The sequence below is a fragment of the Verrucomicrobiota bacterium genome (assembly GCA_021413925.1).
Classification (GTDB): domain Bacteria; phylum Verrucomicrobiota; class Verrucomicrobiia; order Chthoniobacterales; family UBA6821; genus UBA6821.
This window is the reverse complement of record JAIOPL010000005.1, coordinates 1-57,671: the sequence shown is the minus strand read 5'-3', so window position 1 is coordinate 57,671 and position 57,671 is coordinate 1. Positions and strand designations below refer to the sequence as shown.

General features: G+C 55.6%; 57 protein-coding genes and 1 tRNA gene (1 of these 58 running past the window's edge). 32 read left to right on the top strand and 26 right to left on the bottom strand.

What is annotated here, in order from left to right; all coding sequences use genetic code 11:
• Positions 1–698: part of a UDP-glucose 4-epimerase GalE coding region (galE, locus tag K8R57_03635; GenBank protein MCE9587388.1), annotated on the bottom strand (this coding region is incomplete at its 3' end). 214 nt of the annotated region lie to the left of the window's left edge; the window shows 698 of its 912 annotated nt.
• 241 nt (positions 699–939) lie between these two features.
• Between galE and K8R57_03630 the strand changes: the two genes are divergently transcribed.
• The gene (locus K8R57_03630; GenBank protein MCE9587387.1) at positions 940–1,818 is read left to right on the top strand and encodes a transglutaminase family protein; all 879 of its coding nucleotides are present in this window, start codon (positions 940–942) and stop codon (positions 1,816–1,818) included.
• 105 nt (positions 1,819–1,923) lie between these two features.
• Here the strand turns inward: K8R57_03630 and K8R57_03625 are convergent, their stop codons facing one another.
• The 5 genes from K8R57_03625 to K8R57_03605 all read right to left on the bottom strand — a co-directional run bounded on the left by K8R57_03625 (position 1,924) and on the right by K8R57_03605 (position 7,525).
• Positions 1,924–3,354, bottom strand: coding sequence for an HlyD family secretion protein (locus K8R57_03625; GenBank protein MCE9587386.1), 1,431 nt, complete (start codon positions 3,352–3,354; stop codon positions 1,924–1,926).
• On the bottom strand, positions 3,351–4,976 hold the full coding sequence (locus K8R57_03620) for an ATP-binding cassette domain-containing protein (GenBank protein ID MCE9587385.1): 1,626 nt from the start codon (positions 4,974–4,976) through the stop codon (positions 3,351–3,353). The genes K8R57_03625 and K8R57_03620 overlap by 4 nt, the downstream gene beginning before the upstream one ends.
• A 186-nt stretch (positions 4,977–5,162) precedes the next feature.
• Positions 5,163–5,501, bottom strand: coding sequence for a P-II family nitrogen regulator (locus K8R57_03615; protein ID MCE9587384.1), 339 nt, complete (start codon positions 5,499–5,501; stop codon positions 5,163–5,165).
• A gap of 150 nt (positions 5,502–5,651) precedes the next feature.
• Complete coding sequence (locus tag K8R57_03610; GenBank protein ID MCE9587383.1) at positions 5,652–5,990, bottom strand: P-II family nitrogen regulator; 339 nt, start codon at positions 5,988–5,990, stop codon at positions 5,652–5,654.
• Between the two features lie 44 nt (positions 5,991–6,034).
• Complete coding sequence (locus K8R57_03605; protein ID MCE9587382.1) at positions 6,035–7,525, bottom strand: ammonium transporter; 1,491 nt, start codon at positions 7,523–7,525, stop codon at positions 6,035–6,037.
• A gap of 850 nt (positions 7,526–8,375) precedes the next feature.
• Here K8R57_03605 and K8R57_03600 point away from each other — a divergent pair.
• The 12 genes from K8R57_03600 (at position 8,376) to dxs (ending at position 22,944) form a co-directional block, all read left to right on the top strand.
• On the top strand, positions 8,376–10,178 hold the full coding sequence (locus tag K8R57_03600) for an ABC transporter ATP-binding protein/permease (GenBank protein MCE9587381.1): 1,803 nt from the start codon (positions 8,376–8,378) through the stop codon (positions 10,176–10,178).
• Between the two features lie 69 nt (positions 10,179–10,247).
• Positions 10,248–10,574, top strand: a complete 327-nt coding sequence (locus tag K8R57_03595; GenBank protein MCE9587380.1) for a metalloregulator ArsR/SmtB family transcription factor — start codon at positions 10,248–10,250, stop codon at positions 10,572–10,574.
• 23 nt (positions 10,575–10,597) lie between these two features.
• The gene (locus tag K8R57_03590) at positions 10,598–11,062 is read left to right on the top strand and encodes a DUF6428 family protein (protein ID MCE9587379.1); all 465 of its coding nucleotides are present in this window, start codon (positions 10,598–10,600) and stop codon (positions 11,060–11,062) included.
• A 37-nt stretch (positions 11,063–11,099) separates the two neighbouring features.
• Positions 11,100–11,534 carry an arsenate reductase ArsC gene (locus tag K8R57_03585; GenBank protein ID MCE9587378.1) on the top strand — a complete coding sequence of 145 codons (435 nt, stop codon included), beginning with the start codon at positions 11,100–11,102 and terminating at the stop codon, positions 11,532–11,534.
• A 20-nt stretch (positions 11,535–11,554) separates the two neighbouring features.
• Positions 11,555–12,658 (top strand): ACR3 family arsenite efflux transporter, encoded by a 1,104-nt coding sequence (gene arsB / locus K8R57_03580; protein ID MCE9587377.1) that lies wholly within the window; start codon positions 11,555–11,557, stop codon positions 12,656–12,658.
• Positions 12,659–12,732: 74 nt separating this feature from the next.
• Complete coding sequence (locus K8R57_03575) at positions 12,733–16,404, top strand: ATP-binding cassette domain-containing protein (protein ID MCE9587376.1); 3,672 nt, start codon at positions 12,733–12,735, stop codon at positions 16,402–16,404.
• Between the two features lie 136 nt (positions 16,405–16,540).
• Positions 16,541–16,738, top strand: coding sequence for a 30S ribosomal protein S21 (gene rpsU / locus K8R57_03570; protein ID MCE9587375.1), 198 nt, complete (start codon positions 16,541–16,543; stop codon positions 16,736–16,738).
• Between the two features lie 28 nt (positions 16,739–16,766).
• Positions 16,767–17,630, top strand: coding sequence for an SDR family oxidoreductase (locus tag K8R57_03565; protein MCE9587374.1), 864 nt, complete (start codon positions 16,767–16,769; stop codon positions 17,628–17,630).
• A gap of 50 nt (positions 17,631–17,680) precedes the next feature.
• The gene (locus tag K8R57_03560; GenBank protein MCE9587373.1) at positions 17,681–19,030 is read left to right on the top strand and encodes a sigma-54 dependent transcriptional regulator; all 1,350 of its coding nucleotides are present in this window, start codon (positions 17,681–17,683) and stop codon (positions 19,028–19,030) included.
• A 17-nt stretch (positions 19,031–19,047) separates the two neighbouring features.
• Positions 19,048–20,757 (top strand): hypothetical protein, encoded by a 1,710-nt coding sequence (locus K8R57_03555; GenBank protein MCE9587372.1) that lies wholly within the window; start codon positions 19,048–19,050, stop codon positions 20,755–20,757.
• Between the two features lie 64 nt (positions 20,758–20,821).
• Positions 20,822–21,031: an exodeoxyribonuclease VII small subunit gene (gene xseB, locus K8R57_03550; GenBank protein MCE9587371.1), complete on the top strand. Its 210-nt coding sequence runs from the start codon at positions 20,822–20,824 to the stop codon at positions 21,029–21,031.
• Between the two features lie 20 nt (positions 21,032–21,051).
• On the top strand, positions 21,052–22,944 hold the full coding sequence (gene dxs / locus K8R57_03545; GenBank protein MCE9587370.1) for a 1-deoxy-D-xylulose-5-phosphate synthase: 1,893 nt from the start codon (positions 21,052–21,054) through the stop codon (positions 22,942–22,944).
• Between the two features lie 287 nt (positions 22,945–23,231).
• Here the strand turns inward: dxs and K8R57_03540 are convergent, their stop codons facing one another.
• A complete protein-coding gene (locus tag K8R57_03540) occupies positions 23,232–23,471 on the bottom strand; it encodes a CDGSH iron-sulfur domain-containing protein (GenBank protein ID MCE9587369.1) in 240 nt (79 codons plus the stop codon).
• A gap of 114 nt (positions 23,472–23,585) precedes the next feature.
• Between K8R57_03540 and K8R57_03535 the strand changes: the two genes are divergently transcribed.
• The 10 genes from K8R57_03535 to K8R57_03490 all read left to right on the top strand — a co-directional run bounded on the left by K8R57_03535 (position 23,586) and on the right by K8R57_03490 (position 34,595).
• Positions 23,586–24,239: an NAD(P)H-dependent oxidoreductase gene (locus K8R57_03535; protein ID MCE9587368.1), complete on the top strand. Its 654-nt coding sequence runs from the start codon at positions 23,586–23,588 to the stop codon at positions 24,237–24,239.
• Positions 24,240–24,241: 2 nt separating this feature from the next.
• The gene (locus K8R57_03530) at positions 24,242–24,478 is read left to right on the top strand and encodes a hypothetical protein (protein MCE9587367.1); all 237 of its coding nucleotides are present in this window, start codon (positions 24,242–24,244) and stop codon (positions 24,476–24,478) included.
• A gap of 235 nt (positions 24,479–24,713) precedes the next feature.
• On the top strand, positions 24,714–25,535 hold the full coding sequence (locus K8R57_03525) for a sulfurtransferase (protein MCE9587366.1): 822 nt from the start codon (positions 24,714–24,716) through the stop codon (positions 25,533–25,535).
• Between the two features lie 239 nt (positions 25,536–25,774).
• On the top strand, positions 25,775–28,303 hold the full coding sequence (locus K8R57_03520) for a DEAD/DEAH box helicase family protein (GenBank protein MCE9587365.1): 2,529 nt from the start codon (positions 25,775–25,777) through the stop codon (positions 28,301–28,303).
• A gap of 14 nt (positions 28,304–28,317) precedes the next feature.
• On the top strand, positions 28,318–29,142 hold the full coding sequence (locus K8R57_03515) for a KilA-N domain-containing protein (protein ID MCE9587364.1): 825 nt from the start codon (positions 28,318–28,320) through the stop codon (positions 29,140–29,142).
• Between the two features lie 365 nt (positions 29,143–29,507).
• Complete coding sequence (locus K8R57_03510; GenBank protein ID MCE9587363.1) at positions 29,508–32,081, top strand: N-6 DNA methylase; 2,574 nt, start codon at positions 29,508–29,510, stop codon at positions 32,079–32,081.
• Positions 32,050–32,841 carry a DUF3800 domain-containing protein gene (locus K8R57_03505; GenBank protein MCE9587362.1) on the top strand — a complete coding sequence of 264 codons (792 nt, stop codon included), beginning with the start codon at positions 32,050–32,052 and terminating at the stop codon, positions 32,839–32,841. The genes K8R57_03510 and K8R57_03505 overlap by 32 nt, the downstream gene beginning before the upstream one ends.
• Positions 32,842–33,168: 327 nt before the next feature.
• Complete coding sequence (locus tag K8R57_03500; protein MCE9587361.1) at positions 33,169–33,744, top strand: hypothetical protein; 576 nt, start codon at positions 33,169–33,171, stop codon at positions 33,742–33,744.
• A 132-nt stretch (positions 33,745–33,876) separates the two neighbouring features.
• Positions 33,877–34,293, top strand: a complete 417-nt coding sequence (locus tag K8R57_03495; GenBank protein ID MCE9587360.1) for a plasmid pRiA4b ORF-3 family protein — start codon at positions 33,877–33,879, stop codon at positions 34,291–34,293.
• Between the two features lie 80 nt (positions 34,294–34,373).
• The gene (locus K8R57_03490; GenBank protein MCE9587359.1) at positions 34,374–34,595 is read left to right on the top strand and encodes a hypothetical protein; all 222 of its coding nucleotides are present in this window, start codon (positions 34,374–34,376) and stop codon (positions 34,593–34,595) included.
• Between the two features lie 114 nt (positions 34,596–34,709).
• On the opposite strand, the gene K8R57_03485 is transcribed toward K8R57_03490, so the two are convergent.
• From K8R57_03485 to hisF, 3 genes are all read right to left on the bottom strand, one after another.
• Positions 34,710–34,985 (bottom strand): BrnA antitoxin family protein, encoded by a 276-nt coding sequence (locus K8R57_03485; protein MCE9587358.1) that lies wholly within the window; start codon positions 34,983–34,985, stop codon positions 34,710–34,712.
• The gene (locus tag K8R57_03480) at positions 34,972–35,238 is read right to left on the bottom strand and encodes a BrnT family toxin (protein ID MCE9587357.1); all 267 of its coding nucleotides are present in this window, start codon (positions 35,236–35,238) and stop codon (positions 34,972–34,974) included. The genes K8R57_03485 and K8R57_03480 overlap by 14 nt, the downstream gene beginning before the upstream one ends.
• Before the next feature lie 84 nt (positions 35,239–35,322).
• Positions 35,323–36,087: an imidazole glycerol phosphate synthase subunit HisF gene (gene hisF / locus K8R57_03475; protein ID MCE9587356.1), complete on the bottom strand. Its 765-nt coding sequence runs from the start codon at positions 36,085–36,087 to the stop codon at positions 35,323–35,325.
• 242 nt (positions 36,088–36,329) lie between these two features.
• On the opposite strand from hisF, the gene K8R57_03470 reads away from it, so the two are divergent.
• On the top strand, positions 36,330–36,995 hold the full coding sequence (locus K8R57_03470) for an N-acetylmuramoyl-L-alanine amidase (GenBank protein ID MCE9587355.1): 666 nt from the start codon (positions 36,330–36,332) through the stop codon (positions 36,993–36,995).
• Positions 36,996–37,134: 139 nt separating this feature from the next.
• Here the strand turns inward: K8R57_03470 and dnaJ are convergent, their stop codons facing one another.
• From dnaJ to K8R57_03400, 14 genes are all read right to left on the bottom strand, one after another.
• Complete coding sequence (gene dnaJ, locus K8R57_03465; GenBank protein ID MCE9587354.1) at positions 37,135–38,271, bottom strand: molecular chaperone DnaJ; 1,137 nt, start codon at positions 38,269–38,271, stop codon at positions 37,135–37,137.
• Between the two features lie 23 nt (positions 38,272–38,294).
• On the bottom strand, positions 38,295–38,852 hold the full coding sequence (locus tag K8R57_03460; GenBank protein ID MCE9587353.1) for a nucleotide exchange factor GrpE: 558 nt from the start codon (positions 38,850–38,852) through the stop codon (positions 38,295–38,297).
• A 20-nt stretch (positions 38,853–38,872) separates the two neighbouring features.
• Positions 38,873–40,321 (bottom strand): SpoIIE family protein phosphatase, encoded by a 1,449-nt coding sequence (locus tag K8R57_03455; GenBank protein ID MCE9587352.1) that lies wholly within the window; start codon positions 40,319–40,321, stop codon positions 38,873–38,875.
• A gap of 330 nt (positions 40,322–40,651) precedes the next feature.
• Positions 40,652–41,161 carry an STAS domain-containing protein gene (locus K8R57_03450; GenBank protein ID MCE9587351.1) on the bottom strand — a complete coding sequence of 170 codons (510 nt, stop codon included), beginning with the start codon at positions 41,159–41,161 and terminating at the stop codon, positions 40,652–40,654.
• A gap of 26 nt (positions 41,162–41,187) precedes the next feature.
• Positions 41,188–42,000: a chorismate mutase gene (gene pheA / locus K8R57_03445; GenBank protein MCE9587350.1), complete on the bottom strand. Its 813-nt coding sequence runs from the start codon at positions 41,998–42,000 to the stop codon at positions 41,188–41,190.
• An 18-nt stretch (positions 42,001–42,018) separates the two neighbouring features.
• Positions 42,019–43,080 carry an SMC-Scp complex subunit ScpB gene (gene scpB, locus K8R57_03440; GenBank protein MCE9587349.1) on the bottom strand — a complete coding sequence of 354 codons (1,062 nt, stop codon included), beginning with the start codon at positions 43,078–43,080 and terminating at the stop codon, positions 42,019–42,021.
• On the bottom strand, positions 43,073–43,861 hold the full coding sequence (locus K8R57_03435) for a segregation/condensation protein A (GenBank protein MCE9587348.1): 789 nt from the start codon (positions 43,859–43,861) through the stop codon (positions 43,073–43,075). Before K8R57_03435 ends, scpB begins: the two co-directional genes overlap by 8 nt.
• 14 nt (positions 43,862–43,875) lie before the next feature.
• On the bottom strand, positions 43,876–44,232 hold the full coding sequence (gene raiA, locus K8R57_03430; protein ID MCE9587347.1) for a ribosome-associated translation inhibitor RaiA: 357 nt from the start codon (positions 44,230–44,232) through the stop codon (positions 43,876–43,878).
• An 80-nt stretch (positions 44,233–44,312) separates the two neighbouring features.
• On the bottom strand, positions 44,313–45,875 hold the full coding sequence (gene cobA, locus K8R57_03425; GenBank protein MCE9587346.1) for a uroporphyrinogen-III C-methyltransferase: 1,563 nt from the start codon (positions 45,873–45,875) through the stop codon (positions 44,313–44,315).
• Positions 45,872–46,816 (bottom strand): hydroxymethylbilane synthase, encoded by a 945-nt coding sequence (gene hemC / locus K8R57_03420; protein ID MCE9587345.1) that lies wholly within the window; start codon positions 46,814–46,816, stop codon positions 45,872–45,874. Before hemC ends, cobA begins: the two co-directional genes overlap by 4 nt.
• A gap of 4 nt (positions 46,817–46,820) precedes the next feature.
• Positions 46,821–47,861: a glutamyl-tRNA reductase gene (gene hemA / locus K8R57_03415; protein ID MCE9587344.1), complete on the bottom strand. Its 1,041-nt coding sequence runs from the start codon at positions 47,859–47,861 to the stop codon at positions 46,821–46,823.
• Between the two features lie 18 nt (positions 47,862–47,879).
• Positions 47,880–48,662, bottom strand: a complete 783-nt coding sequence (gene ccsA, locus K8R57_03410; GenBank protein ID MCE9587343.1) for a cytochrome c biogenesis protein CcsA — start codon at positions 48,660–48,662, stop codon at positions 47,880–47,882.
• Between the two features lie 27 nt (positions 48,663–48,689).
• A complete protein-coding gene (folE2, locus tag K8R57_03405) occupies positions 48,690–49,502 on the bottom strand; it encodes a GTP cyclohydrolase FolE2 (protein ID MCE9587342.1) in 813 nt (270 codons plus the stop codon).
• 73 nt (positions 49,503–49,575) lie between these two features.
• Positions 49,576–50,328, bottom strand: a complete 753-nt coding sequence (locus K8R57_03400; protein MCE9587341.1) for a 16S rRNA (uracil(1498)-N(3))-methyltransferase — start codon at positions 50,326–50,328, stop codon at positions 49,576–49,578.
• 112 nt (positions 50,329–50,440) lie between these two features.
• Here K8R57_03400 and K8R57_03395 point away from each other — a divergent pair.
• The 4 genes from K8R57_03395 (at position 50,441) to K8R57_03380 (ending at position 53,480) form a co-directional block, all read left to right on the top strand.
• Positions 50,441–50,515, top strand: a tRNA-Val gene (locus K8R57_03395).
• 625 nt (positions 50,516–51,140) lie between these two features.
• A complete protein-coding gene (locus K8R57_03390; protein MCE9587340.1) occupies positions 51,141–51,977 on the top strand; it encodes a DUF4339 domain-containing protein in 837 nt (278 codons plus the stop codon).
• A 10-nt stretch (positions 51,978–51,987) separates the two neighbouring features.
• Positions 51,988–52,332: a DUF4339 domain-containing protein gene (locus tag K8R57_03385; GenBank protein ID MCE9587339.1), complete on the top strand. Its 345-nt coding sequence runs from the start codon at positions 51,988–51,990 to the stop codon at positions 52,330–52,332.
• A 260-nt stretch (positions 52,333–52,592) separates the two neighbouring features.
• Positions 52,593–53,480 carry a hypothetical protein gene (locus K8R57_03380; GenBank protein ID MCE9587338.1) on the top strand — a complete coding sequence of 296 codons (888 nt, stop codon included), beginning with the start codon at positions 52,593–52,595 and terminating at the stop codon, positions 53,478–53,480.
• A gap of 50 nt (positions 53,481–53,530) precedes the next feature.
• Here K8R57_03380 and K8R57_03375 read toward each other — a convergent pair whose 3' ends face one another.
• Positions 53,531–54,046: a hypothetical protein gene (locus K8R57_03375; protein ID MCE9587337.1), complete on the bottom strand. Its 516-nt coding sequence runs from the start codon at positions 54,044–54,046 to the stop codon at positions 53,531–53,533.
• Between the two features lie 345 nt (positions 54,047–54,391).
• Positions 54,392–55,318: a hypothetical protein gene (locus K8R57_03370; GenBank protein ID MCE9587336.1), complete on the bottom strand. Its 927-nt coding sequence runs from the start codon at positions 55,316–55,318 to the stop codon at positions 54,392–54,394.
• A 126-nt stretch (positions 55,319–55,444) separates the two neighbouring features.
• Here K8R57_03370 and K8R57_03365 point away from each other — a divergent pair, with 126 nt between their 5' ends.
• The 4 genes from K8R57_03365 (at position 55,445) to K8R57_03350 (ending at position 57,487) form a co-directional block, all read left to right on the top strand.
• The gene (locus tag K8R57_03365; GenBank protein MCE9587335.1) at positions 55,445–55,885 is read left to right on the top strand and encodes a hypothetical protein; all 441 of its coding nucleotides are present in this window, start codon (positions 55,445–55,447) and stop codon (positions 55,883–55,885) included.
• 66 nt (positions 55,886–55,951) lie between these two features.
• A complete protein-coding gene (locus tag K8R57_03360; protein MCE9587334.1) occupies positions 55,952–56,356 on the top strand; it encodes a hypothetical protein in 405 nt (134 codons plus the stop codon).
• Positions 56,357–56,369: 13 nt separating this feature from the next.
• Positions 56,370–57,254, top strand: a complete 885-nt coding sequence (locus K8R57_03355; protein MCE9587333.1) for a hypothetical protein — start codon at positions 56,370–56,372, stop codon at positions 57,252–57,254.
• Complete coding sequence (locus tag K8R57_03350) at positions 57,251–57,487, top strand: tyrosine-type recombinase/integrase (GenBank protein MCE9587332.1); 237 nt, start codon at positions 57,251–57,253, stop codon at positions 57,485–57,487. The genes K8R57_03355 and K8R57_03350 overlap by 4 nt, the downstream gene beginning before the upstream one ends.
• Positions 57,488–57,671: the final 184 nt, after the last annotated feature.

The window sequence follows — 57,671 nt, the reverse complement described above, 5'->3', positions numbered from 1 at the left end:
AGGTGGGCCTGCGCCAGATCCACGATGTGGATGTAGTCGCGGACGCAGGTGCCGTCGGTCGTCGGGTAGTCCGTTCCATAGATGTCGACGGACTCCTTCTGACCGAGCGCAACCTTAAGCACGTTCGGAATAAGATGGGTCTCAATGCGATGATCCTCGCCGAATTGCTCGGTGGCTCCGGCTGCATTGAAGTAACGCAGCGCCACAAAGGTGATGCCGTGCAGTTCGCCGTACCAGCGGAGGACCTTCTCGAACATCAGCTTCGACTCGCCGTACGGGTTGATTGGCTTCTGAGGAAGCGTCTCGTCGATCGGCATCGATTCAGGGATGCCAAAGGTGGCGCAGGTGGAGGAGAAGACGAAGCGCTTCACCCCTTCGGCAACCATGGCTTCCAGAAGGTTCACGCCGTTCGCGACATTATTCCGGAAATACTTGCCGGGGTTGGTCATCGATTCGCCGACCAGAGCGTTGGCAGCGAAATGCATGACGGCCTCGGCCTTGGATTCGCGGAGAGCCAGCTTGATCGACTCGATGTCAGCAAGATCACCTTGGAAGAAATGAGCGCGGGAATCGATGGCAAGCTTATGACCCTCGCTCAGGTTGTCAAAAACGGCCACGGTGTAGCCTTCATTCAGGAGTTCTTCGACACAGATGCTGCCGATGTATCCTGCTCCTCCGGTGACTAGGATGGTTTTCATGGAAGTAGAGTAAATGCTCCGGGTCTCAGGTAAAACATTTATGACGCGTCATTCATGGTATGGCGTTTGCTTAAATTGATGAAGATGTCGACTATCCCTTCAAACACACTCTGTGTAGAAACGTTCCACTGTGCACAGGCCGCCCTTCTCTTCCTCCCCTCGAGACCGCGGTTGAGCATGCTGCTGGGTTGTCTTTTCCGCTGAACAGGTTCTCCTCCCTCCTCACTCGCCTCTCCACCAGATGTTTCTCCGAATCAACCACACCACCGAGTACCGGTACCGTCAACCCGTCGAACTCACTCCCCATTGGCTCAGGCTTGTGCCCCGCTCCTCGCCAGGGCTTCTTGTGCTGAGATCCGATGTCACTCTCTCCTCCAAGGGAGGCGTCCGATGGAACCTCGACGCAGAGGGAGCGATCCTAGGAAAGGCCACCTTCCTGGACATGACGGATCGCCTGCTGATCACGAGCGACCTCCTTCTGGAGCAGAAGATCACTAACCCGTTTGATTTCCTTCTCGATGAGCGGGCGCTTCATCTCCCGATCTCCTACTCGGAGCGGGACCTTACCCACCTTGCCCCCTATCTTGTGCAAGCTGATGAGTCTTCGAGCGCTGAATTGAAGGACTGGCTCCGCCCCTTTCTGAACGGCGTCTCCGCGGTGCCCTCCACGCTTGGAACCCTTACCTCGCTTTGCCGCGCAATTCCCTCTCTCTTCCGTTACACGGTGCGCCATGAAGAGGGGATCCGGACCTGCAAGCAGACCATCAGGCTTGGCGAGGGGACCTGCCGCGATTTTGCCCATCTTTTCATCGAGGCCGCCCGTTCACTGGGGATCGCCGCACGCTACGTGAGCGGCTACCTCTGTTCCTCACCGGATGGAACGGGTGGAGATGCCCACACGCACGGATGGTGCGAGCTCTATCTGCCCGGGGCCGGATGGCGCGGATTTGATCCCACCAATGGGATTCTGGCCGACGGTCACCATGTCGCTGTCGCGATCTCCCTCGCCGCGGGCGAGATCCCGCCGGTGGAGGGATCCTACTGCGGGGAAGCCGGTCTCTGCCTCGCGCACGAGGTCTCCATCTCGGCGCGTGAACTGCTGCCCGGAGAAGAGTTATGACCGAGGCGACGACTTCGGAGGATGCCGGCGCGGCGGAATGGAATCTCGAGGCGCTCGGGGACTTGAGGAGACGTTCAGGCTTCGTCCCTGATCCCCTGTCTGGGCTCAGCCAACCTTGATCTTAGGCGCTTTCGCTTTCTCCTCTTCCTTGTTGTCCGGAGAGCCGGATTTCTTCTCCTTGGAAGTGGGAGGGAGGACTGGCGGAAAGCCGTTCAGACGACGCCAAATCTCGTATCCGAGCGGCACCCGATTGAGAAAGACCCAACCCACCACCTGATTTCCTTGTCGTAAGAAATTAGAGTCGGGCCAGTCATCACCCGGAACATGGTGCTCTGGTTCGATTAGGATTCGGAATCCACCGGTCGCGCCACTCGCCTGATCAATCTGCCGGACTTTTCCTCCGAAGGTACCGATCGATACATCGGGGAATCCGGAGAAGAGGATGGCCGGCCACCCCTCAAACTGAAGGCGTGCCTGTGGCAGAGATCCCTTACGATGAGCGTAAGCGAGGACCAGAGGAGCATCGCGTCCGTCGAGCGTAAGCTCGACGACCCGGTCCTTTGTGTCGGGAATGATCGTGCAGAGTTCGTCCCCTTCCTTGAGGTACTGTCCACCACCGCCCACATTGGCGTGAACTCGGAAGACGACTCCATCGCAGGGAGCCACCACGTGCCGCGACTTGAAGCGCTCCACCCGGTTCTCGATGTCCTGCACCTCACGTTCCGTGGTGAAAAGCGCCTGCTCTCCCTTCCGGAAATTGCTTCTTGCAACCGCGATCGAAGAGATTCCCGCGGCATCCGTCTGAAGGACTTGTGCCTCTTGAGTGAGGTAGGCGGCCTTCGAGCGATCTAACTCTGCGGCTGCTCGTCTCACGTCGATGGAGGCGCGGTCAATGCGCAGCTTGGCCTCCTCGCGTGAGAGCTTGCTCTCGATCGCCCCCAGCGTTCCGCTGGAATGGAGCTTATCGATCATGTCAAAACGGGTCTGCTCGAAGGTCTTGGAGTACTGGGCGTTGGAGAGGACATGATCAGCCACCTCGATCGCCTTGCGGGTTGATTCAAGATTGGCTTTGGCGGCATTAACAGCTGATTCACGGGCAGCCTCCGTGGCTGTAGCGGCGCCACTTAGTTCAGCCACTTCCTGTTTACCGGCCAAGAGACGTCCTCTGAGAAACTCCAACTGAGCAGTCAGCCTGGTGCCGAGATCCGGATCATTGTCCTCAAGGTCGACCACGGGATCGCCTTTCTTGACGATGGATCCCTCGACGACGTGCCACTTGCGCACTTGGCCTGGAATCCGGGCCGTCAGCACTTGGGAGCGCTCGACAGGCGAATAGGCGATCACGGTGCCGCGACCCTGCACAGTTTGCTGCCAAGGGACAAATGCCAGCACAAAGGGGGAGGCAGCCATGCACCAGAGCACGATCTTGGAAATACGAAGAACAATCGGAGGAGTCTCCGTCGCGCGCGTGAGATCCTCCCGTGTTACTGGATCAGCCGGCTTGCAGCCCTCGTCATGCGGTTGGCTGCTGCTCATGGTAACGTGACGGTGGTGCCGATGCGCTCGGCGACATCGCGCCTGGTCGTGGCCACGATCAGGGTCCAGGGTGCGTCGGGAGAGGAGAGTTTTGCGATCAGCTCGGAATGCAGAGCGGGATCGAGGAGATCGAGGGTTCCGTCAAGCAGCAAGAGGCGGGGTTTGGCCAAGATGGCTCGTGCGATACCGAGCAGGACTGACTCGGAGGTGGAGAGCGGCCATCCCGTGGAGGAGAGAGGTGTGGCCATCCCCAAAGGGAGCGAGGCAATACGGGCGGATAGACCCGCATCCTTGAGGGCTTCACGGATCTCCTCGACGCCGATCTCCGCGTTGCCGGCACGGAGGTTCTCAACGATCGTCCCGGAAAACACCTCCCCGCGTCCGGCGTTGGCAATCAGTCTGCGGGCTGCGGCCCGATCCAAGGCCTGAGAACTGATCCCGTCAAAGGTGACCCGCGCCCCCTCCGGAGCGCGCAGGAGGGAGAGGGTTTCCATGAACTGTGACTTGCCGCTTCCAGGAGCACCAAGCAGGGCGATCTTAGAACCGGAAGGGGCATCCAAGAAGATTTCTCCTGAGGGGCCGGGGCAATTTGCCTTAACGGAGAGTGGCTTTCCGGATGTGAGCAAGATTTCCCCTCCCTTGGGCTCCAGGGTGAAGCTGTCGATGACCCCGAGCTTATCAAGCGATGCCTCAAGGTCATAGAAGGACTCGAGATGTTTTCCGGTCTTGGCCAGTGAAGCCAGCACCAGAGTCACGATCAGCTCCGAAGCGACCAACTGACCGAGCGTGAGTTGGCGATTAATCACCAACCATCCGCCAAGCCCGAGCAAAAGGGTGCTTGCGATGGCTTCCAAGAAAATCACGAAGAGTGTCTGCCGCCAGACCACACGGAAGTGCTGCTTTCTGGCTGCGATGTAGTCGGCCGTATGAGCGCGGGCTCGGTTGAGGGCCACATCCTGCATTGCACCTGCACGGAAGAGGGAGGGAGAGCGGGCGATTTCGCCGATCCATCCAGCGAGATCGAATTTTGCATAACTCTCCTCAATACTGGAGGAGACACCACCCCTCCCAAAAACAATGGTCACCACAACCACCGCAACCACAAGGATCAGGGCGAAACTCAGCAGATAGGGGTGATAGCAGGAGAGAAGGATAAGGCCGACGATCGTGATCATCACGATGCCAACACCGTCGACAAGGAGTCCCGACAAGGCCTTCTGAACCGAGGAGACCTCGAAGAAACGATCCGCAAGCTCGCCCGCATTGCGGCCCTCAAAGCTTGAGATCTCGGCGCGCGAGAAATGTGCGGAGAACTTCTCGGCGTAACGGACAAAGAGGCGCCGTTGGAGATACTCCGCGACAAGGAACTGGAGCGCCTTGAGCGAGGCCGAGATGAGGAGCAGCGTCAACATCACCAGGGCCAGGGCAATCACTGGCCAGAGCAGGACGCCAAACGCGACAGTATTCACCAGGGTCTCGATCGCGACAGGGGCCGCGATGGAGAGCAGTCCCACGCAAAGGGCAAAAACGAGGATCATCCCCACGTCACGGGGATCAAGATCCAGTGCGCTTTTAAGGCGCGTCCACGGGCCTTGTTCGGGATGATGGCGCGAGTGAATCATGTGAGATCGTGTATCTTACGAGTTGATACCCATTCTATCTATTAGATTATATCAAACATAGCGTTTGATATTCTCAAACAACTATCTGGACCCTCTTCCAAACGATAGGAGGCGCCCTGCCGTCATCCAGTCCTCATCAAGCACCTCAGGCTGCTCGTCTCTCAGGCTGGTCGTCCCTCAGGAGGATTAGACCGCCTGATTGCCTGTCTCGCCAGTGCGGATGCGAACCGCGTTCTCCACGGGCAGGACAAAGACCTTTCCGTCGCCGATCTTGCCGGTCTTGGCTGCTTCCACAATCGCCTTGATCGCCGCCTCGACCGCGTCGTCAGCGACCACAAGCTCCAGCTTGATCTTGGGCAGGAAGTCGACCGTGTACTCGCTGCCGCGGTAGATCTCAGTGTGTCCCTTTTGGCGGCCGAATCCCTTGACCTCGGTCACAGTCATTCCCTCGATGCCGAGCTCGCTGAGGGCATCTTTGACTTCCTCGATCTTGAAGGGCTTGATGATTGCTTCGATTTTTTTCATGGGTCGGTTTTGGTAATGGCTGAGGTTCTGTCTGTTGATCGCAGATGGCTCTATCCTCTGCAATCACCATCGTCAATACCTTCACTTTCGGAGCACAAAAAAGGCGGAGACCGAAGCCTCCGCCTTTCCTTGGTAACGATCTAAAGAATCTTAGACTGCTTTGTCGCCGGTCTCATCGGTACGGATACGGACCGCGTTCTCCACAGGGAGAACAAAGACTTTGCCGTCGCCGATCTTGCCGGTTTTGGCCGTCTTGACGATCGCCGCGACGGCTCCCTCTAGGGCACCGTCGGCAACGACGATCTCGATCTTGATCTTGGGAAGGAAGTCCACCGTGTACTCGCTGCCGCGGTAGATCTCGGTGTGGCCCTTCTGGCGGCCGAAGCCCTTGACCTCGGTCACCGTCATTCCCTCGATGCCGAGATCGCTAAGGGCGTCTTTGACTTCCTCGAGCTTGAAGGGCTTGATGATTGCTTCGATTTTTTTCATAGGTGTTGGTGATGTTGGGTTTGGACCTTCCTTGGGTTCTTGAATTAGTGGTTGTAGCCCTCTTCACCGTGATCGGTGATGTCGAGACCCTGATGTTCCGCCTCGACCGAAGGACGAAGGCCGATGACCAGCTTGACGATGATGGTGATGACGAGGGTTCCGATCACCGCGAGGGCGATAGTGATTCCGGCGGCCTTGGCCTGCGCCACGAGGAGCGAGTGGGACTCGATCGCGGCCTTCAGCCCGTTCTTGGCGGCGTAGGCGTCGCTGACGAGGTTGCCGTTCACGGCGGGGTTGACCAGGACGCCCGTGATGAGGGCTCCGACCGTACCGCCGACACCGTGGATGCCGAAGGTGTCGAGTGCGTCGTCGTACTTGAAAATCCCCTTCAGGACGGTGACTGCGAAGTAAGGGACGACACCAGCCACCACGCCGATGATTGCGGCACCCGTGGAATCCACGAATCCGGCGGCAGGGGTGATGACCACGAGGCCGGCCACGGCACCCGAGCACATGCCGAGCACGCTTGGCTTGCCCTTGAGGATGAACTCGAGCAGGGGCCAGACGAAGGCGGCGATGGCTGTCGCGATAGTGGTGGTGAGGAAGGCGTTGGCGGCGATGCTGTCGGCGGCCAGGGCGCTGCCGGCGTTGAAGCCGTACCAGCCGACCCAGAGAAGGCCGGTGCCGATCATGGTGAGCACGAGGCTATGGGGAGGCATGGGCTCCTTGCCGTGTCCGACGCGCTTGCCGAGCAGGAGGCAGAGGATGAGGGCGCTCCAGCCCGAGGACATGTGAACCACGGTGCCGCCGGCGAAGTCGATCGCGGGGATCTTGGCATCGGCGTTCCAGACACCATTCATGAGACCGGTGGCGCCCCAGACCATGTGGGCGAGCGGGAAGTAGACGAGGAACATCCAGAGGCCGACGAAGGCCATCAGGGCGGTGAACTTGAGGCGCTCGGCCGTGGCACCGAAGATGAGGGCTGGGGTGATGATCGCGAAGGTCAGCTGGAAGATGCAGAAGACATTCTGCGGGATCCAGTAGGCGTAGCTGGTGTTGGGGGCCGAATCGATCCCCTTGAGGAAGAAGAACTCAGTGCCTCCGATGTAGGGGCTGGCGAAGTTCGTTCCGAAGACCAGGCTGTAGCCGACCGCCCACCAGATGATGGTGACCAGGCCGGTGATGCCCAGGCACATGGCGAGCATCGAGAGGACGTTCTTAGAGCGGACCAGACCTCCGTAGAAGAGGGCGAGACCGGGCAGGGTCATCAGGAGCACCAGGGCCGCCGAGATCATCATCCAGGCCGTGTGGCCTGCGATGGCGACCGGGGCGATGTTCGTCGCGGTCGGGTCACCGTTGGTAAGGGCCGCCTGCAGGTAGGCGGTCTGGGCCTTCAACGGCGCATCCGCGAAAGCGATCGGGGTGGGTGCCGGCGCGGCATCCTCTGCATGGAGGGTGGAAGTGACGGCGCCGAGGATCGCCAGTGAGGCGACCGCCGCGAGCAACCGGAGCACGGAGGTGGTTTTTTTCTTCATAGGGTTGGTGTTGGTTGTGGCGCCCGGTGAGGGGCGGTTAAGACATGAAAGCAACCTCCGTGCCAACTTTCCAAAGGCCCTGATTATGGCGTGTAGCTGCGTTGCTCTTCACTTGCCGTAGGTTTCAATACAGCTGCCCTCGCGCGCCTTGCTCCCCATCCCAATCAGAGCCTTTGGCGTGAAAGGGTCTCTTGGCGATTTTTGCCCTCTTAAGAGTCAAGAGAGGGTATTTGGCGGTTTTTATCCACTCCGCACCATTCAACGGCACAGAGTTTTTTACCGAATACAAGTGAAGCCGACTCGAGGAACGGCTACTTGGGGAACCGAGTGGAGTCTTCTTTGGGCTTCCTAAGATTCCTGCGGTATTGGAACGAGAGCCCGACAAAAAGACAGCATAAGACGACGGAAGTCAGGAACCAGAGCCCCAAGCTGGCGAGGATGTTTTTGAGGATTTCAAACATGGTAGGGAAAGGAAGAGTTCACGAAAGGCTTGGTTTCTGGCGACTATGCTTGGGATGATGAGATTTGCCGGGCGGGAAGAGCGGGCGAACCGCTTTCCCGCCCGGCATTTCTGTCGGGCTGCACACCCCCCGGCACGCAGCCCTCCATATTCTTCATAAGCATGACAAGCTTCAGACCTCTTCCGTTCCTAAATGCTTAGAGGGCTCCTTCATGGATTTCCTCATTGTCGTCTCTGTAGGTGAGCCAATTAAGTAAACTATTGTATTCTTAGAAGTTGCTATGTGTATCTCGTAAAATATTCGCGGCAACAACAATCGTCACTCACCCTGCTACTTCATGATTCAGCAATGCGGGGGTGCTTCCCTTGCGCTGCCTGCTATAAACACCCATGCGAATTTTGCTACGAGTTTTCGGTTACACGGCGCGCTATCCTTGGATGGCGGCGGCTACGATGTTCTGCGCGATCGTCGGCACGCTGATGGTGGCGGTCTTTCCTGCCGTCACCCAGCAGGTCATCGAAGTCGTTCTCAAACAGCATCACCCGGAAAAGCTGATTCCTCTGATCGCAATGGGTCTCGCGGCATTCTTCGCCCAGGATCTTCTGAACTGCCTCCGTATCCTGCTGAACAATCACTTCGAGCAGCGGGTGATCTTTGACCTCCGGAGCGATCTCTATGCCCGGATCCAGATGCTGCCCCTCCCATGGTTCGACAACAGAGCGACGGGCGACATCATGACCCGGCTCGTGGAGGATGTGACCAACGTGGAGCGGGTCCTGATCGACGGCATCGAGCAAGGTACGGTGGCCCTGCTCCAGATCGCCATCGTCCTGGTTCTCATGGCCCATTACAGCATGGTCCTGATGCTGGCTGCCTTGACGCCCGTTCCCTTCCTGGCTCTCGGGGCACTCTTCTACACGCTGACTGCCGGAAAGCGCTACCGTGCCACACGCAAGGCTACCTCGGCCCTGAACTCCCTTCTTCACGATAACCTCGACGGGATCCGCCAGATCAAGACCTACGCCACCGAGGAGAGGGAACACGCACGATTCAATGCATCAAGCGAAGCTCTCAAGAAAGCCTCTCTCATCGTGATGCGCTATTGGGCAATCTACAGCCCGACAATGAACTTCCTAGGGAACGCGGGAATGATCCTCATCCTTGCCGTGGGAGGTCTGCAGGTTCTCCATGGAACGATGGAGCTGAGTGTCCTGGTCGCCTTCCTCCTGCTGGCACGCTATCTCTACGAACCAGTCGGACGCCTCCATTCCCTCAACCAGTTGCTTCAGGCGGGACGTGCTGCGAGCGAACGGGTCTTCTCGATTCTGGATGCCCCATTGGAAGAGGGCTGGAGGAATCCTTCTTCGAATTCTGAGGTTATCTCCCTGAAGGGTGATGTCCGTTACGAGTCCGTGGGGTTCGAGTATCAGGCCGGGACCGCTGTCCTCCATGACATCTCTCTTCATGCCAAGCCAGGCGAGATGATCGCGCTGGTGGGACCCACCGGTGCAGGAAAGACCTCGCTTGTCCACCTGCTCAGCAGATTCTACGAGCTCAGCTCCGGAGAGATCCTGCTGGATGGGCGCCCGATCTGTGAGATCCCCCTGAGCGAACTCCGCCGCTCCGTCGCCATGGTGACGCAGGAGAGCTTCCTCTTCAACGGCACCACTGCCGACAATCTACTCATTGCAAAACCCGATGCCACTGAGGAGGAGATGTGGGCAGCGCTAGCCGCCGCGAATGCAGAAGCCTTCATACGCCGTCTTCCTAAGGGGCTCCACACGCAACTCGGCGAACGCGGCGTCAAGCTGAGCGTCGGTGAGAAACAGCGTCTCTCCATCGCGCGCGCCCTGCTGAAGAACCCGCCGATCCTTGTCCTCGACGAGGCGACTGCCAGCGTGGACAACACGACGGAACGTCTGATCCAAGAGGCACTAGCCCACTTGCTGGAGGGTCGTACCAGCTTCGTGATCGCCCACCGACTCTCAACCGTCCGCCATGCCGACCAGATCCTGGTGCTGGAGAGGGGACGCATCGTCGAGAGGGGCAATCACGAGACACTCCTTGCCGCAGGCGGACTCTATGCCTCCCTCTGCAAGGAAGCCGAAGCCCATCACGGGGTCTTCGGGGAGAGCAGAATAGACATCTCGCGCGGAGCCGTTGAAGTGGCGGAGAACGCGGAGGAAATTTAATCCCCATAAGGCCAAGTCAATTACTCGGACGTTGACTTGATGATACTATTTGGCATATTTACCAAATAGATGCCTTCAAAACTTCAGAAGCTCAAATCCAATGCGACGGTCCGCGCCTCCATCGTGAAGGCGATGGCCCATCCCTCGCGCCTCCTGATCATGGAGGCCCTGATGCAGGGTGAGCATTGCGTGAACGATCTCACGGAGATGGCAGGTTGCGACGTGACGACTCTTTCCAAGCACCTGGCAGTGATGAAAAAGGCCGGACTCCTTATCTGCGAGAAGCGTGGCCTGCAGGTCTTTTACCAGATCGCCTGCCCCTGCTTCACGGAGTTCTTCCGCTGCATCGACCTCATCTCCAGCTCCAATAACCGCAGGCTTCGGTGCGCCTGTTAATCGTCACCAAACCCACTAAAAGAATGAAAACATCAGACCTCAAAATAATCCTCCGCAATCATCCGGAATGTCATCTCGCGTTTATTCTGCCTAGTGGCAAATCCATTCCGATTCACGCGCACATCACAGAGGTTGGCCGTGTTGATAAGACTTTCTTGGATTGCGGTGCCACGATTCGCAAAATCTCCTACCTCTCTCTCCAGTCTTGGGTTGCTGATGATACTGATCATCGACTCCCTGCCGAAACACTAGCGGACATCATCGATCGCGCTGCCCCCATTCTCGGAAATGACGATCTCGATGTGGAAATCGAATACGAAGACGGATTCATTACCCAGCTCCCGGTTGAGTCAGCAAAACAGCAGGGTGATTTACTCGTCTTTACGCTCGGCACCAAACACACCGACTGCCTCGCAAAGGAGATCTGCCTTCCGCCGCCCAAGGATGACGAAGGCTCGTCGTGCTGCAGTGGCACCGGCTGCTGCTGATTCACTTCTTCCCGATTTAACGCTTTCACTTTTTCCCATGAAACCTCTCGTCCTTATCCTCTGCACCGGCAATTCCTGCCGCAGTCACCTTGCCGAAGGCATCCTCCGTGCCGCCGCTGGTGATCTCATCGAAGTCGCCAGCGCGGGCTCCAAACCTGCCGGCTACGTCCACCCGAAGTCCATCGAAGTGATGAAGGAGATCGGCATTGATATCTCCGGACACACCTCCAAACACCTTGATGAGTTTCTGAATCGTTCCGTCGATACAGTGATCACAGTCTGCGGGAATGCCGACCAGGCCTGCCCGATGTTCCCAGGTCAGGTGAACCGCTTCCATTGGGGCTTCGAGGATCCTGCCCATGCAACGGGTAGCGAGGAGGAGATTCTCAACGAATTCCGCCGAGTCCGCGACCAGATCAAGCTCGTGTTCGATGCCTACGCAGCAGGTCTCAAGCGCGGGAAGTCCCTTTAACCAGAACCTCGTTTCATTCCATGGATACATCTCCTACTACTCCTGCGAAGACCGTAAAGAGACTCGCCTTCTTCGAGCGCAATCTGACCCTCTGGGTTCTTCTCTGCATGGTTGCAGGGGTGATTCTGGGCACAGCGGCCCCGAAGGCCGTTGCCTCCCTCAGCGGCATGGAGTTCGGACATGACTCTCATGTGAATGTCCCGATCGCCATTCTCATCTGGCTCATGATCTATCCGATGATGCTGAAGATCGACTTCAGCTCCATCGGGGGTGTTGCCCGGAAGCCGAAGGGGCTGCTGGTGACCCTATTCGTGAATTGGATCGTGAAGCCCTTCAGTATGGCCTTCCTGGCCTGGGTATTCATGCAGCACCTCTTTGCCAAGTGGATTGATGTCGAGACCGCCAAGAACTACACGGCGGGCCTGATCATTCTTGCTGCCGCCCCCTGCACCGCGATGGTCTTTGTCTGGTCCTATCTGACGGACGGCGATCCCGCCTACACGCTGGTTCAGGTAGCGGTGAACGATCTCATCATGCTCGTGGCTTTTGCCCCCATCGTAATGTTTCTCTGCGGGGTGTCAGGAGTGGTGGTTCCATCTGCCGTCCTGATTACCTCAGTCCTAGTCTTCATCGTTATTCCCCTAACAGCCGGATGGCTCACACGAACAATGCTTCTCAAGACACACGGTAACGAGTGGCTTGAGAAATCCTTCCTCCCAAAGTTCCAGCCAGTGACCATGGCGGCGCTCTTGCTGACCCTGATACTCATTTTCGCCTTTCAGGCGGAGAATCTGACCCATCGGTGGCTTGCCGTGCTGTTGATCGCCGTTCCGATCATCATCCAAGTCTATTTCAACTCCAGCCTGACCTATATGCTGATGCGCTGGCTGAAAGTCCCCCACAATGTGGCGGCTCCCGGAGCCCTTATCGGCGCAAGCAACTTCTTCGAGCTGGCGGTAGCGGTGGCCATCACTCTCTTCGGCCCCTCCTCCGGAGCCGCACTCGCCACGGTGGTCGGTGTCCTTGTAGAGGTTCCAGTGATGCTTTCCGTCTGTAGTGCCTGCAATGCGACAAAAGATTGGTTTCCAACGGAAGCTCCGCTTGCAGACAAAACTTTGCGATAAATACGTTGCTGAGGTCATCGTTCACCCAATAATTGGCTCCATCTTTGTGCCGGGGCTGATTACGCTCCGGCCAGATGGATCCTAATCCACAGATATCAGGAGGAGCAGAAACGCCCGGATCGGATCCGTATCCTGACGGGCAAGTTGGTTCTGCGCCTCCGCGACGAGGAGTGCTCGCGATCGATAGCATCCTGAGGGGAGCTTCCCGCCTGCAGCGCTCGGTGGCCAAGCGCTGGCGGCGCCTGCAGCGACGTCCACAGACCATCGCCGAGAGCGCCAATCTTCTTCCCACGCTGATCCAGGTCCTTGCTGCTTTCACCCGGGTCGATGGGGAGATGCTGGAGGAGGAAATCGATTCGAGCCTCGGCTTCCTGCGCTATGACTATCCCGAGGCGGTCTACTCCGAACTCCGCAAGCTCTTCCGCCAGGCCCTCGAGCAACAGCAGGATCTGGGAGCCATGGCGACGAAGCTCTCCACGGAGCTGAGCGATGACAGCAAGATCCTGCTCGGCGTGCAGCTCTACGATCTGATCACCCGTTCGGGAATGAAGGCGGAGCAGGTGGCGGCCTACCATGACTTCATGGGGCGTCTCGGCATGGCGGCGCAGGCCATCGATATCGTCTACCAGCTCAATGCCAACGAGCAGGCCGACGCGGAATTCTTCCACGACGGCACCTCGCCGCTCGAGGCTCTCTCCTTCGGCGATCCGGCAACATGCGATGTGGAGCTAAGGGACTTCAAGGGGGACGAAAAGCTTCTGGCCTACTGCCACCACGACCTGATCATTCTCAAAAACCTCTCTGGCAAGAGCCTGATCGTCCAAGGCCGTCTGCTGAAGCCCGGTGAGTTCTGCCGAATCTATCCGGGTCAGCGCGTGCTGGTGGGCGAGCAGGTGATCACCAGCCAGGATCTGATCTTTTACTTCAACGCGAAGCGCAACGTGACGCTTCCCCACATCTTTGTGGCGATCAACAACGAAGAGGTCCGGCTTGAGAAATCGCGCAGCCGGGACAGCGACCTAGAGATCGCCTTCGGCCTGAAAGTGAATGTCACTGCCCTTCAGGATCTTCGGGCCACCCTGCGGGGCGCGCCGCTACGCAAGGGGACGACGGTCGCAGCCCAACTCTCAGACAAGATCTTCTTCCGCGACGGTGGGGAGCTCGACCTCGAGGATCTGAAGCGGCGCGTCGGGTCTTTCGGAGGCCGTTTCGAGCTGAAGGGCTCCAAGACCGAGTACATCGCTTCGAATAACCCGAGCCGACTGGACGATGACGACATTCTGATTTCTCCCGGAATCGGCGGTGAGGTGACGCTGCGGATTACCTGTGATTACCAGGAAAAAAAGGGTCGCGTGGAGGTGCTTCAAGCCGACAGGCCAATCGTCGTGAGGGGGCTTCCCGTGCGCGGAGCCATGGATCTCATCGATGGGGACACCATTCGGATCGATGCGGGCCAGGTGCTGCGCTGTAACTTCACCGACAGGATTATCGAGGAGGAACGCAACATCATCCGCACGCTGGACGTGCGCGATCTTGTCTGCCGCTTCCGGAGCGGTGACACGGCCCTCGATAACCTCAATTTCTCGATGGATCGCGGCGAGATGGTCTGCGTCATGGGAGCAAGCGGCTGCGGCAAGAGCACGCTGCTCCGCGCTCTGGCTGGCCAGTTCCCGCCGGTGGCCGGAGAGGTGCAGCTCAACCAGCGTTCACTCTACAGGAATCTCGATGCGCTGCTTCAGTACATCACCTACATCCCCCAGTACGACGCATTCGATGAGCAGCTGACGATCGAGGAAAACCTCCGCTTCGCGGCGGCCATCCGCGCCCCCCATCTCTCGCGTCGCGAACGTCAGCGCCGCATCGACAGCAAACTTGCCGAGCTAGGATTGAACGAGCGCCGCAAGGAGGTCGTGGGAGGAACCAGCAAGAAGATCCTGAGCGGAGGCGAACGCAAGCGCCTGAATATCGGCCTCGATATGGTCAGCACGGCAGATGTCTATCTCTTCGACGAACCGACCAGCGGCCTCTCCTCCAAGGATTCCGAGCATGTCATCGAGATCATTCGCGGCATGGCCCATAACAAGATCGTCTTGGTTACGATCCACCAGCCGACCTCGAAGGTCTTCCAGATGTTCCAGAAGGCCCTGCTGCTGGACAAAGGAGGCAAGCTGGTCTTCTTCGGCACACCCACGGAGATGCTTGCCTACTTCGCCGAGGCGGAGCACGAGCAACTCTTCGGAACGGAGCTCGGAGGATGCCAGGCCTGCGGCACAACCCGTCCGGAGTTTGTCTTCGACGTGCTGGAGACACCTCTGCGTGACTTAGGAGGCGAGCTCATCTACGAGGAGAACAACCGAGGACAGCTTGTCCCCGCCCGTCGCTTCTCTCCGGAATACTGGCGTGACAAGTTCGAGGCCTATCGCCTGATGAAGGAGGTCCAGCAACCGGCCTCCTCGCGAACTCCCGTCCCAGCAGGTCCTGAGTCAAAGAGTAGCCTTACACAGCGACCTTCCGGATGGGAGGGTTTTCGCTGGCGCGACGAACTGGGACAGTTCCTTGTGCTGCTCCAGCGCTCTTTCATCAGCAAGCTGCGTAACCGAGCCAATCTTCTCACCACGCTGGTGGAGGCGCCGATGCTCGCCTTCCTGATCGGATCGGTCCTCCGCTACTCGGAGAGCAAACATTACGACTTCGCCTCGGCCTTCCACATCCCGACCTACCTGTTCCTTTCCCTCGTGGTGGCGATGTTCCTCGGACTCACCAATAGCGTCGATGACATCCTGCGCGACCGGCCCGTTCTTCTCCGGGAACGGAATCTGAATGTCCGCATCGGCTACTACCTGTTGGCTAAGGCGATTACGCTCGGCCTCTTCGCCTTGGCTCAATGCGCCCTCTTTACCCTGATCGGCGACCGGATGGTCTCCCTTCGCGGCTTTTACTGGGTCGAGTTCGTCGCGATGTTCCTCACGGCATTCAGTGGTATCGCCCTCGGCCTGCTGATCTCCTCACTAGCCCGGGAGGGGAAGACGGCCGTCAACATCATTCCCGTCGTCCTGATCCCTCAGATCATCCTTGGGGGCGCCCTGATCAAGTATGAGGAGATGAACCGCAACCTGGATTTCATCCATTCGATCCATGAGTGGTTCAATCGCCACCCCGAAACGGCCATGGAACCAAGAAGCGATCTGCAGGTGCCGATGATTTGTGAATTCATGCCGATGCGCTGGTCTTATGAGGGGATTGTCTTCGCCCAGGCAAAGCTGAATCCCCTGGCCATCCGGCAAGCGCGTATCCAGCGTCAGATCTACCAACTCGCGGCGATCAAGAAGCCGACCGACGCCCAGGAAGATCGGCTCGACGACCTCAAGGACCTTCTGGCGATCATGAGCGGCCTGCAGGCATCGAATCCGGATGAACTCGCCAAGAGAATGACCCGTATCGACAGGGTGATCGGAGGCGCCACGTTGAAGCGCGAGGAAATCGTAGGGAATGAAGGGGGCGTCACCGCCGAACAGCTCTACACCAACCAGAAGGTACTCGATCTGGTCTCCAAGGCGGAGATGGAACAGGCGGACTACCGTGACAGCCGCCACCCGAATGTCTTTTTTGGGCCGATGAAGCAATACTTCGGCGTCTCCATCCCCCTGCTCTGGTTCAACTCCGCCGTCATGATCCTCTCCAGCTGGGCGATCTTCGTGGTCCTTTTCTTTATCCTGAGACGTCAGATCCGCGAGACCCGCACCTAAGCCTCTCACAGCCGTGGTGATTGAAAGGAGAAACACCCCCCTTTTTCGATAATCTCTTAATGAAAAGAGGAGCTTGACCGCGCCGCCCTGATGAAGGAGGATCCACACCCCACAAAGGAAAGCAGGTGAATTAATTATGCCGGAAGTTATTGTCCGTAAGGGCGAACCAATCGATCGCGCTCTCAAGCGCCTCAAGACCAAACTCGAGACCGAGGGTGTCCTCGACGAGGTGCGCCGTCTGCGCGCCTTCGAGACCCCGACTCAGCGCACAAAGCGCAAAGCCAAGGCCAGCGCCAAGCGTGCCAAGGCCAAGATCCGCTTTGTCCTGAGCTGATCCCCGAACTGCTTTCCACTCCCACGGAGTGAATCCTGAAGTTCTTATCATCGGCTGCGGCTTCCTAGGGGAGGCCGCAGCCGATCTTTTTTCGGCCAGGGGCATGAATGTTCTAGGCCTGGTCCGGAGCGCCGACTCACTCGACGCGCTATCAAACAGGTCTTTCCGATCTGCTGCCTGCGATGTCACCGAGCCTGCCTCGGTCGAAGCCCTGACCCCTCTGGTTCAAAATGTTCCCCTGGCCATCTACTGTGTCAGCTCTGGCCGAGGTGGAGCCGAGGCCTACGCTGCGGTCTACCGCGATGGTCTCCGCCGTGTGCTGGAGAGTTGGAATCCGGGTAGGATGATTTTTGTCAGCAGCACCTCGGTCTACGGACAAACCGATGGAGCCTGGGTCTCCGAGGAATCAGAAGCCGCCCCCGATCGCGACACTGGGCGCATTCTGTTGGAAGCTGAACAGATCGCCCTGGCATCAGGAGGGAGTGTTGCTCGTCTTTCGGGGATCTATGGACCGGGCCGCTCCGTACTGCTCAGGAAGTTTCTGGCAGGTGAGGCCCTGTTGGAGGATGGGGGGCACCGCTGGATCAACCAGATTCATCGGGATGATGCCGCCCTCGCCTTGGCACGATTGGGAGACTCCTCGGTTACTCCGGAGGTGTACAACGTGACCGATGATACACCGGCCACCCAACGCGAGGTCTATGGATGGATAGCAGAGACCCAGCGCCAATCGCTACCCCCGGAGGGAGCGGCTGATCTCAACCGAAAGCGGGGCTGGACCTCCAAGCGGATCAGCAATGCTAAGCTTTGTTCCACCGGATGGATTCCTCAATTTCCCAGCTATCGGGACGCTTTGCCCCAGTTGCTAACTGATTATTCGACGGGATCTTAAGAGTAAAGATTGCAAAACCGGGATTGTTGCGACAATCTGTCTCGCCCTCCATGAAGCAGACTATCCTGATCGTCGACGACGAAAAGAACACTCGCGATGGGTTGAGAGCCGTGCTGGAAGAGCGCTTTGATGTCTCGCTGGCGGCTGATGAAGCAGGAGCTTTGGCCTTGATGGAGGCAGACCCTCCCGATCTGGTCCTCACCGATCTGAAGATCGGCGCCGACAACGGCATGGATCTGATGAAGAAGATTCTGAAGCGCTCCGATCCGCCGATCTGCATCATGATGACGGCTTACGGATCGGTGGATACCGCCGTGGAAGCCATGAAGCAGGGGGCCTATGATTTCGTGACCAAGCCGGTGAATATCGACCGTTTGGAAATGCTGATCCGGCGCGCCCTACGCGAACGAACGATGCAAGCGGAGAATCTAGAACTCCGTCAGGAAGTGCGCAAAACGCGGACACCCGACAGAATGATCGGCCGCTCCCCGGTAATGGAAAGGGTCTTCGAGACCATCAGGCAGGTGGCACCCAGCAAGGCCACCGTTCTCATCCAAGGGGAGAGCGGAACGGGTAAGGAAGTTGCTGCTCAGGCGATCCATGCCCTGAGTAACCGGGCCGAGAAGCCGTTTGTTGCCGTCCATTGCGCCTCACTTTCCCCTCAGCTTCTGGAGAGCGAGCTCTTCGGCCATGAGAAGGGTGCCTTCACCGGCGCGGGGGAGCGCAGGATCGGGCGCTTCGAACAGGCTGCCGGCGGCACTCTTTTCCTTGATGAGATCGGCGAAATCGACCCCACCGTCCAGGTCAAGATTCTGCGAGTGCTTGGTGAGAAGAGTTTCGAGAGAGTCGGGGGCAACCAGACCCTGAACTCCGACGTGCGACTGATTGCCGCAACCAACAAGGATCTGGCGGCCATGGTGAGCGACGGGACATTCCGTGAAGACCTGTTCTTCCGGCTGAATGTGGTGCCTCTCATGATGCCCCCGCTACGGAGTCACCCGGAAGATATTCCCCTGCTCACGAGTGCCTTTCTCAAGGAAATGGCCAAGGAGCATGACAAGCCCGAGAGGCTCTTCACCCCCGAGGCCATAGCGGCACTGGAGACCCATACCTGGCCCGGTAATATCCGCGAACTTCGCGCCGCTGTGGAGCATGCCGTGGTGTTAGGAAACGGCAGTGAACTCAAACTGGGAGATCTCCCGTCATCTCTACGCATTCTCGCAGGATCTGCTCCCGGGGAGAATGAAATGAACCTTGCCAGAATTGAGGCCACAACGATTCACAAAGCCCTGGAAGAGTGCGCCGGTAATCGCACAATGGCGGCAAAAAAGCTCGGCATCAGCCGTCGCACCCTCCATCGTCATCTCGCTCAATTTGGCATCACTAAATCCCTGAAATAACCCATCGCTTTCAACCCATGGCACTCCAGGAAACAGTACGTGACATCGACTCCGGCTTCATAGCCAAGGTGCTCAAGATCGGCATGATTGCTGTCGTCGTCATAGGGCTCTGCATCGTTTATCTCCTGATGCATTTCAAGGGACTCGGTACCGAGCAGGCGATGGATCAGGCCCAGATTGCCCGGTCGCTCATCTCCGGCGAAGGATTCACGACCCGCTACATCCGTCCGCTGGCCATCCGTCAACTTACCGACACGGCTCGCAAGGTTCCCTCCGGCAATTTCCCCGATTTCTACAATGCCCCTCTTTACCCGCTAGCAGAGGCGGCAGCTCTCTTTCCGGTAAAGAAAAGAATCGCGATGGAGCCGACGGACACACTCAGCATGGGTGACCGGGCCATCGCGGCACTCGGCATCGTTCTCCTCCTGCTGGGTGTTCTGGTCTGGTATTTTGTGGGAACCCTGCTCTTCGATAGGACACTAGCCCTGATAGGAGCCGGACTCCTTCTCGTGACCGACCTCCTCTGGCAGTACGCCCTGGCAGGACTGCCCCAGCTTTTCCTGATCGTGCTGTTCGGTTTGGTCTGTCTCTGTGCCCTGAAGGCCCTGAATGCGGAGGAAGAAGAGAACCACCTCACAGTCTATGCCTGGCTCGGAGGCGGTGCCTTCGGTCTCGGCCTGATGTCCCTGACCCATGGAGTCACCTTCTTCTTGGTTCCGGGGTTTTTGGCTTTCTGCCTTTTTGCATTCCGGTCGCGGGTCGTGACCTTTCTCGTCCCCTTTCTCATCTATCTGCTGACAGTGCTTCCCTGGCTGCTTCGCAACTATTCTGTCTGCGGCAACCCCTTCGGCCTTTCCATCTACATGGCATTGGCGGGAGCGGGCGTTACGGAGCAGTCTGTCATGCGTGGAGTGAATACCGGCCTGACCCTGGGCGGAGGCATGGCAAGCAAGATCAGGTCTGGCCTTCTCGATCAGGCATCGCATCTCTGGGAGTACCTCGGACTGAACATCACCGTCGTCGCCTTCTTTATCTCGCTTCTTCATCCGTTCAAGAATCCAGCCGCTGCGGTCTGGCGATGGGTGATTCTGATCATGTGGATTGGTCTCACACTGGGCATGGCACTCTTCGGTGTGAAGGGAGCAGTGTCGGGCAACCAGCTGCACGTGATTTTTATCCCCATTTTCATCCTCTTCGGAACGGCATTCATCCTGGTGCTTTGGAACAGGCTTAACATCAGCCTGAAGGCCCTCCGCATCGCCTTCCTGACCGCAATTTTCCTGATTTCCGGAATTCCGATGATCCTCACCCTGCTAACCGGACAGCAGGCACGCATCCAGTGGCCCCCTTATGTGCCGCCCTTCATTTCGGTCCTTCAAAACTGGTTCAAGCCCCAAGAGCTCCTCTCCTCGGACATGCCTTGGGCAGTTGCCTGGTACGCCAACAGGAAGTGCCTGCTGATTCCAGAAACAGTCAGGCAGTTCAACGAGATCTCGGATTTCGGAAGCCTTGGCACGCCGATCGTCGGCCTCTATCTAACTCCAATCTCTGCAGGCGAGTCCTTTATCGATCTCCTCAAGGGTTCTTACAAAGACTGGGGTCCCGTCATCATGCGGACCGTGAATATTAATGATTTCCTGCTGAAGAGCTTCACTCCGCTGCCGATTAACGGCGAATGCATCCTGTACGCAGACACCGAGCGTTGGGCACGCAAGTCGTCCCACTAAGGCTTCACAGAAGACCCTCAACTCTGCCCCATCCGTGAAAGACAATACTGCTGTCGAAACATCCATCGAAGGCTCGCTTGGTCGCCTTGAGAGCATCGTGGAAGAGATCGAGCAGACTCCTCCTCCCCTGGAGACGCTCATCGAGCGCTATGAAGAGGGGATGAAGTTACTCCAGATCTGCCGGGAGAAACTCGACGCGGCCGAGAAGCGGATAGAAATCATCACGCGCAACAGTCGCGGTGAAGCGGCGCTCAAGCCGTTCGAGGAATCGTGAATTCGGAGCACCCGCGGCACTTGCTGGAGAGTATTGATTCCCCGGCCGACCTGAAAAAACTACCGGAGAGTGCCCTGCCCGCACTTGCCCAGGAGATCCGGGAGGAATTGATCGAATCCCTGTCCGAAACAGGAGGCCACCTTGGGCCAAACCTCGGGGTGGTTGAGCTCTCGATCGCGCTGCATCGTGTCTTCGAGACACCGGCCGACAAGATCCTCTTCGATGTCAGCCATCAGGGTTACATCCACAAGATGCTGACAGGTCGCCGGAACCGCCTGGCGACCATGCGCCAGCATGGGGGCCTCAACGGATTCCTGCTACGCACCGAGAGCGAGCATGACTGCTACGGAGCGGGTCATGCTGGAACAGCGCTTTCCGCGGCGCTTGGCATGGCGGCTGCGCGCGACATGAATGGAGGCCAGGATCATGTGGTGGCCGTTGCCGGTGACGCCGCCTTCACCTGCGGGATCAGCTACGAGGCTCTTAATAACGTCGCGGAGACCACCAAACGCTTCATCGTCATTCTTAACGACAACGAGTGGTCGATCTCCAAGAACACCGGCGCCATCGCCGAGCATCTCAACCGCATCGCCACCAGCCCGGCCTACGCCCATCTCCATGACCAGACGGCCAAGTTCGTGGAATGGATCGGGGGAAAGACAGCGCGCCATCTCGCCCATAAAATCGAGGCGGGCGTGAAGCAGATCTTGCTCCCTGGAGTCATCTTCGAGGATCTGGGCCTGCGCTACTTCGGTCCGATCGACGGCCATGACATCCCCCTGCTGATCCGGACCTTCGAATTTCTCAAGACCCAGAACGAACCGGTCATCCTGCATATCCTGACCAAGAAGGGTAAAGGATACGCCCCCGCGCTAGCCATGCCCGACAAGTTCCACGGACTCGGCAAGTATCAGCAGGAGACAGGAGAGACGACGGCGGGTGTCTCCCCGACCTATTCGGAAATCTTCGGGAAGACCCTCTCAGACTTTGCCGATCACAACCGCAAGCTCGTCGCCATCACCGCCGCCATGCCCACCGGCACAGGGCTCTCCCAGTTTGCGGCGCGCCATCCGGATCGTTTCTACGATGTCGGCATCGCCGAGGAGCACGCGGCCCTCTTCGCAGCGGGCATGGCGACCCGGGGGATGAAGCCCTTCCTAACGATCTACTCGACCTTCATGCAGCGGGCGTTCGACATGATCGTCCACGACATCGCTCTGCAGAACCTCAACGTGGCGCTCTGCATGGACCGTGCCGGTCTCTCCGGCGATGACGGGCCGACGCACCACGGCCTCTTCGATATTGCCTACCTGAGGAGCATCCCGGGAGTGATCGCGATGCAAGCAAAGGACGAGGAAGAATTCGTCGACATGCTCTGGACGATGGCCAACCACCACGAGGGGCCCATCGCGATCCGCTATCCCAGGGGAGCAGGCACGGGCGCCATTCCTAAGACCACGCCGAAGCTGCTCGAAATCGGTAAGGCCGAGGTACTGCGCCATGGAATGGATGTCGCGCTCTTCGGATTGGGAAACTTCTGCGAGGTGGCACTAGAGACGGCCGATCTCCTCGAGAAGCAAGGGATCAAGGCGGCTGTCATCAACCCCCGCTGGATTAAGCCGCTTGATACGGGAACGCTCGAGTTCTTTGCCCGAGGTTCGAAAGTTCTTTGCACCCTGGAGGACCACGCCGTCACGGGAGGCTTCGGTTCCGCTGTCGCGGAACACCTCTCAGATGCCGGTATCACCACACCGCTTGTCCGCGTCGGATGGCCAGATCAGTTCATCGAACACGGCTCCGTATCCATCCTCCGTGAGAAGTACGGCATGACGGCGAAGGCTGCCGCCGCGAGGATCATTCAGGCACTTAATAAGGGAAAAGAAATTAATCTGGAACTCAGGGAAACAAGATAAGATTCTCCCGCAGCCGTAACGGATGCGAAGCAACGGCCGGGCTAGCAATCGCAGAGACGCAGAGATTGATAGAATGATTTTCTCTAGGATGCATGGGATCAAGAGGATTGGAGCCATGGAGCTTGAAGATACTACTGATAAGAAAAAGGACCGCAAAGCTTTTTGGCCATGCGGTCCTTTTTCTTTATTCTCTGCGCCTCTGCGCGAGACCTTCGTCATGGCTGCTGACCTAACAGTCTAACAGCCTAATAGTCCAAACCCCTGCGCTCTTCCGAGCGCCTTGTTCCTTAGAGGCTCTTGTGAGAGCCGTCGCAGAGGGGGCCGTTGCTGCTGTGCTTGCAGCCGCAGAAGTAAACGGGGCCATCTTTCTCTGCAGTGTAGGGTGTGGGAGAGAAGCCACTTCCCTTGTGGGAGCCGTCGCAGAAGGGCTGCGTGGCGCTTTTGCCACAGGAGCACCAGTAGTAGGTCTTGCCTGCCTCGACAGTCACGGGGATAGGGGATTTTTGAGCGATAACGGGTTCGGACATAAGAGAGTGATTTAGGATTGGAATAATTACTTAACGACATTAATTTTCTAGTTACGCTTACTTGAAAGAACAACTTCTTTTTCGTCCCGTCATCACATTCACTTCTTCAATCCCATGAGCCACACCATTCCCGAATCCCAACTCCTCGACGCTCTCAACTGGCGCTACGCCACCAAGTCCTTTGACGCCTCGAAGAAGATCTCCGAGTCCACCTGGAAAACTCTGGAAGAGTCCTTGGTTCTTTCACCCTCCTCCTTCGGCCTCCAGCCCTACCGCTTTTTCGTGGTGAAGGATCCCGCCGTGCGCGCCCAGCTCAAGCCCCATTCCTGGAACCAGACCCAGGTGGTCGATGCCTCCCATTATGTCGTCATGGCCGGACGCACCGCGATGACGGAAGTCGAAGTCGACCGTTTCCTGGACCGCGTCGTCGAGTTACGCGGCATCCCGCGCGAATCGCTCGAGGGATACCGCGGCATGATGTACGGAAGCCTGCTCTCGCCGGGAGCCGAGGCCCGCATCCCCCATTGGGCAGCGCTCCAGGCCTATATCGCCTTAGGCAATCTCATGACTTCGGCAGCCCTGCTCGGCGTGGACACCTGCGCGATCGAGGGATTCGCCCCGGCGGAATATGATTCCATCCTTGGCCTCAAGGAACAGGGATATGCCTCCGTCGTCTGCTGTGCGCTCGGTTACCGTAGCGCAGAGGACAAATACGCCTCTGCAACCAAGGTGCGTTTCCCGGCGGCAGATCTTATCAAGACAATCTGATCTTGGAGAACGAACTAGAACGGGATCTCGGCGAACAGCCCCTGAACCGCCTGATGGCGGAGAAGGGGCTAAAGTCGCATGATCTGGTCGCCGCCTCCACCGAACAGATCACCCATAAGATGGTTCAGCGGGGCTGCAAGGGTCGCCGCCTGACTAAAAACGTACAAGGCAAGCTCCTCCGCGCCCTCAATACGGCAACCGGAGGAACCTATGTTGTTGCCGATCTCTTCACCTATTGAGTAGGAGCATACCGAAACTTTCCCGCAGAGGCGCGGAGGCGCAGAGATTGATTGGAATTTGGAAATCTATGGAACAGGTTAGGAATTAGAAATTGAGATAGTCATAATTCTGATTATTTCCCATAACGCCGATATATTCTTTCCTCTGCGCCTCTGCGTTTGCTTGCCCGGCCGTTGCTTCGCATCCGTTACGGCTGCGCGAGTAATCTCTTCTCTGACCTAACAGCCTTTCCCCATGTCAGTCCTCAACATTGCCGCCTACAAGTTTGCGGAGCTGACCGAGCTTCCAGATCTGCGCGCGCGGTTAAAAGCCGAATGCCACTCGTTGGAACTCAAAGGGAGCATCCTGCTCAGCCCCGAGGGGATCAATCTCTTCATCGCTGGGGAATCGGCCGCCGTGGAGTCATTACTTGAGACACTCCGCTCAATTCCTGGTCTCGAGACGCTTGAGGTCAAGCGCAGCGAGAGCGACGCGCAACCCTTCAATCGGATGCTCGTGAAGTTGAAGGAAGAAATCATCGCCTTCGGTGTCGAGGGGATCAATCCAGCCCGTCACACCGCACCGAAGATTTCTGCCAAAAAACTCAAGCAATGGCTGGATGAGGGACGGGAGTTCACCCTGCTCGATACCCGCAACACCTACGAAGTGAAGCTCGGCACCTTCGCCGGAGCCGTCACGCTCCCGATCCGCCACTTCCGGAAATTTCCCGAGGCAGTGAAGCAGCTCCCCGAGGAGATGAAAGAGGTTCCCGTTGTCAGCTTCTGCACCGGAGGGATTCGCTGCGAGAAGGCCGCACCACTCCTGGAGCGTGAAGGCTTCCGAGAGGTCTACCAGCTTGAGGGAGGCATCCTGAAGTACTTCGAGGAATGCGGTGGAGCCCACTGGCAGGGCGAGTGTTTCGTCTTCGACAAGCGCGTGGGTGTCGATCCCGCACTACAGGAAACCAATAGTCAGCTCTGCTTCGCCTGCACCGAGCCTCTCACCGAGGAAGAGCTCAAGGATCCTCGGTATGTTTGTGAGGTGAGCTGCCCCTACTGCTTCGATGAAAAGAGCTAGGGATTTCGGGCCAGAGTGGCGTTGGTCTGCGGTTGCAGCATAAGACATACAGCTGACCCCGACCGCCTGACCCTAACCTCAAATTACCGTCGCCCTGAGGGGAAAAATAAGGGGTGGGACGCTTGGTGTCTGCTTGGGGCATTATCCTGGATAGGTGAAAAACTGCTCTAACAGAACAGAATCCCGTGGCGGTGACACCGTTTGACACGCTACAAGTCATACATCCGTTTCTGAATCTCATGAAAGAAGCCTCCGCTCGCATTAAGATCAACAAGCTGCTCGAAGCAGCCGGTTGGCGCTTTTTCGGGAACGAGCAGGGCCCTGCAAATATCCGCCTCGAGCCGAGCGTTGCCCTCACAGAGCAGGCCTTTGATGAGATAGGCGAAAACTTCGAGAAGTCCTCCAAGGGCTTCGTTGATTTCCTCATGCTGAACGAGAAGGGTTTCCCCCTCATCGTTCTGGAGGCGAAGGCCGAGAACAAGGATCCCTTAGTCGGCAAGGAACAGGCCCGCCGCTACGCTCGGTCACTCGACTGCCGCTTCGTCATCCTTTCCAACGGGGACATTCATTACTTCTGGGATCTGGAGCGGGGAAACCCCTCCATCATCACGGCATTTCCAACTCCCTCCTCGGTCATCGGCTTCCAGAGAGTCACGCCAGATCCACAGAAACTCGTCAAAGAAGTGGTTGATGACGATTACGTCGCACTGACTCAACGCCCAGGTTACGCCGCTGAGGCGGGATGGAAGAATGAATCCGAGCGCCCTACCTTCATCGAGACCAACGACCTCCGCTTCTTACGCCCGTATCAGAAGAAAGCCGTCCACGCCGTTCAGCAGTCGGTCTCCAAGAATAACGACCGCTTCCTGCTTGAGATGGCGACCGGCACCGGCAAGACCCTGGTTTCCGCCGCCATCATCAAGCTCTTCGTTCGGACAGGGAATGCGAGCCGGATCCTCTTCCTTGTGGATCGCCTCGAGCTTGAGATACAGGCAGAAAAGCAATTTAACAAGATTCTCAGGAACGACTACAAAACCGTCATCTATAAGGAGAACCGCGACGACTGGCGTAGTGCTGAGATTGTTGTCACCACCGTCCAGTCGCTTCTCTTCAACAACAAGTACCAGCGCCTCTTCTCCCCGACCGACTTCGATCTCGTCATCTCGGATGAGGCTCACCGTTCCATCGGGGGGAATGCCCGGGCCGTGTTCGACTACTTTGTCGGCTACAAACTCGGATTGACGGCCACCCCCCGTGATTACCTTAAGAAGGTTGAGCATCAGGAGGCCCGCGCCAAAGATCCGAGGGAGTACGAGCGCCGCCTCATGCTCGACACCTACCGCACCTTTGGGTGCAACGATGGCCAACCCACCTACCGCTATTCACTGCTCGACGGCGTTAAGGAGGGCTTTCTGATCAATCCTATCGTCGTCGATGCCCGGAGTGATATCACGACACAACTGCTCTCCGATGAGGGCTATGTCTCCGAGATCCAGGACGAGGAGGGAAACTCCTCCGAAGAGAGCTTCACCCAGCGCGAATTCGAGAAGCGCTTCTTCTCCGAGGCGACCAACCAGCTCTTCTGCAAGACCTTCCTAGAGAATGCCCTCCGCGACCCCATCAGCGGTGAGATAGGCAAGTCGATCGTCTTCGCTGTCAGCCAGAGCCACGCGGCCAAGCTTGCGCAGATTCTCAACCTCATCGCCGACCGGATGTTCCCGGGCAAATACCAGTCCGACTTCGCCGTTCAGGTCACCTCACAGGTCGATGGAGCCCAGCAGCACACCATCAACTTCACGAACAACAACCTCCTTGGTTCTGCCAATTTGCTCCCCTCCTACAAAACCAGCAAGGCCCGCGTCTGCGTCACAGTCGGCATGATGACCACCGGATACGACTGCCCTGATATCCTAAACCTCGGCCTCTTCCGTCCCATCTTCTCACCCACCGACTTCATTCAGATCAAGGGACGCGGCACTCGGAAACACGACTTCCGCGAGCAACTCTTCGACCAGGAACTTAAGGAAAGCATCAAGGAGTCGAGAAAGAGCGCCTTCAAACTCTTCGACTTCTTTGCGAACTGCCAATACTTCGAGGAAGAGTTCGACTACGACGAGGTCTTGAAGCTCCCCAAGCTGAAAGCTCCGGGCGGCGAGGGTGGCGGTGGAGGCATCGGAGAGCCCTCCTTACACACCTACACCGGAGGGGACATCCTCTCCACCATCAAGGAGGAACCTGTCGGCCTCGAGGGCATGAAGATCGATCGGATGTTCTTCCAGCAGTTTGAGGAGATCATCAGGGAGAACGACTTCATCGCCGCCAGTGTCGAGGCCGGCCAATGGGATCGCGTCATCGACTATGTGAACAAGGAATTCTTCCAGAATCCTGAGCAGCACTACTCGCTGGAGAAGCTCCGCAAGGCCGCCTCTGTCGACCGCCGCGTCACACTCCGCGAAATCCTCGAGAAGATCTTCGGTCTCATCCCACGCTTCAAATCCATGGACGAGCTACTCGAGGAGGAGTTTTCCAAGTTCGTCTCCGACTACAAGCCTAAGGAGAGCGAGGCGATCCCCGCGCTGAAGACCTACTTCAAGGCCTACGCTACCAGCGACCATGTCCGACACATCATCGATACGGGCCACCTCACGGATCTGGCGACCAACCCCGTCTTCTCCACCCGCGACTACAGGGCGGTTCCTGAGAAATACCGCACCATCATTCCCGACTACATCAAGGATTATGTCCCTCTGAATCAGTTCGCCGGATAGCCTGTCCCACTCCCATGACCAAATCGACAAAAGCCATTCTTCAAGTCCAAGGCTCTAGCATCAACGTTCTCTCAAAGGAGAACGGAGACTATATTTCCCTGACTGACATGGTTCGTAACTTCGACGGGGGAAGCGCCCTGATCGAACAATGGCTCAAAAACAAGGACACAGTCCTCTTTCTGGGAGTCTGGGAGCAGATCAACAACCCCGGTTTTAATTCCCTCGAATTCGAGGGAATTAGAAACGAGGCGGGCAGGAACAGTTTTTACCTCTCTGCCAAGAAATGGATCGATCTGACCCAAGCCACCGGCCTGATCGCCAGCGCCGGTAGATACGGCGGCACCTACGCCCACAAGGACATCGCCTTCGAGTTCGGCTCCTGGCTCAGCCCCGAGTTCAAACTCTACCTCATCAAGGAGTTCCAGCGCCTCAAGGACGAGGAGAATGACCGCCTTAAGCTTGGATGGAACCTCCAGCGGACTCTGGCCAAGATCAACTACCGCATCCATACCGATGCGATCCGGGACATCCTCATCCCTCCTACCCTTTCCAAGAAGCACACCGTCCTGAAATACGCTTCCGAGGCCGATCTCCTGAACGTTGCCCTCTTCGGAAAGACGGCCAAGGAATGGCGCGATGCCAACCCCAAGGCCGAGGGAAACATCCGGGATCAGGCTTCCATTGAGCATCTCGTCGTTCTGACCAATCTCGAAAGCCTGAACTCTGTCCTGATCCGTCAGGGCCTCTCCCAGTCCGACCGCCTCCAGAGGCTCAACGAGATCGCGATCTCCCAGATGACCACCCTTCTGGCCTCCAACACCGTCAAACGCCTGAAGTAGTTCCGCCGCCCTCTTTTGAAGTCGCAAACTGCGACCGCAAAACCATAACCCTCTATAAACCAGATTTTTCCAATATACCGGTCGCAAACTGTGACCAGTTCATCAGAAACAATTGATAATCAGCATAAAAGGAGTATGCGGTCACAGATCGTGACCGCATCTGCCTCACTTTTAACCTTTTCGTGATTTTCGTGACTTTCGTGTTTATCCCCTGATCCCATTCATTTCACTTTTCCCCCCTTCAGCCTTCAGCCTTTCAGCCCCCCATCACCAATTTCCCGATCCCCGAGCCCTTCAGTAAGCCTCTCCCCCTCTTTCACGTTCTAACGCTTCAACCTTTTTAACCCTCCCCTTCTCCCTTCCCCATGCTCGACACCGATACCAAGCGCCGCATCGACACCGCCCGCGACCTCCTCGTGGGGAAGGTCCCCGACCCGAAGTCCCAGGTCGAGCAGATCACCATCGCCCTCATCTACAAGTTCATGGACGACATGGACGCCGAGGCCGAGGAGTTGGGCGGCAAGCGAAAGTTCTTCAGCGGCGAGTATGGGAAGTTCGGCTGGGCCAAGCTAATGCAGCCCGGCATCGGCGGCCACGAGCTCCTCGCCCTATACGCCGACGGCATCGCCAAGATGCCTGAGAACCCCGGCATCCCCGCCCTCTTCCGCGACATCTTCAAAAACGCCTACCTCCCCTACCGCGATCCCGAGACCCTCAAGAGCTTCCTGAAGGTCATCAACGAGTTCTCCTACGACCACAGCGAGCGCCTCGGCGATGCCTTCGAGTATCTCCTCTCCGTGCTCGGCTCGCAGGGAGATGCGGGCCAGTTCCGCACCCCGAGGCACATCATCGACTTCATCGTCGAGATCCTCGCCCCACGGAAGGAAGAAGTCCTCCTCGACCCCTCCTGCGGCACCGCTGGATTCCTCATCTCCGCCTACAAGCATATCCTCCGCTCCAATACGGATGCCAAGGGTCACAACACCCTCACTCCCCAGCAGCGCGGCGAGATGGCCAAGAACTTCAAGGGCTACGACATCTCCCCCGACATGGTCCGGCTCTCGCTGGTGAACCTCTACCTACACGGCTTCACCGATCCCCACATCTTCGAGTACGACACCCTCACCGATGTTGCCCGGTGGAACGAATTCACCGACGTCATCTTGGCCAATCCCCCCTTCATGTCGCCGAAGGGCGGCATCCGCCCACACAACCGCTTCTCCATCCAGGCCAAGCGGAGCGAAGTCCTCTTCGTCGATTACATCGCCGAGCACCTCACCCCGAACGGCCGCGCCGGCATCATCGTCCCAGAGGGCATCATCTTCCAGAGCCAGAACGCCTATAAGGATCTCCGCAAGATGCTCGTCGAGAACTCCCTCGTCGCCGTCATCTCCCTCCCAGCCGGATGCTTCAATCCCTACTCCGGAGTGAAGACCTCTATCCTTCTCCTCGACAAAAGCCTCGCCCGTAAGTCGCAAACCATCGCCTTCTTCAAAGTCGAGAACGACGGCTACGACCTCGGCGCCCAGCGCAGACCAATCCAGAAAAACGACCTCCCGAAGGTTCAGGAAGAACTCGAGAGCTACCTCGCCACCCTCCGCGAGCGAAAAGATCCGAGCGACCTCACGCTCACGACCGCCCTCATCGTCCCCAAAGAAAAAATCGGCGCCAACGGCGACTACAACCTCAGTGGCGAACGCTATCGTGAGGGGGTAAATGGGAACTCTTCATTTCCAATGGTTGCCTTAGGGGAAGTTGCAGAGTTAATCCGAGGAATAACTTTTGGAAAAGCAGATCAGTTGGAGCATGCGACAGAGAACTCCATTTTAGTTGCTACAACAAAAGCGGCTCAACAGAGCGGAATTGTTAAAGAGGATTTGTATCACATTCATAGAAACTTGGTGAAAGACGATTCCAAGCTACTGAGGCCTGGAGACATTCTTATTTCGACAGCAAACAGTCTAAATCTGCTTGGCAGAACAACCCATGTTCAAAGCGTACGGAAGCCAATGTCATTTGGGGCATTCATGTCCGTTATCAGGCCCAGCGACAAGATTCTCGATGGTTATCTCATTCATTGCTTAAGAACTGAGTACGCATTCGACTTTTTCATCAAGAACGCCAACACCACGACAAACATCTCAAACCTCAACTTATCAACGCTAGGAAATCTTCAAATCCCCCTGCCGCCGCTGGACATCCAGTGCGAGATCGTCGCCGAAATCGAAGGCTACCAGAAAGTCATCAACGGCGCCCGCGCCGTCCTCGACAACTACCGCCCCCACATCCCCATCAACCCCGCCTGGCCGATGGTGGAGCTGGGTGAGATCAGTGACAGCTTCCAATATGGAAGCTCCCTTAAATCTCTGGATAGCGGGGATGTCGTCTGCCTTCGAATGGGCAATATTCAAAACGGAGAGATCGATTGGTCTGATCTTAAATTCGCCCCCAAAGACGAAGACCTCGATAAATACCTTCTGTCACCCAATGACGTTTTATTCAACAGGACCAATAGCCCGATACACGTAGGAAAAACCGGCATCTACCGAGGAGGTAGACCTGCTGTTTTCGCTGGCTACCTTATTCGAATCAATTACCAGAAGGACAAAGTTTTGGGTCCTTACTTGAATTGCTGCCTAAACACCAAAGAGGCCAAGGATTTTTGCTCAAGGGTCAAAACGGATGGAATCAACCAATCCAATATTAACGCCAAGGTACTCCAGACATTTTCGATCCCCTCCCACCACTCGCCGAACAGCAGACCATCGTCGCCGAAATCGAGGCCGAACAAGCGCTCGTCAACGCCAACCGCGAACTCATCACCCGCTTCGAAGCCAAAATCCAAACCACCCTCTCCCGCATCTGGGGAGATGAATCTTCGATTTCTTAGGTTATCTTGGGGCCATCATGAAGGCATCCTTCCGAGTCTATGTGGATGAGTCCGGCGAAGAGGGATTTGTTTTCCGGGACGATTTCTCCGGGAGTTCCCGCTGGCTCATTCTCTCTGCCGTCGTGACGAGGGCGGAAAAGGATCTGGCGGTGGTTGAGTTGATGCGAACAGTCAGGGCTCAGATCGGGAGAGGCCATAAGGATGCCCTTCATTTCGTCAAGATGGGGCATGCCCAGCGCATCCCTTGGGTCCGTCAAATCGGCCAGGCCCCTCTTCGCACAGTTTCCGTGCTGATCCACAAGCCCTCGATCATCGAACCCGAGAAATTTCAGTCGCAGAGGCATCTTCTCTACCGTTATGCGACAAGAATGCTGCTGGAGAGGGTCTCTTGGCTTTGCCGTGATCACCGCAAGGAAGGGGTAGGCAATGGGAAGGCTGAGATCATCTTCTCGAACAGAGGGCAGATGTCCTATGACGATCTCAGGGACTATATCCACGGGCTCAAAACAGAGTCTGACCCGATGAGTGTCACCATCGATTGGTCAGTGATTGATGCCGACATGATGCGACCTGTGGAGCATTCCCAACTGGCCGGTCTGCAGGTTGCCGACGCCGTGGCTTCAAGCCTCTTTGCCGCCTGCAATCCCAACCGATACGGCGACACGGAGGACAAGTATCTGAAGCTGATAGCCCCGACCATGTATAGGCATCGTGGTGCCCTTCTCGGATATGGCCTGAAACTCTGGCCTGGAGATCTTCAGGACCTGAAATCGCAAAACCCGCACTTGGCGGGTTTTGGCGAACTCTAAAAGTGGTGTAGACCCCAGGTTCGAGGATCCCACCCTTGCGGGCTGCCACTGTTACCAGTGACCTCTACAAACCCTGCGCTTGTCTACAATTCCTACTAGACCACATTGTGCCCCATTCGTCAAAGAAACTTCTGAAAAGGCTCTCAAGCTTGAAACCTCCGACTGGCGGAAGGAGTTAGAAGTGCCGCAGGCGCCCCCGAGTCAACGGGCAAGCCTCTCGGTAGAGAGCGAGTCCCCACAGGAATCCTTCCACACTCCCTTTCGTGCCTGCTATTCGTGGTTAATCATCCCCACCCCACCTCTCGCCGCACAGCAAACCATTGTAGCATGAAACAACCTAAACCCAATAAACACGACGGCTGGACAACCTTGTTGCAGGAGATCCAGGGCTGGGATGCTGCCCAACTCACATCTCTCATCAAGGCTCTCTATGAGACCGACGCGGAGAATCGTCAGTTCATTCAGGCCCGATGCAATGCTGGGAAAGAAGGAGAGGAGGGTGGCGCTGAGATTCTGGAAGCCTATCGACAGAAAATCACAAAGCAGTTCTTCCCCAAGGCTGGAGAAGCCAAGCTGAATCTGGCGGAGGCACAAAAGAATATCCGCGATTACCGCAGGGCGACGGGCAGCATTCCCGGCACAGCAGAGCTCATGATGACCTTCGTGGAGAACGGTGCTCTCTTCACCCGCGAATACGGGGACATTGATGAGGACTTCTATGACAGCGTGGAGTCTGTTCTCGAGGAACTGGCCAAACTATTTCGATCCGAGGCGCGAGAACACTATCCTAAGTTCAGCGCGCGCTTTTCGAAGCTGGAGCAAATATCGGATGGCGTCGGATGGGGGTTTCATGACTATATCGCCGATGTGGTCTATCAGCTTGAGAAGGATCTCAATGGATAATTCCCTTCGTCCAAAGTGCTGATTACTTCTGAAATCTCAGTTCTCTTTTCGTGTCTTTCGTGATGTTCGTGGTTCTTCTTTCCTCTCTTTTCACATAACATTTCGGCGATGATCGCTCTTAAAGATCCCCCAATGAAGACCTACATCTTCGAGATTAGATACGAGAAGTTCCGCGCCACGGTTGGCTTCCTCGGAGAATACACGCTCTATGATCTGGCTGAGACGCTTATCAAGGCGCTGGAATTCGATTTCGATCACTGCTTCCAATTCTGCGATAATCTGAACAATCCCTACGACAGCAAGGAACACTACACCCTCTTCGCCGATATCGGGGAGGCCGACGACGATCCGGGAGTGAAAAAGACGCTGATCTCCGAGGTCTTCACCAAGGGGCGCACGATGCTCTTCCACTTCGACTACGGGGATGACTGGGAATTTCCCGTCACCTGCATCGACATTGGCGAGGAAGAGGCCACCCGACGCCACCGCAGGGTACTTTCCCGACAAGGCAACCCTCCCGTGCAGTATCCACCCTGCGAGGAGGAATGAAATTTCGTTGAACACCTCTGACAACCTGAATAGCTGGAAGATGTAGCCAGACACCCCATGGGGACACTCAGCACCACTTTTTGTCTGCTGACGCAGGATTCCTTACAGGCATGGGAAGCGCCGTGGGCCTGAGTGGCAATTTTTACGAATTCAACGCTTCGGCGACACCCGCCGAAGCTGATACCCGCTCCATGCAGTCCGACTGGTCCATGATCGGCAGGGATCTCTCCGAGGCGATGGGGCAAGTGGCCCAGCAACAGCGCAGTCGTCAACAGAAAGCCGGTAAAAGTCCCCAAGGCTAGAGCAGACCAACGCCGCTATACGCGAAATACCGGGCCGTGGGAACGGCCGGGATAGACTACGCGAATCGTAGCCCCATTTCCTAAAATGGGGCGCTACTCGCGGAAGCGAGAGCCTCAAGCTTTCTGCAGTCGTTCGGCGAGCCACATCTTGATCAGGCTCTGGCGGGGAACGCCGACCCGATCCGAGGCGTGGTCGAGGGACTGGACCATCCAGCGGGGAAAGTCGATATTCACCTTGGTGGGAGTGATATCGAGTCGCTCTTCACCGGGAGCAAGCCGCTTGGCGGTGGAAAGATCGAGATACTTGGTAATGTCTCCGCCAGAGTCGGCAAGCTTGTCGAATTCGGCGGCGCTAAGGCTGCGAGGGGTATTCTTTTTAGCAGTTTTCATAGAGTTTTCTTTCGTTGGGGCGGCTCGACCGGGCGCTGATAAGACGCACGACTGATCCGCGATAGGTAATTATCACCGTGAAGTGGCGACCGCCGATAATGCCGATTACTGCGAAACGGGGTTCATCGGAGACAGTACGCACGGCAATCTCGACCCGGTCTGAGTTCCAGAGCCGCTGCACCTCTACAAAATCTAGCCCGTGCTTGATCTTGTTGCTGGCGCTTTTTGCCGGATCGAACTCAAAGGTCACGATTCACCATGCACGGGATTTGCCGTTAGCGCAAACGGAAATAATACTTAAAGAGTATATATAAAGTATCTCCCGCGGGAGAGAATCTTAGACGGCCTTCCTGACAGGGATACCGTATGTGGCTAGTTCACGTTTCACGTCTCCGACGGTGTACGTTCCGAAGTGAAAGATGCTGGCGGCCAGCACTGCATCGGCCTTGCCGACTGTTAGGACTTCGGCCATGTGACCGATATCGCCCGCACCTCCGCTAGCGATCACGGGAATGCCGATCGCATCGCTGACGGCGGCAGTGAGTTCGAGGTCGTATCCCTTCTTGGTCCCGTCGGAGTCCATGCTGGTGAGGAGAATCTCCCCGGCGCCGCGCTTCGCGACTTCCTTAGCCCAGTCAACGGCCTGCCAGGTGGTCGGCCTGCGACCACCGTGGGTGTGGACGATCCATCCACCCTGCCCATCCCTGCGTGCGTCAATGGCGACCACGACGCACTGGGAGCCAAACCCCTCGGCCGAGGCGTTCACAAGATTCGGATCATCAAGGGCGGCGGTGTTCATGCTCACCTTGTCGGCTCCAGCCAGGAGCATGGCACGCACATCCTCCACCTTACGGATCCCTCCTCCGACGGTAAGCGGCATGAAGCAGGCATCCGCCGTCTTCTCGACGACTTCGCGCATGGTGGCGCGCCCTTCGTGGGAAGCAGTAATGTCGAGAAAGACTAACTCGTCGGCACCCTGAGCATCGTAAGCACGCGCACACTCGACCGGATCCCCAGCGTCACGGATATTCTCGAACTTGGTTCCCTTGACAACACGACCACCGTCGACGTCGAGGCAGGGTATGATGCGTTTGCCGAGCATCGGGAGAGCCTAAAGGCTGAAGTATGAATTATGAAGTATGAAAAGGTGCTGTCATCAAGTGTTTGGACGCAGGAAGTTTGATATGGACAAGCAAGCCGCTGGGGAGCGGTGCGGTGGACGACCGCAGGGAGCCCGCATAGGCGACACCGCTTGCGGGGAGGCAGCCGACAAAAGGGAAAGGAACTTTTAGAGTCTTAAAAAGTTGCGTGAGGGCATCGGTGGCTTAAATTCGTCTCTTCATCATGACCCAACGTTCCTTCATGATCTGCGCCCTGCGATGCCTGCCTCTTTTGGCCCTTTTGCTGCTGCCTGGATGTGCCCTTTTTGAAGAAGGGGCGAGCCTTTCCAATTTCCACACAGTGGTTCTGGATCCGGGTCACGGAGGCTATGACAACGGGGCAAAGGCTGTCCGGGGACTGAGTGAAAAGATGCTGACGCTCGATGTGGCCCGACGCGTGAAACCCCTTCTCGAAGCCCGCGGCTATCATGTGGTCATGACGCGCACCACCGATGTCTTCATCCCGCTCGGAACCAGGACCGCTATTTCAAACTCCCGCAGCGACGCGGCTTTCGTGAGCATCCACTTCAACTCTGCCTCCCGTCGTGCGGCGAATGGCGTCGAGACCTATTACTACAATCCACGCTCGGCACCACTTGCCCGAAACATCCTCAACGAGATCGCCACCTGCTATGGCTCCCACAGTCGCGGGACAAAATTCGCCCGCTACTACGTGCTCCATCACAACCAGCGGCCGGCCACGCTGCTCGAGCTGGGGTTTGTCTCCAACGCGCAGGAGAACAATCTCCTCCAGAATCCTTCCGTCCGTCAGCGTCTTGCCGAGAAAATCGCTACCGGCATCTCCCGTGGCCACGGCGGCCGGGCGCCGGTGGCGACCAGTGGGGGATAGGAAATAGGGAATGGGATCTAGGGCATCGGCTCTAGGAAACTGGTAAAATCTGCTCCGCTAAAAATTCGGAGATCTTCCCGTCATCCCCTATTACCTATCACCAATTTCCCATACCCAAGTCTTAAGGAACCGCGGTTCCTTAAGAAAAAAGTCCCTTCAGACGCTCTGTAAAGCTGCGATGGAGCGGGGTGTTATGATCGCCGCAGAGTTCGGCGAAGGCCTCAAGCGACTTCCTCTGAGCATCATCCAGCTTGGTCGGCACCTCGACTTCGAGCTTCACGTGAAGATCCCCCTTGGCATGGCTCTGGAGACGGGGCATGCCGTGTCCCTTGACCCGGAAATCACTCCCCCCCTGCGTTCCTGCGGGGATCTTCATGGTCACGGTTCCCGCGAGGGTCGGCACCTCGATCTCTCCACCCAGCGCAGCGGTCACGAAGGGGATGGGCATACGGCAGTGAAGATCGGAGCCGTCGCGCGAGAAGATGGAATGCTCCTTCAGATGAATCACGACATAGAGGTCACCCGTGCCGCCGCCACGGCTGCCGGCCTCGCCGCCGCCGGAGGAACGCAGGCGTGATCCCTCGTCAATACCAGCAGGAATAGTGAGTTTGATGCGCGAGGTTTTCTCGGCACGCCCATCACCCCGGCAACTTTTGCAAGGCTTGTCGATTGTCTGTCCTGCCCCATGGCACTGGGGACATGGCTGGGCGACTTGAAAGAAACCCCTGGAGGCGACCACCTGGCCGCGTCCCCGGCAGAGGGAACAGGTAGTGACCTTGGCACCCTTTGCAGCACCAGAGCCGCTGCAGTCGCCGCAGGCATCGAGTTTGCGGAGTTCGATCTCCTTCTCGCAGCCGCTGAAAGCCTCTTCGAGCGTGATCCTGAGGTCATAGCGCAGATCCGAGCCACGACCTTCCTGAGCGCCGCCACCACCGCCGAAGAAATGGTCGAAAACCCCGCCTCCGCCTCCCGAAGCTCCAAACATCTCACGGAAGAGGTCAAAGGGATCGTGCATGCCACCTCCGCCTCCCCCTCCCCCACCCATGCCGCCTTGGAAGGCAGCGTGACCATATCGGTCATAGGCAGCGCGTTTCTCCGAATCGCTCAGGATATCGTAGGCTTCAGCGATCTCACGAAAACGCTCCTCGGCAGTCGAATCGCCGGGATTCTTATCCGGGTGATGCTTGACCGCGAGTTTGCGGTACGACTTCTTGATATCCTCGAACTCGATGGTTCGGGTGACTTGCAATACCTCGTAGTAACACCTCTTTGCCATAGCGAAGGAACCCCTGCGGGAAATCAGGCGAGCTTGTTGACGATGACGCTGGAGGGACGGATCAACCTGTCGGCGAGCCTGTATCCGCGGCGGAGCTGACGGAGGACAACTCCATCGGCTTGGGCTGCATCGGTCTCGTGGCCAAGCGCCTCGTGGAGCTTCGGATCAAATGGCTGGCCCACGGCATCAATGGGCTGAAGCCCGCTGGATACCAAAAAGTCACCGAGCTGGCGGTGCACCATCGCGAAGCCGTCAACGATGCCCTTGGCGGCCGTATCACCACTGGCGGCCGTGAGTCCAAGTTCGAAATTATCAAGGATTGGCAGGAGCTTCTCGAGCAGACCCGCATTCGCAAAACGGATAGCCTCCTCTTTCTCACGGATCATCCGTTTGCGATAGTTCTCCAGATCCGCCGCGGCACGGAGAGCCTGGTCGCGATAGCGCTCGACCTCTGCCTGAAGATTCGGCTCCGGAGCGATCGGAGCGGAATCCACCGAGGGCACGGTGTTTTCTACAGGGATCTCTTCCTGTGAGGGGGCCTCTTGTTTGCTTGTGGGATCGGGTGTCGGATTCTTTTTCACGATGGTTGATTATTAAAGCGTCAGAGCTTGCGAAGCGCAATCAGAGTGATGTCGTCATGCTGCGACTCATTCCCGGCAAAGGCGATCACAGACCGTGAAAGCCTGTGGAGCATCGCGGCAGCGCCATCCCCGGCATTCGCCAGAAGCTCGTCGTTAAGCCGTTGAACCCCGAACTCGTCTCCCGATGCATTCAGGGCTTCCGTCAATCCGTCCGTGTAGAGAAGAAGCAGGTCGCCATTCTCCAAACGGAAGGGAAAGTCGGTGCAGAACCGGTCGAAGACCCCCCCACTGTCAATGCCGACTGCCATTCCCTTGGGGTTGAGACATTCGATCGTCGTGCTTTCCCTGCGGAAAAGGAGCGGAGCATCATGACCGGCACGTGCAAGCAAGGCATTCCCAGTGCGGCGGTTCAGCACGACATAGGCCATACTGATAAACATATCCTCCTTCATGTCGGGATAGAGCTGCCTGTTCACCCCCCGCAGGACTTCGGCGGGAGAGAGCTTTCCTGGAGCCTGACTGCGGAGGGCGCTCCGACACATCGCCATGATGAGCGCCGCGGGAACGCCCTTGCCCGAGACATCGGCAATAACGATACCGACGTGATCCTCGTCGACTGCGAGGTAATCAAAATAGTCGCCGCTCAGCGTGCGGGCCGGAAGATTCAGCCCGCTGATCTCAAATCCCTCTACATCCGGGGCATCGGAGGGAAGCAGGATCTTCTGAATTTCCCCGGCGATCTGGATGTCATGGTCCAGCGCGTGCTTCTCCCCGGCGGCCAGATGAATGGCCTGGTTGAACAATGCAAAGGCAGCCTGCTCCACGATGGCCTTGAAGAGATCGATCTTGGTATCGCTGAAGGCATCACTACCCGGCTTCCTTGCCAGGGCAAGCACTCCAAGCAGCTTGTGACGGTACACGAGGGGCCCCATGACGACGGAGCCTAGTCCCTGCTCCATGAGATCCTCCGGAATATCCCCACGTCGCCTTAGAAAACGGGGTTCGCTCCAATCACAAGCCTCGCCAAGAAGCCCCATGCCGACACGGACGGATTGCAGACGCACAAAACTCTCAATGGCCTGTGAATGAGTGTTCTCTCCATCGGCAACTTCCCCGCAGAGATGTACGGGAAGGGAAACGAGTGGCGGGCACCCTTTGGAGAGGAATGCGGGAAGCAGCTGTTGGCCGGAGCGGTCGGCAAGGTAGAGGGCGCCTCCGTCGGCTTTGAGAATGAGTTGGGCCCCCTCGACAAGAAGGCGGTGCAGCTCACCAGCAGGCACCCCCTCGGAAAAGGCAGCTCCCAATCCGTGCAGAAAGTCAAAGACGCTTCGCTCCTCCTGGTGGATCTCAGCCGTCGAGCGTTTCAATTCTCCAACCCTGCGTCGCGATCCAAAGACGATAAGTCCAAGCACAGCCATAGCCACTAGGAGGGCGACAATGACGACAGGCTCGATGCTCTGAAGAATCATGGCCGGTTATCATGGATCGAAATCACGACAAAGACCAGCACGCCGGCATCATCCCATCCCTGGAGCGGTTTCGGTTTTATTTGACGCATGTACATGGGAAGAAATCTCGCGCCAAAACGCAATCAAGTGATTCTCTGATTTGAGGGGAGTGCCGATGACTATTTTCTCCGCAATCAATCCTTTGTCTTTTCCTCTGCGTCTCTGCGCCTCTGCGCGAGTCCTTGTATTTATCGACGGTCCAGATGATCGCCCAAAGAACGACAGATTAAACGCAAGATGCTCTAGGGATGATCCGTCATATCCAACGAGCTCAAGTCACTCCTTCAAACGTCAATGACCGGCACTGCCGTGACCGTGCTTGAGATACTCGAGCACATCGTGAAACCGGTCGGCATTCGCGGGGTTTGCGGCGATCAGGGCCTCGTGCGCGGAAAGAATGATATCCTTCTCCATGATTGTATCGACCGGAAGCTGCATAAGGTTTCCCCCTGCCTCGGCGGGAGCCCTCATGGTCGCGCCAGCCGGCTCGATCCCGAAGAGAAAGTTGAGCCCGAGATTTTCCATGAGATCGACATTCCGGGGAGTGACATTGATCACAAGCAGAGAGCCCTGTCCGAGTTCGCGGAGTCTCTGGGAAATGCCGGTCAGGGTTCCCATGAAGGTCGAATCCATGTGATCGCAGGAGGCCAGGTCGACCACGAATTCGCGTCGACCACGCTGGATCATGGCCTGGACGAATTTTCGGATTGATCCGCTGCTCTGGAAATTGCCGCGTCCCTCGATCCTGATCCAGACTTCTTGGTCAAAGCATCCTGCGCTGACAGTTGCGGGTGTGGTCATTGTTGCAAAGATCGGTGAAATGGCCCTCAGCGCATTCGAGGATAGCTTCCACAGACTTTGGGAGAGAAGCCCTTCTCGCCGAGCAGGTTCACGGCGCGAAGAAGTGATTCGTCCCCGGCGTGGCCCTCCACTTCTAGGAAAAGATGTAGACCACTTCCTGCAGCGGGACGGCTGTGGATCGAGATGACATTGACGCCGGCTCCCCGGAATGGTTCGAGCGCAGAAGCTAGGGCCCCCGGATGATCGGTGAGATGGAAAAGCAGGGCTGTCTGGTCGTCACCGGAGCGTGCGTTCAGGGCTTTCCCCAGCACGAAGTAGCGGGCACGGCGGGATCCCTCTTCCCCTCCGAGCACTATTTGGGAAGCGAGCTGGGCCTCGCTTGTCATCAGCAGTTCCAGAACCGTTGTGTCAGGCCCTTCCTCGCCGGAGGGAAGGACTGCGCAATCGGCTTTTCCCGAGGTGACCGCTGCGAAGAGATCGGCAGGATTGTCATGGAAGGTGTAGCGGACGGAGGCGCCGAACTGCTGCTTGGCGGCAAAATGAGTGCGCCCGGCGACACATCCCTCGCAGGCGATGACGGTGTCCTTCTCGAGAGCAAGTGAGGCCGACATGATTTCGCGGTAGATCGCACGAATCGCCTGTTCCTCCAAGGGTCCGGCACTCCGCTCGACTAGTCGACGCATCAGCTGCTCGGCACGCCCTGCGGCATAGACGGGAGCGCCATTACGTTCCTTGATCCGACCGATCTCCTGGGCAAATCGTGCGCGCTCGTTCAGAAGATCGAGCAATCTTCCATCGATGGCATCGATCGCCTCGCGCAGTTTGGTGAGATCTTCCATGGGGAGAAGGTTTTCTGTTCAGCGTTCCGGGTGGCCGTCCCGAGATTCTCCGGATTCTTCCTTCTCGACCTCCGCGTCGAAAGAAACCTCCTCGAAGACCACCGACTCACGGAGTTCAAGAATCTCGGTCACCTCAACCTCGTCCAGCACGGCGGCTTCCTCGGCTTCTTTGGCTTGTTCGCCTTCTTCGCCTTCTTGCACACTCTCCAAGACACCGCTTGTCACCTCTTCAGGAACGGAAAGTACTCCTGGCAGTTCGGCAGTACCGCTCTCATCAACCGGAGCGCTTCCGGGTTCAGGAGTCGCTTTTGGTAGTGGTATGTGGCGCAACTCGGCGGCATTAGGAAGCTCATCGAGGGTGCGAAGACCGAAGTGATCCAGGAAAAACTGTGTGGTTGCGTAGAGAAGGGGACGACCTGCCGCCTCTGCGCGACCAGCTATCTTCACAAGGCCTCGATCCAGAAGCGTCTGCATCACCCCGTCAACGGAGACGCCGCGGACGGCTTCCATATCGGCCCGGGCGATCGGTTGGCGGTAGGCGATGATGGCGAGGGTTTCGAGGGCGGAGGCGCTTAGACGGGTCGGCTTTGCCTCGGGATAGAGAGCGCGCAGCCAAGGCGCAAAACCAGGCGCACTGGAGAGTAGCCACCCGGTCGCCGTTTCACGCACCTGGTAGGCGCGACCCGAGGCGGCTACTTCTGCCTGCAGGTCGACCAGGGCATCACGAACATCCCCTTCCTTGATACGCGCAAATGCCGAGGCCACCGAAGTCGGCTCGGCAACGGCCGCGCTCTTGAGATGGGCCATCAGTTCCTTAGGCAAGATAGCTTTCTGGGAAGCAAACAGAATCGCCTCCAGCACATGGGAAAGCGGGGGAACCTCACCCACGGGGGCCTCGGCACCAAGCAATTCTTCAGTCACAGCGTCGGGAAGAGACGCATTCTCAGCCTCGCTAGACATAGTTTCCTCAATTTCCACAGCGACATCTCCCTCCCGGGATTCCAGGGGCACTTCCTCGGAGGAGAGGGTATCTGAAGCATGCTCTCCGGTTGGCTTATTCTTGGATGATTTCTTACTCATGGGAATGTTCGATCAGAGGTTCTGCAGGGATGATCTCCTCCTCGTCCGAGAGGGTGCGATCCAGCCAGATTTCACCGAATTGTTCCTCCTGACGCACGCGGAATTGTTTCATCCGGATCAGTTCAAGGATGGCAAGGAATGTAACGACCAGTTCGGAACGCGTGGAGGCTTGCCCAAAAAGCTCCTCAAAGCGCATCGAGACGCCGCGATCGACAAGGCCCATCAGGTGGTTGATCCGATCCGTGACCGTGAAAGTTTCCTCGTAGATCTCTCCCTGCTTTTCCTCAACAGGAAGGCGTTTGAGCGCCCGCTGGAAAGCATTGATGAGGTCGAAGATGCCGATATCGCCGATCAGCAGATTGTCATCGAGAAGGGGGGCATGGGCAGGATCGAGCGAGACCGCGCGGGGAAATAGAGCCGCCTGAAGATCTTCTTGGTCACGGAGATGGGCCGCCGCTTCCTTGAACTTCCGGTATTCAATGAGTTGGCGGATGAGCTCCCAGCGCGGATCATCCTCTTCGGCCTCCTCTTCGGGGAGCTGCTGATCCTTGGGAAGCAAAGTCCGACTCTTGATGTAAAGCAGGTTAGCCGCCATGACCAAGAACTCGCCGGCCACCTCGATATGCAGAACCTCGAACGTCTCGAGATACTCCAGATACTGGGTCGTAATCCGCTCGATCGAAATATCATAAATGTCCACCTCGTCCTTCTTGACGAGGTAGAGCAGCAGGTCGAGGGGGCCCTCGAAGGCCTCCAGCTGGACTTTGTATTCCGACTCCATCACCGAGGCGGACGCTAGCGGCGGTAGCCGTGGCGCTCGATCTCCTTGGCGACTTTGACCTTGTGCTTTGCCTTCTCCTTCACCTTGGTCTTCCTCTTGCGCAGCTGCTGGACAAGCTTTTTGACAGTCAGATCGATCGCAGAATAAAGATCATCCTCGGCATCCTCTGCATGAAGGTCGGGACCGGGGAGAGCCACATGGATCTTGACCAAGAAATCTTTTTTCTTGGAGCGGTGCTCGTCGAAAAGAAGCACCACGTGCGTGGCAAGGATGCTGTCGGTGTATTCCTCAAGATGAGCAACCTTCGCGGCCACATGGGCATGGATGGCTGCAGTGAGTTGGATATGGCGTGGACTGATGTGGATTTGCATGGGTTTGTGTCTCTATGTCTCTTTTAAGGCCGGATCGGGCATCACGCCACCAAAATGCTGAAGAGGTCGAATTCGGGCGATCAGAGGCTTGGGTTATAAAAACCCCGGATTGCAGCCACCAACCCGGGAATATCGTGCTGGGTTGCTTCCAAATCGATCGGAAGTCCGAGTTTTTTCATTTCCGACGACGTGACAGGCCCGATGCTGGCGGTCTTGAGTCCCACGGGCAGAGAAAGTCCGAGTGCCATGAAGTGATCTGCCGTTGAAGCACTGGTGAAGGTGATCATATCCGCCCCCTCCTCCCGGAAGCGGCGGATCCCTCCGGAGACATCCTCCGTTTCGGGAACGGTCTGGTAAACGGGCACGTCATCCACGATGGCTCCGAGCTCCTCAAGCTGGATTGCCAGCATCTCACGGGCTCCGGCGGCACGAGGGAGCAGCATCTTGAGGTTTTCGACGTTGAGCTCCTTGAAGGATTTCAGCAACGACTCGGCCACAAATTCCTCCGGGATCAGATCCACCGCATAGTGGTACTCGCGCACTTTTTTGGCGGTGCCGTTGCCGATCACGGCGATGCGCGCCCCGCCGAGGTCGCGGGCATCCTCATGGGCGGCGAAGAAGGCCGTGAAAAATGCCTCCACCCCGTTCGGGCTTGTAAAGACGATCCAGTCGTAGGTGCGAACATCGAGCATCGCTTCGATGAAGGCGGTCTTGTCGGCGGGAGGCTCGATCCGGATGGTCGGAAGCTCATAGGCATCGGCGCCGAGTTCCCGGAGTGAGGCAAGCAAGTCACCCGCCTGCTGACGCGTGCGCGTCACTGCGATGCGTCGACCAAAGAGAGGGCGTGTCTCGAACCAGTTCAGCGTCTCCCGGAGATTCACGACATCGCCGAAAACCGCCACGGCGGGGGCTTTGAACTGTTTCTCCTCAGCCAGTCCGGCGATTGTGCCCAGTGTCCCGACTAAGGTCTGATGACGGCCTGTCGTCGCCCAGCGTACAAGAGCCACAGGGGTCTCCGTGGACATTCCCGCCTGCGTAAGCTGCCCTGTGATGGCGGCCAGGCGCTCCACACCCATCAGCATCACCTTCGTGCCGGGCGCCGAAGCGATCGCCTTGTAGTCGATACCGGAGGTCTTTTTGTCCGGCTCCTCATGGCCGGTGAAGATCGTGAGCACGGCATTGCTGGCGCGGTGGGTGACGGGAATGCCGGCATAGGCCAAACCCCCGATTGCGGAGGTGACCCCTGGAACGATCTCGAAGCGAAGTCCGGCTGCGGCGAGTTCTGCAGCCTCCTCTCCTCCACGGCCAAAGAGAAAGGGATCACCGCCCTTGAGGCGCACCACCCGCTTTCCCTCACGGGTGAACTTAACCAGCAGCGCATTGGTCTCCTCCTGCTTCAGCGCATGTTGTCCGGCTGTCTTGCCTGCATAGATCTTTTCGGCGGAGGCGGGGGCAAAACGGAGAAACTCCGCATTGCTCAGGTAGTCGTAGATCACCACGTCGGCACGCTCCAGGCACTCGCGTCCTCGTAGTGTCAGCAGTCCCGGATCGCCGGGGCCGGCACCAACCAGATGGCAGATTCCCTCGATAGGTTCTGCGGCCGCGGAGGGTTTCTTGGAGGATTTTTCAGAAGGTGTTTTCATGATGAGAGAAGTTGATCGGCGACAATTCTTGCAACGTCGGCGGGACTTGGGGCTATAGCGCTGGCTGTGAGAGGGGCAGCGTCGGAATTGGGATGCGGGATAAAGACCGCATTCAAGGCGATGCCCTCCGCAGTCTCCGTCGCGAGAGCCCCAAGCGCCAGATGACATCCTCCCCCGAGATGCCTGAGCACAAGGCGCTCAGCCTCGACGCACCGGGACGTGGGCCCATGATTCAGCACCGAAAGCAAAGCTTCCGCAGCATCACCAACCCTGCACTCCACAGCGATAGCCCCCTGGCCTGGGGCCGGGAGCATCCATTCCAGGGACTCCAGCCACAACGTCAACCCCTCGATCTCCAGAATACCAAGGGAGAGATCGTGCCCGAGACGGCCAAGTCCGGCCGCGGCCAGGATGGTGGCATCGAAGGGAGACCCGGCAGCCACCTTAGCCAGACGGGTGGGGACATTGCCACGGATCGGAATGAGATTGAGATCAGGACGACGTGCCTTCAGGAGCAAGGCCCGGCGGGGACTGCTTGAGCCGACTGTTGATCCCGGGGGAAGTCCCGCAAGACCACCAGGATGACGGGACACCAGCAGATCATCAACGGGGGCCCGGGGCAGAATGGCGGCAAGCGTCAGTCCGGCAGGCGTCTGGACCGGAAGATCCTTCAGACTGTGGACGGCAAGATCGATCTCCCCACGGAGCAACGCCTCCTCGAGTTGCTTAGTGAAGAGTCCCGCACCCTCGGCGGTCGGCTCGTGGAGAGGCATTGCAGTCCGAGCATCGCCGGTGGTGGTGATAGTCTTGAGCTGAACGGAAAGACCCGGATGGGCTTTTTCTAGAGCTGCACGAACCAACCTGCTCTGGGCTAAAGCCAGATCGCTTCCCCGTGTTCCGAGGATCAGGGGCTTCAAGTCTGATTCTGATGGGGGATTCATACCGTCACACCGCCCTGCTGAAAGCATGGGACTCAGGTGCATGGATGCTCCTCATCCAGCTGATAAAGCCTCCGACATGCTGCTCGATGAGTGATTCGCATCGGACGACTTCCTGGCGGCGAATGTCGAGAGACTGGGCGGCGATCTGCTCCAAGCTGTCGATGTCGTAGAGAAAAACCCCTTCCATCTCGTTGATTGCGGGATCGGCGTCGCGCGGCACGGCCAGATCGATCACGAAGAGCGGTGCACCGCGGCGCAGCTTCATTAGGGGCGCGAGCTTTTCCGGGGTCAGGATTGCATGGGGGGCATTGGTGGAACTGATCAGGATGTCGATATCGGCGAAGGATTTTTCCCAATGGTCGAAATGCAGCGCCATGCCACCGATCTCAGCCGCAAGCTGAGCTGCACGCTCGTAGGTGCGGTTGGAGACGATGACGCTGCGCACTCCGCGGGACTGAAGGCTTCGGGCCGTACGCTCGCTGATCTCACCGGCTCCCAGGATCATAACGCGGCGGTCCTCCAGAGATCCGAAAATCTTGCCTGCAAGCTCCACCGCCACGGACCCAATCGAGGTCGGACCGCTGGTGATCTGGGTCTCAGTCCGGACCGACTTGGCGACACGGAAGGCGTGCTGGAAGAGTTTGTGAAGGGGACGTGTCGCCGCTCCGGCATCCGCAGCCACAGAGTAGGCCTTCTTGACCTGACCGAGGATCTCCGTCTCGCCGATTACCATCGAGTCGAGACCGCTAGCCACCCGGAAGAGATGCCTCACCGCTTGGGGCGTGGCGTGATAATAGAGGGGGGCTTCCAAACCCGCGCGCTCGGCAAGGATGGATCGGAATCCCTCCAGGGCCCTCATGGGACAGAGGCTTGAAGCATAGAGCTCGACCCGGTTGCAGGTGGAGAGCATGACGGCGCCGGAGACGCCATCGATGTCGCGCAATCTGCCGAGCATTTCTTCCATCTCCGACTCGCGCACGGCAAACCGCTCCCGCACGTCGAGATGCGCGGTGCGGTGGTTGAGGCCTGCGCAGAGGATATTCATGCGGAGCTTTCTTGGAACCTAAGAACGACTAGAGAGATGCTCGATCACGGGAAGCAGAATGAGGGCCAAAAGGAATGCCACAGAGGAGGCCCATGCAAAGCGCCTTCCGGAGAGAACGCCGGAGTTAGCACCGAACAGGATGGCGGCGTAGAAAAGCCAGATGAAGATCGAAAAAAAGAACTTCCCGCCCGCGACTGCAAGATGAGCCAAGAGACCCGAGGCAAAACTCAGGGAGAGAAGCAGGAAACCAACCCAGAGCAGGCGAAGCGTCGCCTCGGAGAGAATATTGATGGGGGGAAGATGATGGAAGATCGGCTCGGGGCGGCGGGACTTTAGCTGTCCCTCCTGCACTAGGAACATCAGTCCCGCGACAGCAGCCAGGCCAAAGGCCCCGAAGGCGACGAGCGAAAGGGCGGCATGGGTTTCCACCCACGGGTTGGGACGGAAGAAACCGACATGAACCTCGTTCGGAAGCAGGAGCGCCACAATCTGGAGAAGCAGAACAAGCGGGGCGGTGAACGCCCCCATCAGGGAAAGCCTATAGGTCGCTCCAATCACCAAATAGATCAGGGAGATCGACCAAGAGAGGAAGATCAATGTCTCTGAGAGGTTCCCGATCGGGCAGGCATGCTCCGCAGCACCGCGTAGGGAGAGATACCATCCCTGAGTCAACGCCCCCAGCGCCATGGCGATGAAATTAAACCTTCCCGGCTGGAAGCGCCCGGCCCCAAGCGCATAGAGCGTGTGGCCAAAGCTGAAGAGGTAGAAGAGTGTTGAGGTAAGCAGGGCGATGCGTTCCATAAGCTAGGGAAATTATTTTGTTTCGCTCTAGCTTAACCCATCGCGGGAGCTCTTGCGCTCGACCAGCGCATAGGCGTTGTGATTGTGAATCGACTCGAAATTCTCCGCCTCCACCCGGTACCAGAGGATATTGGGATCCTGCTCCGAGCGACCGGCAACATTGCGCACCAGATCCTCGACGAAGACGGGATTCGCGTAGGCCCGTTCCGTGACGAACTTCTCATCGGGACGCTTCAGCAGGCTGTAGAGCTCGGAACTGGCAGAGTCCTCGACCAGACGGATCATCTCCTCGATCCACATCGGCTTGGCACAGCGGACGGAGTAGGTCACATGGCCGCGCTGATTATGGGCTCCGGAATCACTGATCGCCTTCGAGCACGGACAAAGCGTGGTGACTGGCACGACCACCGTGACCACAAAATCGACCTTCCCCTTGGGCCCCCCCACAAGCGTCGCGCTGAATCGAACCGTGTAATCGATCAAGCCGACCGCACCCGTGACTGGGGCCGGCTTCTCGATGAAATAAGGGAACTCGAAGGCAACATGGGCCTGATCGCTCTCCAAACGCTCTGAGAGTTGCACCAGAATATCACGGATATTGCGGACATGGAGAACCGGTCCGTGAGAATTCAATGCCTCCACGAAACGGCTCATGTGAGTCCCCTTGAAATGATGGGGCAGATCGACTGTCAGCTGGACCGTGGCGATTGTCCCCTGCTCCGTGTGGCTCTTGTCACGGACCCGGATCGGATAGCGCAGGTCTTTGACCCCTACTCGGTCGATCGGGATCTGCCGGTCATCGGGCAGATTCTGCGTGTCGGAAAGGTGTGCATCGGACATGGGCGTAAAAGTCTAATCCGTCGAGCGACGAAGGTCGAGAGTCGAGGGCTTCAAACCACTACAGCCTAAACTCCTAGAATAGCTCATGCCCAAGCACGCTCAGGCAATAGAGGGCGGCAGTCTCCGTGCGCAGGATTATCGGGCCAAGAGTGATCGGAGCCGCCCCCGCAGCCTTTGCCAAAGCTAACTCGCCAGGCGTGAAGTCCCCTTCTGGACCCACCATGACCAGGATGCTTGATGGTGGAGATCCCTTGGCAGCCGAATAGGCGGCGAGCACCTCCTTCACGGGACGGGCATCCGGTTCCAGCGAGGCGATAAGTAGAAGATCTGCAGGAGGAAGATCCGCGAAGAACTCTTTGCTCGTCACGGGCAGACCGATCCGGGGCATCCGGTTCTGACCACACTGCTTGCAGGCCTCGACCGCGATCGACTGCCAGCGCTCCTGCTTACGTGCGGCATCAGCAGCATCCTCCAGACGTACCACCGTTCTCTCTGAAAGGAGCGGGATCACGGACGCCGCACCCAACTCCACGGCCTTCTGGATGACGAGATCCATGTTTTTACCCTTGGGGATGGCTTGGACCAGTGTGATCGTGCACCGGAGCGGAGAGCTGGTATGAGACTGCCCTATCCGCAGTAAGCAATGTTTGCGATGCACCGCGAGCAGTTCCGCCTCGGCGACCCTTCCCAGACCATCGAAGACCACCACCGTATCGCCGGTTTCAGACCTCAGGACATCGGCGCAGTGATGAGAGTCGGCAGGATCCAGCTCAGGGACCTCCTCTGCCCAACGTGCTGGCGGGAGATAAAAACGATGCGTCGACATGACCGAGAGATAAGGGATTCGGACCAAAGGTTAAACGACGAAAAAGAGTTGCCTCCGGCGCCCAAGGAATTAACCTCTTCCACCCACTCATGGCGTCCTTTCGCCAAGATTTGCGCGGTTAGCTCAGCGGTAGAGCACTACACTGACACTGTAGGGGTCGGCAGTTCAAACCTGCCACCGCGCACCACCTTTCAAGCCTGATTTTAAGGGCCTGCAGAGGTTTTTTCTGTTCTTCAGAGATGAGATTTTCAGCTCTTATAATCAGTGTTTGAGGGCCTATGTTTCTCTATAGAAATCTCAATTGCCAACTGCCATTGCCAACTAGATATCTCTCTCAAGCCCGCACCGACTCCCAAGGGTCGCCGGCACGGGGCGAATGATTTTAGAACCAATCAAAAAATCTTTTAGCCGTTGGATTCTAGCCCAGCATCCCAAGAGCTATCTTAGTGGCGACTTCTCCAATCCATACAGACTGACCACGGAGACCTTCAAGGCTTTGGCTAGTGCCACGACTTCATAATCCATCACGTATCGGCTTCGGCTCTCCAGCTTGGAAATTCCGGTTTGGGTAATCTGGATTCCTAGACTCGCCAGCCTGCCCGATAAGTCATCCTGCGAAACTCGCGGGTGAAGTGCAAGTCGGGCCTGTCTAACACGATCACCTACTAGGTTCTTATGTTTGGCCTGCCGCGTTCTCTTCACTAAACCCCTTGTAGGGCACGAAGGCCTGAAAAATATTCTTCATCGGAATATTTTACTCGCAAGAAGCATAGAATAAGGATACATCGTGAAACAATATTTTCCTAACGCATATGGACATCTACATCATTCGTGTTGGAAAAGAACAAGAGGGACCGTTTTCGTTAGAGCAAATCACCACGTTCATTAGCGAAAAATCACTAAAACCGTACGCTCTGGTGTGGTATAAGGGATTATCTGAATGGATAATGGTGAAAGATTTACCCAATCTAGGATTAAATCCAACGGAGACCCGCTCAACACTTCCAAGACCGGAAAAATCAAATCCTAACGAAGAGTTGAAATCGCAAAAAACAGAAACTAAAAAAAGTCTAAGCGGTTGGATAGGACTTGGAGTAATAGCCGCAGTAATAGCAAGCCTTATTCTATATAATAATATTAAAACAACCCATGATCGAAACCAATGGGTTAGTTTAGCTGAGACATTCTTTTCCGACGCTAATAAAGTAATTCTGGCAACAGGACGAGGAGTAAATAAAAGCGAACTTTACGATGCTGTGGGGGATATTACTTATAAGTGGACAGAGTTGATGAATAAAGAGAATGGTAATTCTCCTAAAATTGAAGAGATCAATACTAAGGTAGAGGCAGGTATTCAAGCGTGGGAATGCGCCCTCGCATGGTTTGATGTTAAAAGATTTAACTTCCAAGATGGATCCTGTACCAAAGAGAATCAAAGCGAGTGGCTTCCAGTGTTATCATCAGCTCGAATACAACTTGAAAAAATGCTTGGAGAAAATGATTTCCAAAAGTTAAAATCTTCAACAACAACAGGTGTAGTTGGAATAAATTATTCAAAGGAAAGCTCAGAGTTAATATCCTTGTGTTTTACAACTGCTCAAACCGATTTCTCCTTGGCAAAAAAAGCCTTTGATCACTATCGCAAATAGTTGGTTTTTTATGAAATCAACACACATCTATCTGTTACAAGATAATCAACAGAGGGGGCCTTTTACCTTTGATCAGGTTGAAAAGATGTGGAATGCCGGTTCACTTACAGCTGTTGTCCCATATTGGCATGAGGGTATGAGTGATTGGCGACAATTAGAGGAGCTTTTTGTCGAACATATCTCGTTACTTCCAATATCATCAATTCCTCAGCAAAGTATTGCTAACAGATTTCTGTTAGAGAAAATGGTTAAAGAGCAAAAAAAAGCCAATTATCAGTTCAAATGGTTTAGAATTGGTCTAGGACTTTTGGCTTTAGGCATCATCCTAAAACTCATTGCTAGGGGTCTCTGGTGAAAAAACAAATGAAAAAGATAATCGGCATAATATTACTCACGCTAGTTTCCTCAAGTGCTTTGATCGCAGCAAACCACCAAGAAACATTCATAGGAACCGGCAATTCGCGTGATTCCGCTGAACAGGATGCAAGATCTCAAGCGTCACCGCATGGAGGCATCAGCTCAGTAGTCAGTATTGATACCAAAAAGACGGCTCCCAATATGTGGATTTGTATACTAAAGGCGATGGTCAGTAACTAAACACTGCATATTATTATAATGATTAGATACACCATTTTCACAATATTATCGGCTTTTGTTGCAAATGCAGAAACTAATTATCCGATAATTTCAAAGATTACTACATTAAAGAATAATTCTTATACAAATGTAACCGTGATTTCAACCGACCAAGAAAAGGTACAAATCCAACATGACGGAGGAACTTATTATATTTATTGGGGTGATCTATCTGCGGAAGACAAAAAAAGACTTCATTGTCCAAAATTAAACAATTTTGTAGAAAATAATGGGCCTCTAAATACTGCCGTTGTTTCCCCTATAGAACTACCAATTAATATTACCACTTTAACAACCATCGATGGAAATGTCTATTCAAATGTAACTGTTAAAAGCATAACTACCGATTTACATGATCCTTCAATTAGATTTATTCATAGTGAAGGGGTTTCCTCCGTGGCGGTATCTACTATCAAACGTGAGAAGCAGCACGACTCGATATTCCTACTCGCAGAACAATCCAAAAAAGATGCGCAGAAAAAAGAAGATATTATAAAGGCTAAGCTCGATGAATATAATAATCATATATCTCTTCTTAAACAAACTGCAAAATCTGGAGATAAGCTTTCTCTAAGTGATTGGGAACTAATTCTTAAAGAGAGTAACAAAGATCAAATTAAAGAGATGATTGGAAATCCAGATTCGCATAGTGAAATGTCACAAGATGATGCACATCCGGGCATTGCTGCTATATGTGGTAGAGGCACACGTGCCGGACTTGAACCTATGTCCCGATGGTATTACCATTCGAGAATTAAAGTACCACCTGACGAATTTAAAAATCCTCATGCGGGAGACTTAGTTTTAGATTTTAAAGACGCTGAAGAGCACAGCAAACTTGATATTATTCATTGTTCTATTAAATGAAGACGTAAAAAGCGAGTCAAAGATCTTTAACAAATCATCTTCACCTTTTATTATTGCTTAATAAAGCATATTGCTAGTCGGGAAATATCTTCAGTCTCAGAGCGTTCCTTGAAATCGTTTTTGTTTCGTTTACAATAATAAGCGACGGCATCAATACAACCATCTAGCGTCATAAAAGATTTTTCCTCAGATGTTGCAAATGGCAAATATAAAATGTTCCAAGGAGCATTGGCCTTTATGGCATTAAGTAAACTATTAGATTCTATCCCTGCTTTTTCTTTTGTCGCGATAAGTGCATGAATGTGACACCGATCGTGCCCCTGTTTTTCACTGTTGGAGACGTGAATTAAGTCGTTTTGTGCAAGACCAAGAGTCCTTCTAGCTCCCCAAACCATATTACGAACTACATCACGCCTGTTTTTTCCTGCCGCTCTGCTATCGGAGGTAAAGTCTTTCTGAATTTTTTCGTCCTCACCCTTATCTTTAAAGTGCAGTGATAGAAAAACCTGCCAACTCACATCTTTTAGACTATAAAAGATAGAATCAACTTCAAAACCTTTATGCATTAAAAGTCCTTTTTCACTAATATTTAGTTTTTTTTTTCATAAAAAATTTAGGCAGCCTTGTTAACAAGGAAGGCCCTTTCAGTCTCCCCCTTTTTTCTAAAGCCGGCTTTTAAACTACGCATACAAGCACTAATCCACCAAGCCGGCATATTCATTTTAATATAATAATTAATTTTGTCTGATTCATCTATTATAATATTTTTACAGGTGTTTTTTTTGGAATATATAAGTCGGATACCCTATGCCACAGATTTTTACAGAGTCGGCCAATTCTTTCATAAAGATAGAGGGGATACTTTCCGATAAAAACTCAGAATTATAATAGAATTAAAATACTACAGTCCACTACTTCTCTATGGGGTAACAAGAGGCTTTAGGCGGCTCAAAAACGAGTTTCTCTAGTGATGCAGGGGCAAAGTGGGAGAAACGAGAAACAAGGCTGTATGGACTCGGCTCGTTTGGCCTCTGGCGCCGCCATTCCCTCGCCACTTCAAGAGCATTAGCATCCCTTAAGAAGACCACATAAGAACTGTTCGGAATGAAAAGTCTTTCTGGGATTCCTCCAGCACGTAACCAGAAACGCTCCAAACGTGTGATCTCTCCATATGGGCTTGGCTCCTCTATAAAGCGCCAATCACCGGAACTGTCCATGAGTACGCAACCATCGTTTGAGGTTGCGGGTTTGCCGGTTACTCGAAATGCTGTGCGTAAGAGAATCTTTACCATACGAGCAAAAACTCTCATCTTGTAGCCAGAGGTCATTTTGGGGTTAAGAGCAATAAATCTTAACACGTGAAACTGTGTCTCTGACTCTCGGATGTCGGCGTAGATATCATCAAGTGATAGCCTAATAACATGGGACTTATGTGCGGTAGCTCTACCAAAGGTGTCCACATAAACAGCGTCACAGTACCCGTGGTCGGCAAAAAAACCGGCGTCCACGCAAGCTTGGGCCAAATTGGCATGGATAGTAGGATCTTGAAGCGGAATCGGCTTAAATCCCTTGAGGTTCACACGATTTCCCAAAAGCCCCAAAACTTCTCTTATAAATCCCTCAAACTCTAAGCATCGAGATTCATATTGGAAAGGTCTATCAAGCTGATTGTTTGATAAAGGATGGTTTGAGGCATATCGGTTCATTTCAGCCTCTATATTCTCAAGGAGATAAAGAGTGTCCTTTGCCTCTCCTGTATCATTTAGCAGGTTAATAAGAATCCTGCGGGCATCAGTTGGCAGCGTTGAATCAATGATCTGTTTTGGAAAGCTGTACACGGAAGTAGATGTTATTAATATATAATATAGATTATAAGTATAAATATATAAATTATATAACCGCACATTACATTTATAATGTTTTTGAATAGACTTTGAATAAGATATCAAATATATTTATCCTCTGTGCCTACTGACCCTCTCTCTAAGAGACCCACTTCGACTATCTCATTGGAGTCGATTCGGGATGAGATCCAAAAACTGATAGCGCAACGGCACTGGGTGGTAGATAAATTTGAGAAGGATGCGTCAGATCTTGTTGGATGGAAAGATACGGAACTCGCGGACAACCTTGTTCTTCTTAGGAAACTGGGTGTTTCAGATCAGGAAATCCCATTTTTAGATCAAAAGTCTGATCGTAGAAGGAAGTACCAACATTTAACGCATGATCAAATCAAAGAATCCCTACACGACTTCCTTGGAGATGGGAATGCCCCAACTCGCACCATTTTAGAAAGGCTTGGGATCAGTTTTGCAGCGTTCAAGGCATTCGCGGCTCAAAACCCTACTTTTTTACAAAAATTGGGAAACAACAAGGGAAGAGTTTGGAGAATCAGTAGAATCTGATACATATTTAGCGGTATATCCGATATATTCCTTTACAGCGGGATAAATATCTGATATATTGCGTGTATGCAAACGATAACTGTGGCGAAACAAGGGGGCGGTTATGCGCTCCAGAACAATAGTAAGAATAATCCTGATGCGACAGTTAGTTACACTGTATCAGGAGTTAGTAGCGATCTTGGATCCTTCCACGATCAGTGGATGGTTCAGGGTTATGAACAACTTCTGAAGGAACACGTAGACAGACTACAAACAGCGATTCGTCGCCATGAGTCAGTCTCATTGAAGCCATTTCCTCGTTACATGAACCAGAAGGAGGTCATCTCTTACCTTGGGCATGAGAAGGTCTTTAGGATCTTGGTGGAGGAGTACCACCTCCAACCTGTTCGTGAAGAGCACAAGTGCAATATCTACTGCTCCAAGCAAGTGGAGGAGAAGTGCATCCAGTTCGAGTTCAACATCGCAGCATAGGGAGGACATGACGATGAAGTGCAAAAAAAGGAACAAGCCCAAGAAACTGGCGATCACGATCAAGAATGGTTCTCACTATTTTCGCCCAATGATCAATGGAAAGAGAGTCAGCTTTAACCTCCAGACAAGGGACTATGGTGAGGCTGTCATGAAGGCCTGCGAGATGCTGAAAAATCAGCAGAGCTTCTCCTACAAGGGGAGTTTGGAAGCCGCCATCAATGAATTCATCGCATACAAGAAACAGAAGAACAGATATTCAGCGAACAGTCTGATTGGGAAAAATGGAATTCTGATGGACTTTGCTAAAATCGTTGGGATGACCATCCCAATCGGCACATTATCGCCATCACACATCAGTAAGTTTTTCACTGTGAAGGGTGATTGCGCTGAGTCCACAAAGGCTGGTTACAAGGCAACAATCCAAGGTTTTTTGTCATGGTGCATCGATGTAAAAAAACTATTCCTCGTAGACAGCAGGAAGGCATTAAAGAGCTTCAAATACACGATTCAGGCGAAGCACACATACTTGTCACTTGATGAGATTCAAGCAGTCATCGACGGAAGTACAGACGATGAAATTACCTACATCCTCGTCTGTGGAGCATTCTTGGGTATGAGAAAGGATGAAATTATCAACTCTCGCAAAAGCTGGTTTGAATTTAATGCCAGTACTCCAGTCTGTTTCATCCAGAATCTTGACAAGACAAGCGCAGAAAAATTTGCGCTAGACCCGTTCAAGGTCAAATCCAAGGAGCGTCGCGTTCCCATCAGTCCTTCGGTTCATTCATGGATCAAGAACTTCGTTTCTTCAAAAAATCACTACTGCATAGCCCCCGACAGTCGTAAGGGTAAACACCGTTACCCTACGATTATCGTGCCAAGTATGAAGCCTTCGTGAAGAAGGTTTCTCCAAACAAGGATTTTGGAAGCCATACGCTGAGACATTCATTCGCCACCAATTTAGCGATGAAGAATACAGCCATCGGGTTCATTGCTCAGTACTTGGGAGACAGCGTTAAAACGACTGAACGGCATTACGCCCAGTTCCTACCAACGGTTCAATCTGTGGAGGTTTTGACAATCAATCTGATGCCAAAGCCAGCACTAGAACCCGAAGATCTAGCTGCTTGAAAGTACCAATTGCCAACTAGGAGGTGCCAACTAACAGATTCAACCCAAATTTTGCATTAGGGGCTGCAAAACTGGGTAAACGGAGGGGCGAGAGAGTCAGCTTTTGAAAAGAGACCATCGAGCCAAGGGCGTTTTTTTGGTGAGAGTGCGATTTTGAGGGTGCGTTTGCGTGCATGGGTGGAAA

Bases quoted from the DNA above. Each gene is read 5' to 3' on its own strand.
- K8R57_03630 (MCE9587387.1), top strand. From the start codon at position 940: ATGTTTCTCCGAATCAACCACACCACCGAGTACCGGTACCGTCAACCC.
- K8R57_03625 (MCE9587386.1), bottom strand. From the start codon at position 3,354: ATGAGCAGCAGCCAACCGCATGACGAGGGCTGCAAGCCGGCTGATCCA.
- K8R57_03620 (MCE9587385.1), bottom strand. From the start codon at position 4,976: ATGATTCACTCGCGCCATCATCCCGAACAAGGCCCGTGGACGCGCCTT.
- K8R57_03615 (MCE9587384.1), bottom strand. From the start codon at position 5,501: ATGAAAAAAATCGAAGCAATCATCAAGCCCTTCAAGATCGAGGAAGTC.
- K8R57_03610 (MCE9587383.1), bottom strand. From the start codon at position 5,990: ATGAAAAAAATCGAAGCAATCATCAAGCCCTTCAAGCTCGAGGAAGTC.
- K8R57_03605 (MCE9587382.1), bottom strand. From the start codon at position 7,525: ATGAAGAAAAAAACCACCTCCGTGCTCCGGTTGCTCGCGGCGGTCGCC.
- K8R57_03600 (MCE9587381.1), top strand. From the start codon at position 8,376: ATGCGAATTTTGCTACGAGTTTTCGGTTACACGGCGCGCTATCCTTGG.
- K8R57_03595 (MCE9587380.1), top strand. From the start codon at position 10,248: ATGCCTTCAAAACTTCAGAAGCTCAAATCCAATGCGACGGTCCGCGCC.
- K8R57_03590 (MCE9587379.1), top strand. From the start codon at position 10,598: ATGAAAACATCAGACCTCAAAATAATCCTCCGCAATCATCCGGAATGT.
- K8R57_03585 (MCE9587378.1), top strand. From the start codon at position 11,100: ATGAAACCTCTCGTCCTTATCCTCTGCACCGGCAATTCCTGCCGCAGT.
- arsB (MCE9587377.1), top strand. From the start codon at position 11,555: ATGGATACATCTCCTACTACTCCTGCGAAGACCGTAAAGAGACTCGCC.
- K8R57_03575 (MCE9587376.1), top strand. From the start codon at position 12,733: ATGGATCCTAATCCACAGATATCAGGAGGAGCAGAAACGCCCGGATCG.
- rpsU (MCE9587375.1), top strand. From the start codon at position 16,541: ATGCCGGAAGTTATTGTCCGTAAGGGCGAACCAATCGATCGCGCTCTC.
- K8R57_03560 (MCE9587373.1), top strand. From the start codon at position 17,681: ATGAAGCAGACTATCCTGATCGTCGACGACGAAAAGAACACTCGCGAT.
- K8R57_03555 (MCE9587372.1), top strand. From the start codon at position 19,048: ATGGCACTCCAGGAAACAGTACGTGACATCGACTCCGGCTTCATAGCC.
- K8R57_03540 (MCE9587369.1), bottom strand. From the start codon at position 23,471: ATGTCCGAACCCGTTATCGCTCAAAAATCCCCTATCCCCGTGACTGTC.
- K8R57_03535 (MCE9587368.1), top strand. From the start codon at position 23,586: ATGAGCCACACCATTCCCGAATCCCAACTCCTCGACGCTCTCAACTGG.
- K8R57_03525 (MCE9587366.1), top strand. From the start codon at position 24,714: ATGTCAGTCCTCAACATTGCCGCCTACAAGTTTGCGGAGCTGACCGAG.
- K8R57_03520 (MCE9587365.1), top strand. From the start codon at position 25,775: ATGAAAGAAGCCTCCGCTCGCATTAAGATCAACAAGCTGCTCGAAGCA.
- K8R57_03515 (MCE9587364.1), top strand. From the start codon at position 28,318: ATGACCAAATCGACAAAAGCCATTCTTCAAGTCCAAGGCTCTAGCATC.
- K8R57_03510 (MCE9587363.1), top strand. From the start codon at position 29,508: ATGCTCGACACCGATACCAAGCGCCGCATCGACACCGCCCGCGACCTC.
- K8R57_03505 (MCE9587362.1), top strand. From the start codon at position 32,050: ATGAAGGCATCCTTCCGAGTCTATGTGGATGAGTCCGGCGAAGAGGGA.
- K8R57_03500 (MCE9587361.1), top strand. From the start codon at position 33,169: ATGAAACAACCTAAACCCAATAAACACGACGGCTGGACAACCTTGTTG.
- K8R57_03495 (MCE9587360.1), top strand. From the start codon at position 33,877: ATGAAGACCTACATCTTCGAGATTAGATACGAGAAGTTCCGCGCCACG.
- K8R57_03485 (MCE9587358.1), bottom strand. From the start codon at position 34,985: ATGAAAACTGCTAAAAAGAATACCCCTCGCAGCCTTAGCGCCGCCGAA.
- hisF (MCE9587356.1), bottom strand. From the start codon at position 36,087: ATGCTCGGCAAACGCATCATACCCTGCCTCGACGTCGACGGTGGTCGT.
- K8R57_03470 (MCE9587355.1), top strand. From the start codon at position 36,330: ATGACCCAACGTTCCTTCATGATCTGCGCCCTGCGATGCCTGCCTCTT.
- dnaJ (MCE9587354.1), bottom strand. From the start codon at position 38,271: ATGGCAAAGAGGTGTTACTACGAGGTATTGCAAGTCACCCGAACCATC.
- K8R57_03455 (MCE9587352.1), bottom strand. From the start codon at position 40,321: ATGATTCTTCAGAGCATCGAGCCTGTCGTCATTGTCGCCCTCCTAGTG.
- K8R57_03450 (MCE9587351.1), bottom strand. From the start codon at position 41,161: ATGACCACACCCGCAACTGTCAGCGCAGGATGCTTTGACCAAGAAGTC.
- pheA (MCE9587350.1), bottom strand. From the start codon at position 42,000: ATGGAAGATCTCACCAAACTGCGCGAGGCGATCGATGCCATCGATGGA.
- scpB (MCE9587349.1), bottom strand. From the start codon at position 43,080: ATGAGTAAGAAATCATCCAAGAATAAGCCAACCGGAGAGCATGCTTCA.
- K8R57_03435 (MCE9587348.1), bottom strand. From the start codon at position 43,861: ATGGAGTCGGAATACAAAGTCCAGCTGGAGGCCTTCGAGGGCCCCCTC.
- raiA (MCE9587347.1), bottom strand. From the start codon at position 44,232: ATGCAAATCCACATCAGTCCACGCCATATCCAACTCACTGCAGCCATC.
- cobA (MCE9587346.1), bottom strand. From the start codon at position 45,875: ATGAAAACACCTTCTGAAAAATCCTCCAAGAAACCCTCCGCGGCCGCA.
- hemC (MCE9587345.1), bottom strand. From the start codon at position 46,816: ATGAATCCCCCATCAGAATCAGACTTGAAGCCCCTGATCCTCGGAACA.
- hemA (MCE9587344.1), bottom strand. From the start codon at position 47,861: ATGAATATCCTCTGCGCAGGCCTCAACCACCGCACCGCGCATCTCGAC.
- ccsA (MCE9587343.1), bottom strand. From the start codon at position 48,662: ATGGAACGCATCGCCCTGCTTACCTCAACACTCTTCTACCTCTTCAGC.
- folE2 (MCE9587342.1), bottom strand. From the start codon at position 49,502: ATGTCCGATGCACACCTTTCCGACACGCAGAATCTGCCCGATGACCGG.
- K8R57_03400 (MCE9587341.1), bottom strand. From the start codon at position 50,328: ATGTCGACGCATCGTTTTTATCTCCCGCCAGCACGTTGGGCAGAGGAG.
- K8R57_03390 (MCE9587340.1), top strand. From the start codon at position 51,141: ATGGACATCTACATCATTCGTGTTGGAAAAGAACAAGAGGGACCGTTT.
- K8R57_03385 (MCE9587339.1), top strand. From the start codon at position 51,988: ATGAAATCAACACACATCTATCTGTTACAAGATAATCAACAGAGGGGG.
- K8R57_03380 (MCE9587338.1), top strand. From the start codon at position 52,593: ATGATTAGATACACCATTTTCACAATATTATCGGCTTTTGTTGCAAAT.
- K8R57_03375 (MCE9587337.1), bottom strand. From the start codon at position 54,046: ATGCATAAAGGTTTTGAAGTTGATTCTATCTTTTATAGTCTAAAAGAT.
- K8R57_03360 (MCE9587334.1), top strand. From the start codon at position 55,952: ATGCAAACGATAACTGTGGCGAAACAAGGGGGCGGTTATGCGCTCCAG.
- K8R57_03355 (MCE9587333.1), top strand. From the start codon at position 56,370: ATGAAGTGCAAAAAAAGGAACAAGCCCAAGAAACTGGCGATCACGATC.